At 39.3% G+C, this 57,671-nt stretch carries 46 protein-coding genes and 1 pseudogene (2 of these 47 running past the window's edge); 24 read left to right on the forward strand and 23 right to left on the reverse strand.

Translation table 11 applies throughout. The features are described 5' to 3' along the window. On the reverse strand, positions 1-1,948 hold the beginning of the coding sequence (locus AACU25_RS00445) for a HEAT repeat domain-containing protein (RefSeq protein WP_096573409.1). 2,099 nt of this gene lie to the left of the window's left edge; 1,948 of the gene's 4,047 nt are visible here — the first part of the coding sequence; it begins with the start codon at positions 1,946-1,948; the stop codon falls past the left edge of the window. A gap of 557 nt (positions 1,949-2,505) precedes the next feature. Between AACU25_RS00445 and AACU25_RS00450 the strand changes: the two genes are divergently transcribed. From AACU25_RS00450 to AACU25_RS00460, 3 genes and pseudogenes are all read left to right on the forward strand, one after another. After that, entirely contained in the window at positions 2,506-2,721 is a 216-nt protein-coding gene (locus tag AACU25_RS00450; protein ID WP_096583403.1) for a hypothetical protein, read from the forward strand. Then, positions 2,714-3,128: pseudogene (locus AACU25_RS00455) on the forward strand (pepsin/retropepsin-like aspartic protease family protein). The gene AACU25_RS00450 and the pseudogene AACU25_RS00455 overlap by 8 nt, the downstream one beginning before the upstream one ends. 294 nt (positions 3,129-3,422) lie before the next feature. Next, positions 3,423-4,229 (forward strand): DUF1838 domain-containing protein, encoded by an 807-nt coding sequence (locus tag AACU25_RS00460; protein ID WP_096573410.1) that lies wholly within the window; start codon positions 3,423-3,425, stop codon positions 4,227-4,229. Positions 4,230-4,354: 125 nt separating this feature from the next. On the opposite strand, the gene AACU25_RS00465 is transcribed toward AACU25_RS00460, so the two are convergent. Both AACU25_RS00465 and AACU25_RS00470 read right to left on the reverse strand, forming a co-directional pair. Then, positions 4,355-5,116 carry a class II aldolase/adducin family protein gene (locus tag AACU25_RS00465; RefSeq protein WP_096573411.1) on the reverse strand — a complete coding sequence of 254 codons (762 nt, stop codon included), beginning with the start codon at positions 5,114-5,116 and terminating at the stop codon, positions 4,355-4,357. Between the two features lie 703 nt (positions 5,117-5,819). Then, positions 5,820-6,014, reverse strand: a complete 195-nt coding sequence (locus AACU25_RS00470) for an RRXRR domain-containing protein (RefSeq protein WP_096573412.1) — start codon at positions 6,012-6,014, stop codon at positions 5,820-5,822. Positions 6,015-6,701: 687 nt separating this feature from the next. Here AACU25_RS00470 and AACU25_RS00475 point away from each other — a divergent pair. Further along, positions 6,702-7,031, forward strand: coding sequence for an S-adenosylmethionine decarboxylase (locus tag AACU25_RS00475; protein ID WP_199347518.1), 330 nt, complete (start codon positions 6,702-6,704; stop codon positions 7,029-7,031). Positions 7,032-7,156: 125 nt separating this feature from the next. Here the strand turns inward: AACU25_RS00475 and AACU25_RS00480 are convergent, their stop codons facing one another. From AACU25_RS00480 to AACU25_RS00500, 5 genes are all read right to left on the reverse strand, one after another. After that, entirely contained in the window at positions 7,157-8,026 is an 870-nt protein-coding gene (locus AACU25_RS00480; RefSeq protein WP_096573414.1) for a DUF350 domain-containing protein, read from the reverse strand. Further along, positions 8,023-9,078: a lipid II:glycine glycyltransferase FemX gene (locus AACU25_RS00485; protein ID WP_096573415.1), complete on the reverse strand. Its 1,056-nt coding sequence runs from the start codon at positions 9,076-9,078 to the stop codon at positions 8,023-8,025. Before AACU25_RS00485 ends, AACU25_RS00480 begins: the two co-directional genes overlap by 4 nt. A 40-nt stretch (positions 9,079-9,118) precedes the next feature. Next, positions 9,119-10,576: a spermine/spermidine synthase domain-containing protein gene (locus AACU25_RS00490; protein WP_096573416.1), complete on the reverse strand. Its 1,458-nt coding sequence runs from the start codon at positions 10,574-10,576 to the stop codon at positions 9,119-9,121. A 7-nt stretch (positions 10,577-10,583) separates the two neighbouring features. After that, positions 10,584-11,225, reverse strand: coding sequence for a DUF4178 domain-containing protein (locus AACU25_RS00495; RefSeq protein WP_096573417.1), 642 nt, complete (start codon positions 11,223-11,225; stop codon positions 10,584-10,586). Between the two features lie 505 nt (positions 11,226-11,730). Then, positions 11,731-12,276: a hypothetical protein gene (locus tag AACU25_RS00500; RefSeq protein WP_096573418.1), complete on the reverse strand. Its 546-nt coding sequence runs from the start codon at positions 12,274-12,276 to the stop codon at positions 11,731-11,733. 223 nt (positions 12,277-12,499) lie between these two features. Here AACU25_RS00500 and AACU25_RS00505 point away from each other — a divergent pair, with 223 nt between their 5' ends. Together AACU25_RS00505 and AACU25_RS00510 are read left to right on the forward strand one after the other, a co-directional pair. Next, positions 12,500-13,852: a histidine phosphatase family protein gene (locus AACU25_RS00505; protein ID WP_096573419.1), complete on the forward strand. Its 1,353-nt coding sequence runs from the start codon at positions 12,500-12,502 to the stop codon at positions 13,850-13,852. A 204-nt stretch (positions 13,853-14,056) separates the two neighbouring features. Continuing rightward, the gene (locus AACU25_RS00510; RefSeq protein WP_096573420.1) at positions 14,057-15,325 is read left to right on the forward strand and encodes a dihydroorotase; all 1,269 of its coding nucleotides are present in this window, start codon (positions 14,057-14,059) and stop codon (positions 15,323-15,325) included. A 162-nt stretch (positions 15,326-15,487) separates the two neighbouring features. Here AACU25_RS00510 and hrmK read toward each other — a convergent pair whose 3' ends face one another. Next, the gene (gene hrmK / locus AACU25_RS00515; protein WP_096573421.1) at positions 15,488-17,287 is read right to left on the reverse strand and encodes a hybrid histidine kinase/response regulator HrmK; all 1,800 of its coding nucleotides are present in this window, start codon (positions 17,285-17,287) and stop codon (positions 15,488-15,490) included. 183 nt (positions 17,288-17,470) lie between these two features. Between hrmK and AACU25_RS00520 the strand changes: the two genes are divergently transcribed. Then, positions 17,471-18,337 (forward strand): branched-chain amino acid ABC transporter permease, encoded by an 867-nt coding sequence (locus AACU25_RS00520; RefSeq protein WP_096573422.1) that lies wholly within the window; start codon positions 17,471-17,473, stop codon positions 18,335-18,337. 21 nt (positions 18,338-18,358) lie between these two features. Here the strand turns inward: AACU25_RS00520 and psaX are convergent, their stop codons facing one another. Next, on the reverse strand, positions 18,359-18,496 hold the full coding sequence (gene psaX / locus AACU25_RS00525; RefSeq protein WP_045871941.1) for a photosystem I protein PsaX: 138 nt from the start codon (positions 18,494-18,496) through the stop codon (positions 18,359-18,361). 193 nt (positions 18,497-18,689) lie between these two features. Then, entirely contained in the window at positions 18,690-19,592 is a 903-nt protein-coding gene (gene lipA / locus AACU25_RS00530; protein WP_096573423.1) for a lipoyl synthase, read from the reverse strand. Between the two features lie 259 nt (positions 19,593-19,851). Here lipA and AACU25_RS00535 point away from each other — a divergent pair, with 259 nt between their 5' ends. Beyond that, the gene (locus tag AACU25_RS00535) at positions 19,852-20,487 is read left to right on the forward strand and encodes a response regulator (protein ID WP_096573424.1); all 636 of its coding nucleotides are present in this window, start codon (positions 19,852-19,854) and stop codon (positions 20,485-20,487) included. A gap of 668 nt (positions 20,488-21,155) precedes the next feature. After that, positions 21,156-26,762 carry an ATP-binding sensor histidine kinase gene (locus AACU25_RS00540; RefSeq protein WP_096573425.1) on the forward strand — a complete coding sequence of 1,869 codons (5,607 nt, stop codon included), beginning with the start codon at positions 21,156-21,158 and terminating at the stop codon, positions 26,760-26,762. 28 nt (positions 26,763-26,790) lie between these two features. On the opposite strand, the gene AACU25_RS00545 is transcribed toward AACU25_RS00540, so the two are convergent. From AACU25_RS00545 to AACU25_RS00560, 4 genes are all read right to left on the reverse strand, one after another. Next, entirely contained in the window at positions 26,791-27,663 is an 873-nt protein-coding gene (locus AACU25_RS00545) for an alpha/beta hydrolase (RefSeq protein ID WP_096573426.1), read from the reverse strand. 43 nt (positions 27,664-27,706) lie between these two features. Beyond that, entirely contained in the window at positions 27,707-28,837 is a 1,131-nt protein-coding gene (locus AACU25_RS00550) for an indoleamine 2,3-dioxygenase (RefSeq protein WP_096573427.1), read from the reverse strand. 176 nt (positions 28,838-29,013) lie between these two features. Next, positions 29,014-30,603 (reverse strand): NAD(P)-binding domain-containing protein, encoded by a 1,590-nt coding sequence (locus AACU25_RS00555; RefSeq protein ID WP_096573428.1) that lies wholly within the window; start codon positions 30,601-30,603, stop codon positions 29,014-29,016. Positions 30,604-30,723: 120 nt separating this feature from the next. Then, positions 30,724-31,440 (reverse strand): heme oxygenase-like domain-containing protein, encoded by a 717-nt coding sequence (locus AACU25_RS00560; RefSeq protein ID WP_096573429.1) that lies wholly within the window; start codon positions 31,438-31,440, stop codon positions 30,724-30,726. Between the two features lie 953 nt (positions 31,441-32,393). On the opposite strand from AACU25_RS00560, the gene AACU25_RS00565 reads away from it, so the two are divergent. The 4 genes from AACU25_RS00565 (at position 32,394) to AACU25_RS00580 (ending at position 37,482) form a co-directional block, all read left to right on the forward strand. Continuing rightward, positions 32,394-32,540, forward strand: coding sequence for a hypothetical protein (locus AACU25_RS00565; protein WP_190445688.1), 147 nt, complete (start codon positions 32,394-32,396; stop codon positions 32,538-32,540). Positions 32,541-32,559: 19 nt separating this feature from the next. Then, positions 32,560-32,928 carry a hypothetical protein gene (locus AACU25_RS00570; RefSeq protein ID WP_096573430.1) on the forward strand — a complete coding sequence of 123 codons (369 nt, stop codon included), beginning with the start codon at positions 32,560-32,562 and terminating at the stop codon, positions 32,926-32,928. Between the two features lie 478 nt (positions 32,929-33,406). Continuing rightward, positions 33,407-36,205, forward strand: coding sequence for an ATP-binding protein (locus AACU25_RS00575; protein ID WP_096573431.1), 2,799 nt, complete (start codon positions 33,407-33,409; stop codon positions 36,203-36,205). 2 nt (positions 36,206-36,207) lie between these two features. Next, entirely contained in the window at positions 36,208-37,482 is a 1,275-nt protein-coding gene (locus AACU25_RS00580; RefSeq protein WP_096573432.1) for a sensor histidine kinase, read from the forward strand. Positions 37,483-37,740: 258 nt separating this feature from the next. Here the strand turns inward: AACU25_RS00580 and AACU25_RS00585 are convergent, their stop codons facing one another. Beyond that, positions 37,741-39,297, reverse strand: a complete 1,557-nt coding sequence (locus tag AACU25_RS00585; protein ID WP_096573433.1) for an NAD(P)H-quinone oxidoreductase subunit N — start codon at positions 39,295-39,297, stop codon at positions 37,741-37,743. A 384-nt stretch (positions 39,298-39,681) separates the two neighbouring features. Here AACU25_RS00585 and AACU25_RS00590 point away from each other — a divergent pair, with 384 nt between their 5' ends. The 6 genes from AACU25_RS00590 (at position 39,682) to petE (ending at position 43,923) form a co-directional block, all read left to right on the forward strand. Beyond that, positions 39,682-40,548 carry a carbohydrate ABC transporter permease gene (locus AACU25_RS00590; RefSeq protein WP_321206629.1) on the forward strand — a complete coding sequence of 289 codons (867 nt, stop codon included), beginning with the start codon at positions 39,682-39,684 and terminating at the stop codon, positions 40,546-40,548. Then, positions 40,545-41,381 carry a carbohydrate ABC transporter permease gene (locus tag AACU25_RS00595; RefSeq protein WP_096573436.1) on the forward strand — a complete coding sequence of 279 codons (837 nt, stop codon included), beginning with the start codon at positions 40,545-40,547 and terminating at the stop codon, positions 41,379-41,381. The genes AACU25_RS00590 and AACU25_RS00595 overlap by 4 nt, the downstream gene beginning before the upstream one ends. Before the next feature lie 246 nt (positions 41,382-41,627). Beyond that, positions 41,628-41,843: a hypothetical protein gene (locus tag AACU25_RS00600; RefSeq protein WP_096573437.1), complete on the forward strand. Its 216-nt coding sequence runs from the start codon at positions 41,628-41,630 to the stop codon at positions 41,841-41,843. A 108-nt stretch (positions 41,844-41,951) separates the two neighbouring features. Further along, positions 41,952-42,443 (forward strand): photosystem II cytochrome c-550, encoded by a 492-nt coding sequence (psbV, locus tag AACU25_RS00605; protein WP_096573438.1) that lies wholly within the window; start codon positions 41,952-41,954, stop codon positions 42,441-42,443. A 153-nt stretch (positions 42,444-42,596) separates the two neighbouring features. Then, entirely contained in the window at positions 42,597-43,094 is a 498-nt protein-coding gene (psbV2, locus tag AACU25_RS00610) for a photosystem II cytochrome PsbV2 (protein WP_096573439.1), read from the forward strand. 412 nt (positions 43,095-43,506) lie between these two features. After that, positions 43,507-43,923, forward strand: coding sequence for a plastocyanin (gene petE / locus AACU25_RS00615; RefSeq protein WP_096573440.1), 417 nt, complete (start codon positions 43,507-43,509; stop codon positions 43,921-43,923). A gap of 433 nt (positions 43,924-44,356) precedes the next feature. Here the strand turns inward: petE and glgA are convergent, their stop codons facing one another. Then, complete coding sequence (gene glgA, locus AACU25_RS00620) at positions 44,357-45,835, reverse strand: glycogen synthase GlgA (RefSeq protein WP_096573441.1); 1,479 nt, start codon at positions 45,833-45,835, stop codon at positions 44,357-44,359. Between the two features lie 567 nt (positions 45,836-46,402). Beyond that, the gene (locus AACU25_RS00625) at positions 46,403-48,031 is read right to left on the reverse strand and encodes an adenylate/guanylate cyclase domain-containing protein (RefSeq protein ID WP_096573442.1); all 1,629 of its coding nucleotides are present in this window, start codon (positions 48,029-48,031) and stop codon (positions 46,403-46,405) included. 265 nt (positions 48,032-48,296) lie between these two features. Between AACU25_RS00625 and AACU25_RS00630 the strand changes: the two genes are divergently transcribed. Continuing rightward, positions 48,297-49,775: a serine/threonine protein kinase gene (locus tag AACU25_RS00630; RefSeq protein ID WP_096573443.1), complete on the forward strand. Its 1,479-nt coding sequence runs from the start codon at positions 48,297-48,299 to the stop codon at positions 49,773-49,775. Between the two features lie 143 nt (positions 49,776-49,918). Here AACU25_RS00630 and AACU25_RS00635 read toward each other — a convergent pair whose 3' ends face one another. Continuing rightward, entirely contained in the window at positions 49,919-50,392 is a 474-nt protein-coding gene (locus AACU25_RS00635; protein WP_096583405.1) for a DCC1-like thiol-disulfide oxidoreductase family protein, read from the reverse strand. A 206-nt stretch (positions 50,393-50,598) separates the two neighbouring features. Here AACU25_RS00635 and AACU25_RS00640 point away from each other — a divergent pair, with 206 nt between their 5' ends. Then, positions 50,599-52,287 (forward strand): NAD(P)H-quinone oxidoreductase subunit 4, encoded by a 1,689-nt coding sequence (locus AACU25_RS00640; protein WP_096573444.1) that lies wholly within the window; start codon positions 50,599-50,601, stop codon positions 52,285-52,287. A gap of 167 nt (positions 52,288-52,454) precedes the next feature. On the opposite strand, the gene gatB is transcribed toward AACU25_RS00640, so the two are convergent. The 4 genes from gatB to AACU25_RS00660 form a co-directional block, all read right to left on the reverse strand. Then, the gene (gene gatB / locus AACU25_RS00645) at positions 52,455-53,930 is read right to left on the reverse strand and encodes an Asp-tRNA(Asn)/Glu-tRNA(Gln) amidotransferase subunit GatB (RefSeq protein ID WP_096573445.1); all 1,476 of its coding nucleotides are present in this window, start codon (positions 53,928-53,930) and stop codon (positions 52,455-52,457) included. Positions 53,931-54,140: 210 nt separating this feature from the next. After that, the gene (locus AACU25_RS00650) at positions 54,141-54,728 is read right to left on the reverse strand and encodes a TMEM175 family protein (protein WP_096573446.1); all 588 of its coding nucleotides are present in this window, start codon (positions 54,726-54,728) and stop codon (positions 54,141-54,143) included. Between the two features lie 264 nt (positions 54,729-54,992). Further along, positions 54,993-55,211, reverse strand: a complete 219-nt coding sequence (locus tag AACU25_RS00655) for a DUF6364 family protein (protein WP_096573447.1) — start codon at positions 55,209-55,211, stop codon at positions 54,993-54,995. Further along, complete coding sequence (locus AACU25_RS00660; protein ID WP_096573448.1) at positions 55,208-55,501, reverse strand: BrnT family toxin; 294 nt, start codon at positions 55,499-55,501, stop codon at positions 55,208-55,210. The genes AACU25_RS00655 and AACU25_RS00660 overlap by 4 nt, the downstream gene beginning before the upstream one ends. 165 nt (positions 55,502-55,666) lie before the next feature. Here AACU25_RS00660 and AACU25_RS00665 point away from each other — a divergent pair, with 165 nt between their 5' ends. The 3 genes in view from AACU25_RS00665 to AACU25_RS00675 are tightly spaced (at most 36 nt apart) and all read left to right on the forward strand, a layout consistent with a single transcriptional unit that may run on beyond the window. After that, the gene (locus AACU25_RS00665) at positions 55,667-56,101 is read left to right on the forward strand and encodes a SufE family protein (protein ID WP_096573449.1); all 435 of its coding nucleotides are present in this window, start codon (positions 55,667-55,669) and stop codon (positions 56,099-56,101) included. A gap of 24 nt (positions 56,102-56,125) precedes the next feature. Next, the gene (locus AACU25_RS00670; protein WP_096573450.1) at positions 56,126-57,037 is read left to right on the forward strand and encodes an alpha/beta fold hydrolase; all 912 of its coding nucleotides are present in this window, start codon (positions 56,126-56,128) and stop codon (positions 57,035-57,037) included. A gap of 36 nt (positions 57,038-57,073) precedes the next feature. Continuing rightward, on the forward strand, positions 57,074-57,671 hold the 5' portion of the coding sequence (locus AACU25_RS00675) for a CobW family GTP-binding protein (protein ID WP_096573451.1). The gene runs 374 nt beyond the window's last position; the window shows 598 of its 972 coding nt (coding positions 1-598); its start codon is at positions 57,074-57,076; its stop codon lies beyond the right edge, outside the window.

Below are 57,671 nucleotides of genomic sequence, written 5' to 3' on the forward strand. Positions count from 1 at the left end.
ATACTTCTTGCTTCAGTTCACTGAGAGATAAAGTTTGCGCTTCTTTAAATTGCCAAACAAATTCCCAAGCACAGAAATACTCTAAAAATGTGCGATGGACAAAGCCATAGTAATCTGCACCGAGAAAACATAACATAAAGTTACGAGTCCGCAGTTGATTAATTAACCGCCTTGCCTTATCTCTGGGTTCGCTGACTTCCAGATTTTTCAAATAATCAGTGAAAATTTTTTCTAAATTACAGGTGCTAATCCAATTACCAGCTAAACCTTTTTGACTAGTTTGCATATAATAGGCAACTTGCCGCAGCATTGCCTGTTTATCTTGATAATCAATGGTTGTGGGTAAATGCTGTTCATGAGATAAAGCACGTTCTACATCCCATTTATACAGCAATAATTCTGAAGCTTTTTTATACAATTCGGCTCTATCTCTTGGCAGTTCTTGATTACGATTGAGAATTGCCATCATTGTGAGTATGAGGGGATTACCCGCCAATTCTGCCATTGCTTTTGAGGTATGAATGGCGCGTAATAATCTTTCCCTTTTCCTTTGCTTATCTACTTCATATTTAAAAGTTAAATCATGCCAGCGATTAATAAAATCTTGAATTTGCTGGCTATCTAAATCTTGCAACATGAAATGGCGAAATTGAGCATCGCGTAAACGTTGGGGTTTATAACCAATGACGCGAGAAGTGACAATTACTTGGACTTGCGGATATTCATTGGTGAAACGATGAATTGCCGTAATCATATCTTCGCGCTTACCAGAATCAAACACCTCATCTAAACCATCAAACATCACCAAAGCATTGCCAGTTTTTAACTGCGCTTGCAATTGATGCTGATTGAGATGAGAAATTGCGCCGGGACTTTGATGGAAAAATTCTAAAAAGTTTTTGCAATGTCCATCATCATAATTTCGCATATAAGCGCGTAACTCAATCAACAAGGGAATTGGCGGTAGAGAAAAACCTCGCGTACCAATTTGATCAAGCGTTTTTTCTACCCAAGCTAATGCTAAATATTGCAATAATGTAGACTTACCTGAACCAGGATCGCCCAAAATCACAATATATCTATAAGTTTGTGGCTGATTGACAATATCTAACACCGAAGCTAGCGGCTGTTCAAAATACACCCGTTCGTATTGTTCTAATTCTTCCCAAGAAATTGCTGCAGATGCTAATTGATTACTGTCGCGCATCCGTCGCCAATGTTCTTTAGGTAGTTCGTGAACTTGAGGTAAAACTTGGTGAACTTCTCGCACATTAGGGGTGACAAATATACTCCATAACCTCAATTCGTTATAAGCATAACCACTAGTATCTAAACTATCTAATTTTAAATTGACATAGCGTTCGCGAATTGCTTCTTGATATTGCTGCAAGTCAAAGTTGGGAATAATTCCCGCAGCTTCTTGGCTATTAATTTGAATTGCTTGTAAGTTATGGGAATTGAGTATCTCGCGTAATTCTGGCGACTCTCTAAGAATTTGCTGACATTTTATAACATAACTATCTGTTACCGCTTGCCAATTAAAATCAACAGGTAACTCTGGTAGATTGAGACTTTGCCAAATAGTTGCTAAACTTTGATAATCTAAGCGCTTGCAATCACCGTCAAAAGCTTGACCTAGTATTTCTTTAACAGACTTATAGCAAATAAATTGCTGCAGAGGCTTATTTAATTTTTTAATATCATTATCAGCAAGCTGGCAACACTTTAACTCATCTTCTACGAGTTGTAGAAATTGATGGAGTGCTTCAGCGATCGCCTTTTGAATTGGTTCTTCTTTAAATATCTTAGTTGTATTCTGCAAACGGCTTTTAAAAAAGTCCTTGGCATAATCCTTGGCTAAATCCTTAGCAAAATCTTCATTGAGAATAGATTTCACGAGAAATCCTACAGCATTACTTGCTACCCAGCTAACTAACCATTCCATCATAAAACTCGCGCCTGTTAGAGCTACTGACTACGAGTATAGACACTAGCATTAATAAATTTCTCAGCTTTTAGGGATATTAACTTACTATCACAACCTGAAAAATGTGATGCTTGCAAATACTCTGGTTTACATTTACCCTGATGGTTTATTGAAAATAGAAGTTCCTATTATTTAAAATATAAGTATGCTGATAATTATGGTTGCAAAATAAACCAATATTTTCACAAAATAAATGATTTTGATTTTGATAATAAATCACACAAAAGCTCTGCTTTACTCTGATTTGATGTTATTTTCTGTATTGGTTATTTATTCTGAATTATTTGTGTAATGGTTTAATTTTTCTTTGAGTATATTAAGTGTAAAAAATATTTATCATCCTAGACATAGGCACAAATACAGCCTAAATAATTTAGGTTTACAAATATTACTTAAAAATACAATTTATCAAGAAACCTGGCAATTACTGGCATCGCATCATCAATTTGATTGTATTTCTCTACAATGTAAAATCGAGGCAAGTTAAAATTGTACCTAGTGATTATTCCTCAGCCCAAATGAGCATAGCAGAATTATTTCCAACCTTGCGTAATCTGTCTCGTGCAGAAAAATTGCAGGTGATGCAGTTTTTAGTTCAAGAACTAGCAGATGAAGAAGCATTATCACTGCAACCGAGAACAACTTATCATGTTTGGTCTCCTTTTAATTCTCATGATGCTGCTGTCAAGCTAGCTGCACTACTAGAAGAAGACAGAAAAGCAAACGATGGTTAATTTTCAAAGGTTTGCTTTCATTGAAGGACGTGATGCATTTGGAGATATTGACACAGTTCCACAATTACCTTTGACATTATCTTACCGAAATTCCAGTGTAGAAGTCTCTGGACTGCTAGATACAGGAGCCAGCGTTAACGTATTACCCTAATCTTTAGGTATTCAACTAGGAGCTGTTTGGGAAGAATTGAATTTCTGTACAACTAGCTGGTAATTTAGCACCAGTTGAAGCCAAAGGATTAGTTTTATCAGCCCAAATCGGTATTTTTCCACCAGTGAGATTAGTGTTTGCATGGAGTCTTACAGATAATGTGCCATTGCTGTTGGGGCGGATGAACTTTTTTCTAGAATTTGATGTTTGCTTTTACCGTTCCCAAATGGCATTTGAACTGCGTTCAAAGTCATAAGCTGAGAGTATTCAATTAGGAATGCGATCGCACTATCGCATCATCGCACGATCGCAAACTTGAGCCCTTGCATCGGCTAACAATGCGATGTCTATGCATCCAGAAACGTTAGGTGTTTGGCGTTTGTTGAGTAAACCGGAGGGGGGACACCTAGAAAAATTGTTTGTGTTAGATTAATTTATCGCTGTTTTAACCGCTTATCCGCCAACCCCAAAATTCTGGGTAAGGACTGGTGCTTTCACCCAATGCCCAATGCCCAATGCCCCATGCCCCATACCCCATAGGATATTGTAAATGGTTGCTCAAACTCGAGAATTAGATGCCCAAGACTGGGTAAAAACACGTTCTTCCCTCGATGCTAGTGAATCTACTTTTTTAGTATGGAAAGGTAAAATTTACGCCTTTATCCCCGGTGAGAAGCGGAAACTCTTATTTAAAATATTAGGGATGAGTGTCAGTAGATGTATTCCCATAGAACCAGGAGTTTGGGATTTTACTTCTCGGGAACTGAATTACTACCTTGACCCAGAGACAGAAGAAAAATTAAATAAATGGGAGAATCTTTGGACGGGAGAAATCCTACCGGTGATGCACGTGGCGAATAATCCCGTACAGGGTACATTTAAGGGGAAATTTCCCGCGCAAGTTGAGGGTGAGCGCACAACTTTTGTGTTTGATATCTTTCCCACTTACCCCAATCCTTTAGCAGGAAACCCAAAATTTGCGGAATACAGTCCCCAAGAAGTTTATCAAGCGGCGGAATTATTTAAACTCACTGTACCTACTGAAGATTTATCCAACTCAACACTAAATTCAGTTTCGGAAGTGAAACTCAGTTGGGATAGGATTGGTCAATGGCTACCTTGGATGAAAATGGGCGATCGCCCCGGTCAGCTGATTTATAGTGCTATTGGTGGTAAAGTCAACGGTTTCTCTGAGTTACCGCAACTGTTCCAAGATGAAATTAACAATCGCGTTCCTATATATAAGGAAGCACCACAATCAGCACTGGATGTGGAAGATATGACTTCTTGGCTTTACTTTCAAGAACATTTTGATGCTTACTTAGCGGGAGAAGTCTTTCCCAAACCAGCAGCATAAAACGTAGGATGCGTTAATAACGCATCCCCCAGTATTTTTTTTTGACTTTTGACTTTTGACTTCCGCTTTGCGGTACGTTTAAATCTGTTGCCAAAGTTTATTAATATCAATCTTGGCTAATAATATTACTCCAGTAAATCAGGTTGGTCGCGGACAATTCTGTTATAAAGTGTTTGAAAACAGAACCAGCCATTTGAAGGTGCGCCAATGTGGTTTCTGGTTAAACGAGCAGTATTATGTTCAATAATATGGGGTTTTCCCGCAGCCTCAGCTAAAAGTTGTGCTTGACTGGAATTTTCTAAATTAATAAACCACCAAGCAGCTTCATCTACTGATTGACCAACGGTTAACATCCCGTGATTACGTAAAATTATGGCTTTATTATTTCCCAAAGTTTCCACAATGCGTTGATATTCGCAAGCATTAAATAAGACTTCTGTACAGTCATGAAATACACTGTGGTGTTCGTAGAAAGCACAAGCATTTTCATTCAGGGGGTCAAGCGGACGACCTAGGATAGACCAAGCTTTACCATAAATTGAATGGGCGTATACAGTTGCGATCGCATCTGGTCTAGCAGCATGAATCTGAGAATGGATGGCGATCGCTTCACGATTTATTGCCTGGTCTCCTTTAACTACATCGCCATCGTGGTTAACTAATACTAAGTTGGAAACTCGAACATCACAGAACTCTACACCCAAGGGATTGACCCAGAAATGATCTGTAAACTCTGGATCGCGCGCTGTTAGATGTCCATCTGTACCTTCATTAAATCCTAACCGCGCAAACAAACGAAAGGCTGCGGCTAGGCGTTGTTTGCGGTGTAAGCGTTCATCTTCTACTCGTTCAAATACAGGGGGTTTAGGTCTTTCTAATTTAGGCATTTTCTTATTCCTAACTATTAATTAACCATGCGTTTTTTTGGCAATGGTTTAAAGTTGTTGTACTTTGCAATATATATTCCTAAACTCACCAAACAATCGGCATGAATAACAGATACTCTTGCCTTGGGTGATGATAGCCTTAGTCAGGCTCGAGAGCCGTAAAGATGTTGATTTTAATACAACAGATAACAATCAAACTCAGCTATGACATAATTGAATTTGCATAATTTGGCACGTATAAATTGCTCAAGCAACTACCTAAAAGTCGCTTCGCTAAAATAGCTCACAATTGTCTAAGCAATTGCACAAATTGATCCCAATTTGCTGGCTGCTTAGTACAAAAGAACTCATAAAACCTCAAACGTACAAGACGATTCTCAATCTAAATATAAATTGATATCACATATACAAATTAGAGTTGTTTTAGCTTACCATAACCTGCCTTTCGCCTTACTCTATCCTTTGGATTCTCCTGAGGATTAAAGTATAGCGAGATAAAAACTCCTGCTCACTACTAATACACAGTCACAAAAGAGCTACAAGCCTAGTTCACAAAAGTTTTTAATTTGAAATACGCGAATTTCGCACAGCAATAATAGAAAAAAAGACAAAAAGCCAAAGTCTAAATTAATAGAAAAATTATTACTGTCTAAGCTTTTCGCTTGTTTTAGTTAGGGCTTTATGTACGTTGTTCTGTATTAATTTAATTTATCCCAGGGTCAATCTTAATACCAAGTTGTTCTAGCCTAGACTGTGTCAGCACCTCCTTTAAAATAATTGTAAATGGATATCGCCGGAATACTTTTGCATCACCTTGTGACAATAGCTTTCTGGCTTGGCTGATATGTATGGGATACAAAGGTTGTTTGTTGGCATCCAGAATATAAACTTTAGTCATTATGCTTCCAATTAGCCTAGGCAATAGTTTTCAGGTGTTGGATTTAACTAAGCAATCTATAGATGCTCCTGTAGTTATTTAATTTGTATTTGTATTAAAAAAATACAATACAAAAATTAGGCGATCGCATCTTTTCGAGAAGAAAATTTTCTCATGCATAGAGTCTCGAGCGCTTTTTTCAACTGGAGATAAATGTAATCAATGATGGTAAAAGTAAGGGCTAGACTTCTCTTTGCCATCGCGTGACATGAATTTCTCTCATTATTCCTCAATAAACTGCATATTAAGAATAACGAATAAATATTTTTGAATTTTTTTAGTTTGTAATTGGTAATTTTTCATTCGTTATTTTTCGTTACCCCGTCCCTTTTCTTCTCTGCTCCCTAATGCCTACCGCACTACTTTTTAAGTCAGTTTAGTAGGATTAAACTGTAAAATATTTTGAATTTTAATTCTTGTGGTTCGGGGTTAATGCACCAGAGCAAACTTATGCTAAACTACAAGCCGCCGCAGCACATGCTGTCCGTAGCAATGTAGTTAAGCGATGATTATTTTTGGGTAATCATACTATACTTCCGTATCATACACAAGGAGCATTTTATTGTTACGCTTGAGCATACAATTACCTTTGACGATTCCAACCCAAGACTTATATAGGTGATTCAGTCCCATCATTTCTACGCAATTTTGCCAGCTGCACAGACTGTTTTCAATTGGGAAGCGGCAGATTTTATCAAGGTTATCAAAAATGCGGCTCATATAGCTCAACTCACTATTGTTGGTGAACTGGCTTATGCATTCCAACCACAGGGAGTTTCCGCAGTTATTTTACTAGCAGAGTCTCATGTAGCGCTGCATTTTTGGCCAGAAGAAGCAAAAGTTACAATCGATATTCATATATGCGACTACCAAAAAGATAATCAGCAAAAAGCTAGGCTATTAGCCGAAATTCTTACAAGACAAATTACTGATTCTGAAAGCATGGCTAACTGGAATTATTTAAATATTACTGGTTGATAAACTTTCTCATATACGGCTATGAGAGAATTTGATGATTAGAGACAATTAAATTTACGCTTAACTATCTATGTGGCGGTGCGTTACGCTGAAGCTAACGCACCCTACTAATAATTCATAATTTTTTAAAGACACCAAGCAATTAAAAAGGAAGCTGCAATATAAGCAAATCCTTCGATTAAACCTGCGCCAACATTGGGAACTTCTTGATTGGCAATTTCATCAGATATTTTTACACCAGGTACTAAAATTAAATCGGCTAACCAGCGAATTACAACCAACGAAATTAAGCAAAATATTAACAGTAATCCATACTGGGCAAAACTCACAACCCAGTTTTCAAATTCAGCAGCAAAGGCGACTCTGACAATGTTACCTGTAGCAATCAATAAACCCGCCAAAGCTACACCAGCAGCCGGGTTATTGCGCTTTTCAATTTCTGCAAACACATTATATTTAGTAACTTTGGGATAAACGAAACTGACTAACACGAGTAATCCTAAGCCAATTAACCAACAAACTATTCCTACCAACCAACCACCACTTTCTCCAGCTAAAGCCGCATTTAAAATTAAACCGTTGGCGATGTGATTTGCTGCTTCTACATTCGCCGCCCCAATATTACGGTCTTGAATAATTTCTCGTTCACAATTAAAATGACGCAGAATTAATTTATCTCCTACCCATGCACCAGCTAGCATTAATAAAATTACTGTGGCACCATAACTAATTAAATTCAGCGCTTTATCTTGCCAATTGTCTACGCTTTGACCGAGAACGCCACCTAAAGCAATAACTATACCAAAATAGTAACCTACTAAAGCCACTGCAACCGCAGGGTTATCATTAACAAACAATTCTAAATTTAATTCCATGCGGCGGCGAAACAGCTTTTGATAAGCAAATTGTCCCAGCCAGAATAAACCAAAACCTACAAATAATTCTAGTAAAATCACGCCAAATTGCGTAACTAGCGCCATCAGTCTTTCGTTCATTTGCTTCCACCTGCCAGGTTTTGAAATAAGCTAATGAGAGTATCAGCTAATTGGTCATAAAAAAAGTAATCGTGAGCGCCTATAGTTTTAATAGGTTGTCCACCAAACTGACTTTTAAATTGCGAAAACTTGGCATAACTATGATTTACATCTTGGGTAAAACCATAGAAATCATAAAATTGGCAACCGCGCAATTTAGCCCTTTGCATAGCTTCCCAATGTAAGCTGTAATTAGCCATAACTTTTGGATGTGCTAAACTCCGTCCACCATATAAATAAGTAGCCACTTGACCGCAATATACTACTAAAATTGCTGCTATGATTTCACCTTGCCAATAGGCTACACCAATTTCTGCCATGTTTGATTTAAATAATGTTTGGCAAAGATTGATAAAAAAGCCGTAGGGTTCACCAAAAAACTTTTGACGCTGTACTGTTTCCCAAAATAATTCATACAATACAGGAATTTTTTGGGAATCATTGCTAAATTCTGTTGTCACACCATAGCGTTGACTGAGGCGGATATTGTAGCGTCCTTTCGGCTTCATCGCCCCTAAAATTTCGCTAAGTTCTGGCGTTAAATCTATGAGTAAAGTTTCCGATGGTAATAAATCAGCAGGTGCGCGGACAAATTTTTTCAGGTACGCTGGTTTTGATGTCCATAGTGGTTCAATCCGCAGTGCGATCGCTCCTAATTCTTGCGCTAATTTTTCGGCTTGATGTAACAATAGCTGTAGCGCTGACTCTGCATATTCTTGTGGTAATATTGGCCCACCAGGCGCAATCAATAAGTTAGCTTTATTGCTTTGAGGATATAAATAATAAATACATCCTCCCGTTAATTGATTATTTAAAAATAAACCGTAGCGAAAGGTTTTATATCCCTCAATTTCTTTAAAATCTGCCCAACTGCAAGTTTGCATAAAGCAACCATTGGGATGATTTTTGATGAATGCATCCCAATCCTGTTGTGCGGCTGTATTCAATTCTCTAATATTTAAAGCTAAATCCTGCTGAGTCAATTTATTGGTGTGTGAATTACTTATCTGCATAAATCATATTATTTCCCTATGATTTAATTACGAATTATCTTCACTCTTCTCTTTGCGGGAAGAAGATATTATACAGCCAAACTCCCCCTACTCCAGTGAGACACATACCGATAAATTTATTCATAAATGTATCACCACTGTCACTATAGCTAGAATTGCTGCTACTGCTACTACCGCTACTAGAAGAGAAACCTTTAGCAAATACTGAATCAGGTGCAACTAAATTTGCCATTAATAAGGTTACCGATAGCATGGCGATTAACTCCACTGTTTGCGGATGTAGATTTGCTAATGCTTGATTATTACTAACTTTATCAGCTAATTTTTTCAAATCTTGAGCAATTTGTGGAGGTAAATCTTGCGCTCTAGCTAACAAACTCTGCAATAATTGCTTAATATCTATTTCTGCAAGTAATTCTTTGAGATGTGCTAGCCATGCTGATGTCATATTTTGGCTATGGTAGCGATGACGCACAGGTAAATACCGATTTATATCTGCTAACTTATCCTGTGTTTCTGGCAAAGCATAGATATTTTCTATCCAAAATTTCGCTACTGATGCTAAATCTAGTAAATCACCTTCTCCAATTGCGGCTGTTCCTGTCTCTTCAATATCTAAAAAATCAATGCTAGCGTCAGATTCTAAGCCTAAATTGTCTAACTGCGATGGAGAATTTAGCAGATAATAAAACAGTTGTGGACTCTCTAAAGTATGAATCATAACTCCATGCCGAGAATCTGCGATCGCACTCTCAAAAATAAAGGCTGGGAGTAGCTGACTACGGGTTAAGCAATGTAACTCTTCGGGAAAATTGAGGACTTCAATTTCATAGCGCGTAATTACCTGCGGCGATGCTAAAAAGAAGCCCCAATTACCATAACCATGATGAGAAAATGAAGGAATAGCTAGCTGTAAAGGTTTGACTGTGAAATCTGCTGCTAACAGCGTTTGATATAAACACCAAAAACCTGTTGTTCTATTTTGGGGAGAAACGCCGTTTGTGCAAATTACGCCATTAGAAATTAGTACGCGATTCAGCTTTTGGAACCATTCCCGACTATATATATTCGTGTCTTCTGCAGCATGGGGATAGGTAAAATCGCAAATGATGACATGATAATAATCATTTGGCTGTTGGGAAACAAAGTTAAATGCATCTTGAGTATAGACAGTAACTTTTTCTGATTCTAAGCTTCCCAAGTTATAAGGTTTAAAGACAGTACGCGCTAATTCTAAAACTTCTGGGTTGTAATCAACTAAATCAATTTCGCTAACTTGGGGAAGGCGTAATATATCTCTCGCTGCTAAACCATCACCACCCCCACAAACTAACACCCGTAAATCTGTCTGCGGAAATCTTTTAATTGCTAAAGCTATAGCCGGAATTACCAAATATTCATGATATATTGCTTCATCCGCCGTATCAAACTGCAAATCTCCGTTGATATAGAAAGCAATCCCATCATCATGTTGTTCAATAAATAAAGAATTAGGCATTTCCCTCTTATCCAAATATCATCATACAAATTCCTACTAGCAATAGCACAGCAGCAAATACAGCTTGCACAGATTTGACAATAATCTCTACAACATCAATCTGATTTGCATCTGCTAATTTTTGGATTGAGGAAAATTCTTCAGGACGGACTATTTTGGTGGAATAAATATCTAATTGATGATAAGGGAAAGCTTCTATAGCTAAATTTATTTGATGTTCTTCATCCCAGTAATCCCAGGTAATCCGAGATTTTATCTCACCTTCTGTCTGATAGTCTCCCTCTGTGCGTGACTCAAAGTAATAACGTTTATAGAATAGTTGTAATTCCGGATATGGTTCCGCTTGAGATTGCATATCGTCCCATAACCTGGGTACGATATCTTCTTCGGAATCTGGTAGTAACAGGCGTGGATTTTGTAGTGGGTTAGCCAGATACCAAGTTATAGAATGTGGCTTATTAGTTGGATCGAATTCTCTTAATAAGTAATATTCTGAACCCTTATTAGAAGTCAGCAACCACTCATCTGTTAAATATCCCTGCGGATCTTGATATATGCTGTAGTCTTCTACCTTCCAATCGACACCATGATATTTAACGCGATCGCCTGGGCGCAAGTCATGCAGTGTTTGAGTAACAATAGCCACCATACAAGCTAAAATATTAAGTAATTTTAAGCGTTTTAGGTCAGTAAACTGGTAAAAGATGCTTACTTACCCATACGCTTTTATACTATTGCATCTTTATATGGCTTGCACAATAGATGTTATATCATGTCCGTTTGAGGACTTATCATATCTGTGAAGGTCGGTAATGGGTAATGGGTAATGGGTAATGGGAAAGAAAAATTCAGTTTAACAATTACCAATTACCAACAAGAGCAACCATATCGTCAGTAATTAGTTGGACTTGATATTAGTTTGCCAGGAAATTAAACGCCGATAAGAGAGATAGATAAATTCTTTGTAGGGGCACGGCACCTGTAAGATAATTTGATATCGCAAAAAATTATGGTTGCCGTGCCCTTATCTATGTTTTTTCAAAATGGCGCTAAAATAGTTCTTTCGTGACAAATCATATTAGAAATTAGCGCCTCACACACCCTACTTTATAAATAACCTCTCAGCGCGATGCAATTGCAGTAAAAAAGTCAGGTTAATTCATGAGGTAAAAGCAGAGAATTTCGACAACTTTGCCATTCTTAAATGTAAAATTTAAACCGCCAGGGCTAGGGTTTTCGATGCTGTAACTTACTCTAGAAAGATTATCTTCTTGATAAATCTCCGCTTTGCCGTAGGTTCTCAGCACTTTTGATTGCCCATCGCCAACTTTTACGCCATCGATAGTGGCATATTTATTACTGGTAACTTTGATTTGATAAACGCTAAATTTACCTGGCGTAGAACCCTCATCTAAATCAACTGTGATACCGGGGTATTTGAGAGTCCGAACTCTCCCGATCGCAGGCATATTACCATTTTCTACTGTTACAGGTTTACCTAAAATTTTTCTGACTTGTATTTCACGCATAGAAAGTTTAATACCACCAATCCCCAATCGTTCCTCAGTTAATACTGTAGATTGCTGAGAATTTTGAGCAATTTGATACCCAGTAGTAGTGGTAGCAATTACTTGACTATGGTTGTAGTTAATTACAGGAATAAAAGAAAGTGCGATCGCTAACGAAATACCTTTTAACATATATAATTCCTTAATAGTGTTGAGTCATAGAGACGCGATGAACTCCCGACACGGATAGATAGACGCGATGAATCGCGTCTCTACAAGAATGATGATTTCTCCTCTGCTCCCTGCTCCCTACCCCCTTGCCTCTTCCCCCCTATCTTTCTTGGTAAAAATTAAGTTACAGTGATTAACCCAGTTTGCAGTAAAATTGTTCCTTTAGAGAGAGGAGAGCAAGATAGTGACCCGTGTCATCATTGTACGCCACGGCCAAAGTATGTATAACACTGAGCGGCGTATCCAAGGGCGCACTGATGCGTCTCTATTGACAGAAAAAGGTCAAACCGATGCCGGCAAATTAGGCAAGGCCCTCAGTAACATTTTATTCAATGCAATTTATAGCAGTCCATTACAGAGAGCAAAGCAAACAGCAGAAATTATTCAACGTGAGTTGACAAATCCAACTAGCAAGTCTGCTGTCTGCCAAACTGCCGATAAATTATTGGAAATTGACCTGCCTTTATGGGAGAGAATGCTCACATCTGAGGTGAAGCAACAGTTCGCTGAAGATTACCAAACTTGGCACGAACGTCCCCATGAATTGCGGATGTTAGTGGAAAGCGCAGAGGGAACTAAAGAGCATTTTCCGGTTCTGTCTTTATACGAACAAGCACGGCAGTTTTGGCAAGAAACTTTACCCCATCATCAAGGTGAAACTATCTTGATTGTGGGACATAACGGCATTAATCGCGCTTTAATTAGCACGGCGTTAGGAATTCCCGCCAGCCGTTACCATTCCATCCAGCAATCTAACTGTGGCATTACAGTATTAAATTTTGCTGGCGGTTTGGGCGACCCCGTACAGTTAGAATCTTTAAATCAGACACAACATACAGGCGAAACTCTGCCTTCCTTGCGTCCCGGACATCAAGGTGTCAGATTACTACTCATACGTCATGGAGAAACCGAGTGGAATCGCCAAACTAGATTCCAAGGACAAATTGACGTTCCCCTCAATGACAACGGTAGAAACCAGGCGCGCAAAGCTGGTGAGTTTCTCAAAGATGTGGAACTAGATTTTGCTGTCAGCAGTCCGATGGCGCGTCCCAAAGAAACAGCAGAACTGATATTGCAGCACCATCCTAGTGTAAAGCTGGAATACCAAGATGGTTTAAGAGAAATTAGCCACGGACTCTGGGAAGGTAAATTAGAAGTAGAAATCGAACAAGAGTTTCCCGGAGAGTTAGAACGCTGGCGCACAGAACCAGCACAAGTACAAATGCCAGAAGGAGAAAATTTACAGCAAGTTTGGGAACGTAGCGTTGCAGCTTGGCGCTTAATTGTGCAAGCAGCATCACAAAGTCATCTCAAAATTGGTATCGTCGTGGCTCACGACGCTACTAATAAAACTTTACTATGTCATATTCTTGGTTTACCATCAGACAACTTCTGGAATTTCCGCCAGGGTAACGGCGCAGTTAGCGTCATTGATTACCCCGCTGGGCCAGATGGTTTACCAGTGCTGCAAGCTATGAATATCACCACTCACTTAGGTGGCGGTGTATTCGATAAAACGGCAGCTGGAGCATTGTAGAGGTCAGTGTTAAGCTGTCGGTCAACTGAAGGCTGAAGTATAAAGTATGAAGTATAAAATTACCGGACTTATTGAGGGATGGAGTTTAAACTGATATCCATTCTCAGTGCAACCTACCTTTGTCCTTCATCCTTGATTCGGTCAACAGATAGATCACAATAGACTCACAGTTAAGACACTGATAAGTAATCGCTAAAAGCACACATGACAACTGAATTGCTACAACAAGTACGGGTAATTGACCCGGTTTCTGGAACAGATCAACTAGCTGATGTGCTAATTGCTGATGGTTACATCCAAGCGATCGCAGCGCACATTACTGACGTTAGTTCCGATACTCAAATTAGAGATTGTCGGGGATTAGTTCTAGGGCCAGGGTTAGTGGATTTGTACAGCCACTCTGGAGAACCGGGATTTGAAGAAAGGGAAACAATCTCATCTCTGTTAAAAGCAGCGGCGGCTGGTGGTTTTACCAGAGTCAGCATTTTACCCAACACATCCCCCGTGATTGATAACCCGGCTGTTGTGGCACAGTTGCAGAAAGGCAGAGGCGCAGAGGAGGCTGCAGCTACACCCCAGTTGCAAGTATGGGGTGCAGTTACCTTAGATTTAGCAGGGAAGCAATTAACAGAATTAGCCGATTTAGCGGCAGCGGGGGTTGTTGGCTTTACCGATGCTGTCCCCAGGGAAAATTTAGGACTAGTGCGACGGGTGTTAGAATATCTGCTGCCTATAGGTAAACCAGTAGCTTTTTGGCCTTGTGACCAACAATTAACAGCTAATGGTGTGATGCGAGAAGGGCCAGATGCGATTCGTCTGGGTTTACCGCCAATACCCGCCAGCGCAGAAACAAGTGCGATCGCAGCTTTATTAGAATTAGTCGCCGCCACAGGCAATTCTCACGTACATATTATGCGTGTTTCTACGGCACGTAGTGTAGATTTAATTGCATCAGCCAAGGCATCTGGTTTACCCATCACCGCCAGCACTACTTGGATGCATTTGTTACTAGATACCAAATCAGTCAAAAGTTATCACACCAGCTTGCATTTAGACCCACCCTTGGGTAATCCCAGCGATGTCAAGGCTTTAAGGGAAGGGGTACGTACAGGAATCATCGATGCGATCGCCATTGAACACTCACCCTTTACTTACGAAGAAAAAGTCCAAGCCTTTGCCGAAGCACCTCCAGGTGCAATTGGTTACGAGTTAGCATTGCCTTTGTTATGGCAACATCTCGTAGAAACTGGCGAATTTACCGCTTTAGAATTATGGCGGGCTTTGAGTACCAGATCAGCTGAATGTTTGCGAGACAAACTGACTGCGATCGCACCTCATCAAAAAGCCGAATTAACCTTATTTGACCCTCAGCAAAACTGGAAAGTCGAGAGCAAAAATCTGCATACCCTTTCTAGTAATACACCTTGGCTAGGGCAACAATTGCAAGGTCGCGTTGTCCAGATTTGGTGTTAGGATTCACAGTCAACAGTCAACATTTACAGTCGCTTGCGGGGGTTCCAAGAGTTATGCGGACTAGCCTGGGAAACCCCTTCAGCCCTTCAGAGTGAATCCTGCAGATACGCCACGCGACTGGCTCCCCTACAGCAATTGTATTTTTACTTTATAAATAACCTCTTACTGAGGTTTACTATATTTAGCTACCAAACTAGCTAACAATGGTAAATCAATAGGTTTAGAAATATAATCATTCACTCCAGCTGCCAGACAAATTTCGCGATCGCCTTTCATGGCCATTGCTGTTTGAGCAATTACCGGAGTCATTTGATATTGGGGATTTTCTCGTAACTGCCGCACTAAATTTAAACCATTATCATCTGGCAGATTTACATCCATTAAAATTACTGCTGGATTAATATCTTTTAATGCTTGCCACATTTCAGCAGCATTCTTGGCCACAGTGATTTGATAACCTAGTTTTTCTAAATAAATTTGCATTAATTTAGCATTGTTTAAGTCATTTTCTACTAGCAAAATTTCTAAAAAACAACTAGGCGCAATGTCTAAAGGCGTTGTAGCGGATGCAGCAGTCACATCACCCGTAATTCCAGTTAATTCTCCTACAGGATTTAAAGGAAGTATGATAGTAAAACGCGAGCCGCAATCAACCTTAGATTCGACTTCTATACAACCACCATGTACTTCAGCAAGTTTACGAGTTACAGCTAAACCTAAACCCGTACCTTCATTACGATTAACTGTGGGATTAGCAATTTGGAAATAAGGTTGAAAAAGTTTTGCCTGGTCTGTTAGAGAAATACCACTACCAGTATCCCAAACGGTAAAATGCAAAAAGCTACCTTTAGCGACTACTTGTAAACCTACAGTACCTACAGTTGTAAACTTAAGAGCGTTGAAAAGTAAATTTAATAACATTTGTTTGAGCCGTAAAGGATCGGCAACTATTGTTGTTACCTCCGGCTCAATATCTAATAGTAATTTTAAACCTTTATTAGCAGCTTTTTCTTTGACTAGTGCCAACACGTTCCGGCACAATGTCGGCACATTGACAATTTCCCACTGGACATCTAGTTGATTAGCTTCAATTTTAGAAAGATCCAAAATATCATTTATTAGTGCTAGCAAATGCTTGCTGCTAGATTGAATAATATTTAAATATTCTTGATGGCGTTCTCTCGTTGGGTCGTAGCCTTGCGCCAACAGCAGATGAGTAAAGCCGATAATCGAACTCAGTGGAGTGCGGATTTCGTGACTGGTATTTGCCAAAAATTGATTCTTGAGTTGATTAGTACGCTCCAACTCGCGATTAGAACTACCCAAATATTGCGACTTTTGTTGCCAGGATTGGAGATGTCTGAGTTTTGCCAACGCTACAGAGCAATATTTCACAGCCCGTGCGATAAATTGCGATCGCAGTTCTACTTCTGCTGTGTTACATAGTTCCCCATCCACTCTCACCTGCGCTGTCGCCACAATTAGCCAAACGGTTATACCGCCACAATCATTGGCCAATTGCCAAGCACCAGGCGTTGCTTGATTCTCTAGGTGCTGTAAATCCTCAATTTCTATCACCTCATCCAATTTCAGGCGTAACTTTTTACCTTTTTTGGATAACGCTTCTACCTGTAGAAGTTGTGAGCGTCGGGAGGGGGATGGTGGAACATAAAAAATTTTACCAGTTGTCTCTTGTGGTTGGAACAGCGCGATCGCCACCTTACTAGTATTTAAAGCATGGCTGATCTCGTTGACCAAAATTTGAAAAATTTCTGCTTCTGTAGCTCTTGGCTGTGGCAAGGTGGTACAAGCAGAAAGCAAGCAATCATTGAGATGGCTTTGCAACTGGTTCAAGCCACCTTCTAGCCACAACTCGGCTCGAAGTTGCTGTATTGTGGTCAAAAGTGTTTGGGTTGTATCTATCTGTGAGTTCTGTTCTGGTAAGCTTGAATACTGCTGCATGGTCAACTAGACCGCTGAACAAGTTGAGCTTCGCACAAAAGTGCGAACAGGATTCTATGTATATTAGCGCACAATTCCTGCTTATTTATAAAGCATAACCTATAGTGTCGAATGTGACGATGATCCCACCAATTTAATGTATGAAATCACTAACTAGGAAATTCTTAATAGCTGCTTAACACTATGGATCTACAACTTGCTCAATTAATTATTAATGGAATTGCTGTAGGGAGTATTATTGCTCTGGGCGCAGTCGGACTTACCCTTACCTATGGGATTTTACGGTTGTCTAATTTTGCCCACGGAGATTTTCTCACTTTGGGAGCTTATCTAACGCTGCTAGTAAACAGTGCTGGTGTAAATATTTGGCTATCAATGGTACTAGCTGCAGCGGGAACAGTAGTAATGATGCTCATATCAGAAAAATTACTGTGGTCAAGAATGCGTAGTCTCCGTGCTACTTCTACGACACTAATTATCATTTCTATTGGATTGGCCTTATTCCTCCGCAATGGCATTATCCTCCTTTGGGGTGGCAAGAACCAAAATTACAATTTACCTGTGACCCAAGCTTTAGATATCTTCGGCTTAAAGGTACCACAAAATCAGTTATTAGTGTTGGGGTTAGCAGTAGTGGCGATTTTGGCACTGCACTACTTGCTGCAAAATACAAAAATTGGCAAGGCAATGCGAGCAGTTGCTGACGATTTAGATTTAGCTAGAGTGTCGGGAATTAATGTAGAGCAAGTAATCCTTTGGACATGGCTAATTGCTGGCACACTCACATCCTTGGGTGGCAGTATGTACGGGTTAATTACAGCAGTGCGCCCAAATATGGGGTGGTTTTTGATTCTGCCTTTATTTGCCTCAGTAATTTTGGGGGGAATAGGTAATCCTTACGGAGCGATCGCAGCTGCTTTTATGATTGGCATAGTGCAAGAAGTCAGCACCCCTTGGCTTGGTTCTCAGTATAAACAAGGAGTAGCGCTGTTAATCATGATTTTGGTGCTGCTCATTCGTCCTAAAGGTTTATTTAAAGGCACGATTTGAGCAGCACCAATCAGCTTCTAATTACTCAATGATATGGAAGTAGTAAGCTGCAACTAAGAAGTTGATCGCTAATAAGAATAATGCCCAACCAGTACGGAAAGGATAGGGGGGTTTAGCTCCACTATCTGCTACTGGTGAACTTTTGCTTTTAGCAGTCATTGGCTGTTCTCCTAAATTTCAGGACTGTTTAAGAAATACCAAACAGAGGTACCGATTAGCCAGTTTCTTTAAAAATATTTGTGAGAAGGTTGGAAATTAGGGAATGGGTAATGGGTAATGGGATATTTATTCTCCTCATCTCCCTGCCCCCTGCCCCCTGCCCCCTGCCCCCTGCCCCCTGCCCCCTGCCCCCTTAATCTTCCCCCGCATGATAGGAACTCCGAACCAGTGGCCCAGAACGGACGTGGCTAAAACCCATTTGCCATGCTATGCTGCCAAGTTGATCAAATTCTTCTGGAGTCCAGTATTTTTGAACTGGCAGATGTTCTAGGGAAGGTCGCATATACTGACCAATAGTTAAGCGATCGCATCCCACGGCTCTTAAATCTTTCATCGCTTCTATGATTTCCTCAAAGGTTTCGCCATGTCCCAGCATTAAACCAGATTTGGTGGGGATAGAGGAGTCGATTTCTTTGACGAGTGCAAGTACATGCAGCGAGCGATCGTATTTTGCTCCTCGGCGCACTGGCCCAGTTAAGCGTCGCACCGTCTCAATATTGTGGTTAAAACAAGCAGGCTTTGCCTTAACAATCATCTCTATCCTTTGGCGTTGTCCTTCCTCCCCAACAGCGATACCACCCCAAAAGTCCGGTGTCAGCACTTCTATTTGAGTTTCTGGATTGCACTGGCGGATAGTTTCCATCGTTTGGACAAAATGCCCTGCTCCCTGATCTGCCAAGTCATCACGGGCTACAGAAGTCAGTACCACATAACGTAAACCCAAAAGCTTCACAGCTTCTGCCACCTTTTGCGGTTCCTCTAAATCTAAGGGCATTGGTGCATGACCTTTATCTACTTGACAAAATGCACAAGAACGAGTACAAGTAGGGCCCATTAGCAGAAAAGTAGCAGTTTTTTGGGCATAGCACTCCCCCCGGTTGGGACAACGTCCTTCTTCGCAAATTGTATGAATTTGGCGCTGCTTAATAATCCGTTGTACTGTAGAAATTTCGCTGGCTCTGCCGATAGAACGACGTAACCAACTGGGCATTGCCATAATTTCTGACTTGAGTTGGGCTTGTTGTGACGAAGTCATAGACATCCACGTGAGATCCAAAGGTATTGTGGAGCAAATTTTCTATGCTCTAGAGCAAGGTTAAAGCCTTAAATATTACCATGCCATAAATTGATGAGAACAAGGGCAGAGGTTCTAGAAAACACATCCCCGAAAATCACTTATACCGAAAATATACTCTCCCCCAATCAAGATAAATGTTGGATATAGTAAGAGCATTCTCAATGTCAATGGGCATAATAGCCATCTACACCTATAGTTTCTGTTAGAGTAATAAGTCGTGGCAAGTAACAAAATTCTAGTTATTGATGACACCACCGTTGTCAGGGTAAAAGTACGAGAGATGTTGCCGCCTGGCAATTTCGAGGTAGTAGAAGCAAAAGACGGGTTAGAAGGACTAAATTACATCCTTAAAGATAAATTTAGTTTAATCATGTTAGATTTTCTACTACCGAAAATGAGCGGTTGGGAAGTGTTCCAGCAAATTCAAGCCCAACCTGAGTTAAGGAAGATTCCTCTAGTAATGATGTCTGGGCGTAAAGAAGAGGTAACTGAAAAAATTTCAGAACCCTTTGAATATTTTGAATTTCTGGGTAAGCCTTTTGACCAGAAGCAACTTATTGGTGCTATCAAGTCAGCAATGACAAAAGCTAAACTGGTACGCCCAGAACCAGTTCTAGTGGGAGCAGGCGTTGCTGTTGCTCATAGTGCAACTGTAACTTCTAGCCATAGTTTTGCCACACCCCCAGCTGCTATCAATAGTAATGCTACAGTTCCTTCTCCAAGCGTTGCTACCGCATCCTCTGGAGAAATTGAGCTGTTAAATGAAAAAATTGCCAAGATGCAAGCAGAAATAGAGAGCTTGAAGAAACAGCTAACTCAGGTTGTGACCTTCATTAAACAAAAAGTCAAATAGTTTTCATCATAATGCGTAGAACATTCACGCCTAAAACTAGAGACTAAAGACTAGTACAACACGGCATAAATAAAGTAACCATTTCAACTAGCCAAAAGCTTTGATTGATATAGAAACTTTTTGACTGTTGACTTACTCGTAGCATTCTAGACGCAAATAAATATGCTCTTAATTTGATAAAACTAAGGGAGTTCTTAGAAATAAATTATTTTATAGAGTGAGCCGGACAGCATATATATGGTATGGGCTCACTTTTTAATTTTGCCTTGTTGCACTAGTGTAATTAGCCAATGAAACAGCGTGGGATTTAGAAATCAAGTTTAATTTATAAATCCTACGCTATTCTTTTTGAGTAAACCCCAGTTTGCAACATAGATGAATTTGAGATAAATATTTTGAGTACAATCAATAATCATAAAACTACCTGCCAGGCTTCAGCATTACAAAGAAAAAGGTAGGTTTTTTGTACTTTCTATTGGCGGATATTTATTTTTTCAATATCAGAGATAGGCGGTTTTTTCTTCTGAGATTAGAATAGCAGACTTAAAATAGTTTATTTTTTAGCCAAAATCTATATATTTCACATAATTTCCACATTATCTTCTGCTACTTCCAGTTTTGCAATGGGAATAATAATAACAGAATTATAATTACCCCCATAAGCTTTTATGTTACTCGTATCAGATACAGTGTCTCCCATCCTTGGCTATCGCATCACTGAGCAACTTTATTTAGGTAAAAAGACTGTAGTTTACCGGGGTATCAGAGAAAAAGACAACCAAAAGGTCATCCTGAAATTGATGCGAAATGAATATCCTACCTTTGCAGAAGTTAGTCAATTTCGCAGTCAATATACTATTACTCAAAACCTCGATATTTCAGGCATAGTCAGACCCATCAGCTTAGAAAATTACCGGAATGGCTATGTTCTGATCATGGAGGATTATGAAGCTATATCCCTCAAAGATTGGCAAATAAGAGAGCGAGAACAGGGAAATAATTTTGTTCCATTAAAAGAATTTTTTCAGATAGCTCTGTCAATTTGTTCTACTCTTGAACAACTGCATCGCCATCGCATAATTCATAAAGACATTAAGCCTGCAAATATTCTAGTTCATCCTACCACTAGAGAAATTAAGATTATCGATTTTAGTCTTGCAACTCTATTACCAAAAGAAATTCAATCTATTAAGAATCCTAATGTTTTAGAAGGAACTTTAGCTTACATTTCTCCTGAACAAACGGGACGCATGAACCGAGGTATTGATTACCGTACAGATTTTTACTCTTTGGGTGTTACCTTTTTTGAACTCCTGACTGGACAGTTACCTTTCAATACTAATGATCCAATGGAGTTAGTCTATTCGCACATTGCTAAAGAACCAGCGAAAGCCAGCCTGATTAACTCTAAAATTCCCCAAATTTTAGCTGATATAATCGGCAAGCTGATGGCAAAAAATGCCGAAGATAGATATCAGAGCGTGCATGGAATTAGACATGACTTAGAAATATGCCAAACGCAATGGCAAGAGAAAGGAAATATTACATCATTTGCATTGGGCGTTAGAGATATCTCCAATCAATTTGCGATTCCCGAAAAACTTTATGGTCGCCAAAAAGAAATTGAAACATTACTTACCACCTTTGAGCGAGTTAGCAACGGTAAAACAGAAATGATTTTAGTTTCTGGGTTTTCTGGTATTGGTAAGACAGCTGTAGTCAATGAAATTCACAAACCCATAGCACGGCAGAGGAGTTACTTCATCAAAGGCAAGTTTGACCAGATGCAAAGAGATATTCCTTTGTCAGGTTTGGTACAAGCATTGCGTAGCTTAATTGGCCAAATACTCTCAGAAACAGATGCTCAAATTCAAAATTGGAAAGCAAAAATTATATCAGCATTAGGTACACAGTCCCAGGTAATTGTAGATGTAATTCCTGAATTAGAAAAAATTATTGGTCAACAATCTTCAGTAGCTGAACTTGCTGGTGTTGCGGCTCAAAATCGGTTTAACTTATTATTTCAGAGATTTATCCAAGTTTTCACTAGTAAAGAACATCCTCTAGTAATTTTTCTAGATGATTTGCAATGGGCAGATAATGCTTCTTTAAAATTTATCCAATTATTAATGGGTGAAACTACTGCTCAGATTACAGATGATACAGAAGAAATATCCGAAGGTAAGGGGAATTTACTACTGATTGGTGCTTATAGAGATAATGAAGTTTCAAATTTACATCCTTTAACTTTAACTCTCAAGGAAATTGCTCAAACGGGAGCAATAATTAATCAAATTCAACTTTCACCTTTAAATCAAGTTGATTTAAACCATTTAATTGCTGATACACTTCATTGCCGCGAGGTAATTGCTGTTCCTTTAACTCAAATGGTATTTGCAAAAACCAAAGGTAACCCCTTCTTTGCTTCTCAATTTCTTAAGTCACTATATGATGACGGACTAATTACATTAAATATTGATGTTGGTTATTGGCAGTATGATATTGCTAAAATCAAAACTTTATCTCTGACAGATGATGTTGTGGAATTCATGGGTATTCAAATAGAAAAATTGCCCATAAATACACAAAATGTGTTAAAGTTTGCTGCTTGCATAGGTCATGAATTTGACTTAAAAACTTTGGCAATTGTCAATGAGAAGTCTGTAATGGATACAGCGTCAGACTTATGGAAAGCATTATTTGAAGGGCTAATCTTACCTCTGACTGATGGATATAATTTTATTTCAACAGATGACAACCAAATATTAGATGACTTAACAATTAGTAGTTACCAATTACCTAAATACAAATTTGTACATGATAGAGTACAACAAGCTGCTTATTCTCTCATTCCTGAAGAACAGAGAAAGCCAATTCATTTGAAAATTGGTTTACTTTTGCTAAGTAATATCCCAATAGCAGAACGGGAAGATAAGATTTTTGAGCTTGTCAATCAGTTCAATATTGCCATAGAATTTATTACTCATCAAGCTAAACGTGATGAACTGGCTGTAATGAATTTGACTGCAGGGCGTAAAGCTTTGATATCAACAGCTTACTCATCTGCAATTAAGTATTTAACTACAGGAATTGAACTGCTGACAGATGATTGTTGGGATACTAAATATGAGCTAACTCTCGCTTTGTATGAGACAGCAGCAGAAGCCGCATACTTAGCTGGTAAATTTGAGCAAATGGAGAAATTAGTAGAAGTCGTATTACAAAAAGCTAATACATTGCTTGACAAAGCAAAAGTTTATGAAGTCAGAATTCAGGCTTATGGAGCCCAAGGCAAAGGACTAGATTCTGTCAATATTTTGCTAACTTTTTTAAAGAAATTGGGTGTAGATTTTCCAGAGAACCCAAGCCAGTTGGATATTCATCTAGAAATGGAGAAAACTGCCTTAAAACTGGCAAATAAACGAATTGAAGATTTAATCGATTTACCAGAGATGATAGAAGTTAAAGCTCTAGTAGTGATGCGTCTCTTATCTAGTGCAATTACTTTCGCTTATCAGGCTGTCCCAGAATTGATGCCGTTGATTTGTTTGAAACAAATCAATTTATCATTACAATATGGTAACTCTCACTCTTCTGCTTTTGCATATGTTTGTTATGGATTAATGCTATGTGGATTAGTAGGAGATATTGAGTCCGGCTATAAATTTGGTCAACTAGCTTTAAGTATTTTAGAGAAAATGAATGCTAAAGAATTTAAAGCTAAGATACTGGAAACCTTTAATCGATTCATTAGACATTGGTATGAACATATCAGTGAAAGTATTAAACCTTTAATAGAGGCTTACACTGCTGGATTAGAAACGGGAGATTTAGAGTTTGCATCTCATGCTATTAACGGTTATTCATACTATTTATATTTCAGTGGTAAAGATTTGAATTGGCTCAAGCAAGAGATAGAAACTTACAGTAAAGCTATATATCAAACTAACCAAAAAAGAATATTCAATTATAATGAAATCTACCGTCAATTGGTCTTAAATTTAATAGATGAGGGTAATAAAAATCGCTGTGCTTTGAGCGGTGATGCTTATGATGAAGATAAAATGCTGCCGTTTCTCCTCCAAACAAACGATACTAGCGGACTTTTATATCTATATATTTGTAAACTACATCTATCCTATCTATTTGAAAATTTCTCTCAAGCATTTGAAAATTCAACCATAGCAGAAAAGTATTTAGACGGTGGGATAGGACAAATAGTTGTTCCTATCTTCTATTTCTACGATTCGTTATCTAGGCTAGCAGTATATCCTAATGTTGATGATTGCGAACAAAAAGCAATTTTGGAAAAAGTGCTAGCCAATCAATCAAAAATGGAAAAATGGGCACATTATGGTTACATGAATTATTTACATAAATTTTGTTTAGTAGAAGCAGAGCGATATCGAGTTCTAGGACAATATGTTGAAGCAATGGATTATTATGATCGGTCAATTAATCTTGCAAAACAACACGATTATCTTAATGAAGAAGCTCTGGCTTGTGAATTAGCCGCTAAATTTTATCTTGCATGGGAGAAACAAAAAATTGCCCAAACCTATCTCATTGATGCTTACTATGCCTATACTCGCTGGGGTGCAAAAGCTAAAGTAGATGACTTAAAGAAACGCTATATGCAACTACTTGCACCTATTCTTCAGCAAGAAAAAATGAACTATTATGCTAGTGAAAATAAGCCAAGAGAACAGAGTATAAATTTATCTACATTGAGCAATCAATCTACCATTACTAAAAATGAAACTCTTCTTGGCTCCAATACTAGTATTTCAGATATGCTAGATTTAGCATCTGTAATTAAAGCTTCGCAAGCAGTCTCTGGAGAAATTGAACTACAGGAACTTCTGTCAACCTTAATACAAGTTATTATGGAGAATGCGGGAGCTTCTAAATGTGTGCTGATTTTGAGTCAACCTAATAGCTTAGATTTAACTATTACCGCGGTTAATTCAAATGCAAATTTTGCAGTAACCACTTACACAGAGTTTTTAGCTATACCTTTAGAGTCCAGCGATCATGTTCCAATTTCTTTGATTAATTATGTCAAACGTACCCAAGAAATCTTAGTTATTGATGATATTAAGGATCAAGCTTCCTTTGCATTAGATACTTACATTACTCGTGAGGAACCCAAGAGTATATTATGTATACCCATCATTAATAAAAACAAATTGCTTGGTATTATTTACTTAGAAAATAATCTAACTACAGCAGCCTTTACAAACAGCCGCTTAGAAGTTTTAAAGCTAATAGTTACACAAGCAGCAATCTCCTTAGAAAATGCTCTTCTATATCAAAATTTAGCGCAAGCAAATGAACAGTTAGCCGAATATAACCATAATCTAGAGGTGAAAGTAGCGGAAAGAACACAAGAAATTAATGAGAAAAACCATCATTTACAACAAGCTCTAGAGGAATTAAAAAGCACCCAAAGCCAACTAATTCAAAGTGAAAAAATGTCTTCCTTAGGGCAAATGATAGCAGGAATTGCTCATGAGATTAATAATCCTATCAATTTTATTCATGGCAATATTAATCATGCCCATGAATATGTTCAAGACTTGCTAGACTTGGTTGGTATTTATCAACAAGAATATCCCAATGCTTCTACATTAGTAAATAACAAAATTCAAGATATTGATTTAGAATTCTTGGCAGAAGATTTACCAAAAATTCTGGATTCTATGAAGCTTGGCAGTTCGCGTATCCGGAATATTATTTTGGGCTTACGCAACTTCTCGCGTCTAGATGAATCGGAAATGAAACCTGTCAATATTCATGAGGGAATTGATAGTACCTTAATGATTTTGCAGCATCGACTTAAAGAAAATAGCAATCATCCTGAAATTGAGGTAATCAAAGAATACGCACAAATGCCAGAAGTTAGTTGCTATGCAGGTCAACTAAATCAGGTATTTATGAATATCTTAAGTAATGCGATCGATGCTTTAGATGATGACAGGTATAAAGATAATTCTCTAATACAAAATCCTCAGATTCGTATTCTCACTGAACTAAAAGATACAAATACGCTGAGGATTCGGATTGCGGATAATGGTCATGGGATGACTACACAAGTGCAGCAGAAAATATTTGACCCATTTTTTACTACTAAACCCATAGGGAGTGGTACGGGTTTGGGCTTGTCAATTAGCTATCAAGTTGTAGTGGACAAACACAAAGGTCAGCTCATCTGTAAGTCTGCTGTAGGAGAAGGGACTGAGTTTGTAATTGAAATACCGATAAGATATCACTAAGTACACATAACAGTATGTTGCTTCGGTACTACTGTTCTGCTACTGTCAGGTTCATTTGTCTTTTGATTGCTTTACAAACAGGACTATTTGACTCAAGAAAACCATCGATTACAGTAAAGTGATTTTTTCCAGGTTGTGGTAAGTACTCACCTTCCAATCCCTTTGCTCTCCATGCACAGAGAAACTCTTGTGACTGACGTTGAAACTCTGAACTCTCTTCACTGCCATAAGTTATGATTAGAGAGCCTGCTTTATCAGGAATATGGCGTATAGGGCTGTTACGAAGAACCTCTGCCCACGAAAGCTGCAACTTAGGCTGTAGCCATGTGTAAGGAAACGGCATGAGGTCAAACAAACCACTGATAGCAAACCCTCCTTTAATGATGTTATGTGGTAGTGCATAATCGTTTTCCCAGTCTGTAGCCATGACCATAGCAGTTAGATGCCCACCTGCTGAGTGACCTGATACGTAGATACGGTTAGGATCTCCTCCAAAGTTTTTGGCATTTTGATAAATCCAGGCTATGGACGCACGGTTCTGACGGACTATTTCGTCAATAGTTACTTTGGGACATAAAGCGTAATTTATCACTACTACTGTGACACCGATAGCCACTAAGCCCTTGGCGACAAAGCTAAAATCTTTACTACTAGCCATTATCCAGTAGCCACCGTGGATAAACACCAAGATTGGAGTGTAAGGTTGTGTTGCAGGAAAAATATCTACGTGCTCAAATCTTGTAGGGCCAAAAGGAATATTTAAATGACAAGATAGTTCTTGCCGTACCTGGGTACTATTTGTAGTGTAAAAATCCATACAAGCAGATGTATCTAGCCCTAATTCCTTGGGGTTATACTGAGCATCTAGTTCAGCTTGAGTTTGAAAATTTTGGTACAACATTGAGAGCCTCTAGCATGGTCATAGCATTGTTGAGTAATGCCAATTACTGAGTACTAATTAAATGGTCTGCAGTCTCTTGCTTTACTTCTTGTAAAAAGCGTGTGAAATCTGTACCACCAGTTCCCTTTGCGTTTTGACGACTGTGCTGTGCAATATAACAGGCAGCAATTTGCATATGTTTTTGTCTAAATTTCTCTAGAGCTTGAATACAATCATTGTAAAAATCGCAAACAAGGGGATAGTCATGTTTATAACTTAGTACAAATTGCCTAATAGAAGGACTGGCTTCTAAAGCTTCAATAAATTTACGGTGTGGAGGAGGCATATAGGAGCGCATTTTGTGCAAAAATAACTGGCTTTTATCTTGCTGGTGTTTAATACCTAGACCTGCATCTAGAGACTGAATTAGGGAACTCTGAGCAGCACTACCACCAACAAACTTTTGTGGCGTGTCACTTATGCCTTCGTAAACTACCCCTGGTTCAGGCCAACTGGCAATAAATGGACGCACGCGATGATAGAAAATATAAGGATCGCATTTTTCTGGAATTCGTAAAAGGATCGCATACATATCTGCAAGCACCGCAGCAATTTTTTTGAGTTGTTGTGCGACAACTTCAATTTTGCCAATAACTAAGGACTTTTGTGCTTCTACAAGAGATACTAAGGCTGGTGCTCCCTTGGCTTCAATTGCAACATTTGTTGCGTAAAACCATTGTTCATCAAGACCACCCAGAAATAACTGTAGGATAGCAATATTATTCAAGTCTAAGGGTTGACTTTTATCTAGCCTTCTCCAGTTGTCGAGTGCCATAGAAGCATGGCAAATTATTGGAGGACGACCAAGTTTCTCTGCAAGATTCCACCAGGGAATTGCTACTGTATGTGGAAGAATAGTAGCAGGCTGTTCGCCACCCCATACATAAGCGTTACCAAATATTGACAAAAGTAGAAAAGCACGCCGAATTTGCTGTTCGTCTTGCAGATAAGAAATATCAGGCGAATTCAAGTTTTTTAATGTTGAACGCAACTGACCGGTCATCAACAAAAGTGGAACTTGAGCCGCAATACACTCCCAAGCTTCAAATTCAGAGGGTAGGTACTCCAACGGATCTTCTTTGGGCAGAAAGCCCCGAATAGAATCGACCTGATAATATGCCAAATCAGTAATCATTTGTTGATCGCTTTGACTAAAATTCTATGACAAATAAATCAAGAATTTAGTGTTACTGTTGTAGCAATATAGAGAAAAAAAATTGATTTTTGAAATATACTTAAACCACAACTTCTATATTGGAGTTAATGCCTAATTGACAGATGCAATATATCTTCAAAAATCAAACTTGACTTCTATACTATACTTCCTACTGTAACTAAAGGTATCTGATTTGATAGTTGATGACGTAAGAATTTTAATAATGGTTGAACATGTACATCCTCGCACCACTCACTAGCGATATCTTCAATAATATGATGTTCATGAAGTAAAGTAGAACCGGAAAAGCGCCGAATTATTGGGTGAAGACTTGGGCTTTGTGCGGAATTTGCAATATCATCTTTGTGAACACGTTCTATAGCAAAAGTATCAGCATTGGCGTTGATAATATCTAATCCAAATTCTAATGTAATTATGTAGTAATGTTCGTGTTGACCTAAATTACTATCATGTACATAATCTATTGGTAACTCTTGATAGTATTGTGCTACTTTACCTTGAGCAGAGATAACTATTAAGTCACAGAGGAAACCTGTTTGCTGCCATAATCCTGAGCTTGTATTCACCCTTTTAACAATTGCCTCTGTTAAATTTTCTGGTGTAGAGTCAATTAATTGATAGGGCAAATCCTGATGATGGTACTTTTGCTCTAATAAATGGTGTAGTGAGCGGATATTATAACGGAAACCGTGGATAAAGCCGGATTGTTTTTTCTTGTAATCTCTCATGTGGTTGAGTATGCCAATAAAATATAAGTCTTTGATATTCGTCGATTCCCATTCACTAGTTTGAGCCGGGAAACGGTCATTGATAGCTAGTTCAGGTTTACACGATTCATCAAAAATAGAATCATCAAACTGGAATCCAGTACATACAATTACGCGATCATAAACGAGGTCTTCTTCTTCTCCATACGCATGGGTATAAGAAACAGAAACTACAAATTTATCGTTAAAACGGTGTATCTTGTTGATAGTTGCATCCAAAATAAGATTTTGGGATTTAAGCTGGTATGTATCTAATAAATTGTTATTGACTGCCCGCAAATTTCCCACATATTTTGTTTTCCAAGCTAGTGAGACTGGGTGAGGACTAGCTATGTGAATTAGTGAAGTTGTTCCCACTAGATTATTGGCGGTTTCAAAACCAGAATTACCCTTTCCAATAATCAACACTCTTTGATTGATAAAATCTTCAGGATTGATAGATACATTAGTGTAGTTATCTGTTAAATCTATTCCTGGTATTGAGGGAATATATGGTTTAGCACAACCTGTCGCTATGATTAAACATGGTGCAGAATAACTATTGCCATTGTTATCAATTAGCAGAAATTTTTCATCTTTAGTAATTTGGATAGCTTGGCAGTTGTATTTAATTTTTAGTTGAAAGTAGCTCGCAAAATCTCCAAGATATTTAACTATGTCATCTGTATTTGGGAAGTAATCTCTGCTGTATTTTTTAAACAACATTTCATCACTGTCACTCAGTAGAGAGTTCCAATCCCATCTTAGATTGATTTCAGTATTGTCATAGCCTGTATAAACCTTGTTAATTGAAATCAACTGTTTATGTCTAGGATACTTCTGAAAGAAACTGCCTGCAGTGTCAGATGCTTCCAAGATTAAATAATTGCGATTAGCTTTCTCTAAAAAATAGCCTAGTTGTAATCCAGCAGGTCCAGCACCAATAATTAAATATTCAAAGTCTGAAACTTTGTTCATGTCTCTAACTCCAAGTTTCAAAATAGAGATTCTAATCTTTGAAATAGCTATCATTTCTCAGCGATTTTACTTTTTCAATTCTTAAACACTGTATAGAAATGACAGCCACAAGCAAAAAAATTATGCTACTAATCCAGCTTGCTCAAGTAAAGCTTTTTCTGCATATGCCATCATCTCATTAACCAATTCTGTAACAATTTCAAACTCTTTCAACACAGCCTCACAAGCTTTATCTTTTTGCTCTTGTGTGAGTTTTATACTTTCAATAAATTGCTCCATCTCATCCGTTTTCATCGTATGAAATTCTACTGCATCTGAGTGAGTTTTACCGAAAAAAATGTATTTTTGGTTAGTAATTTCTTTTAGTTCCTCTGTTATTCGCGTGGTATGAGTGAAAATAATATCTTCTGTTGCTTCTATAACCTCAATCACTGCTAGCACTACGACAGGATCGGCCTGATATGTAAGTAGTGCAGTTTGTAAACAAGTCAAACGTGTGTTCTTCATTCCTTCATCAGCCCAAATAAATTTCAATGAATCGCTGAACTTCTGTGAATGGTCAAATCCTAATGCCGCTAAGTCTTCTAAAAACCACAGATAGTGAGTTTCTTCTTCATAAGTATTCTGGTTAATTATTTTCTGAATTTTATTATCAGTTGGTTCTTTTCTGAAAATGTATTTATTCAGATCTGTAAAACCCATTGCTATAGGGGCAAAGTAGGGAGTCCAAGATAGCCTTTTTATGGGGTCTATACTTCGATCTTGCATGAACTTAAATAAGGGTAATTCAGAAAATTCTTGTTTTTTATTTTGGATTAGCTCTAGAACTTCTTTCATATCTATTACTCCAATTTTGAATATTTATGGATTTACAAGCTGTTAAATTTCAAACTATTTATGTGTAAGAAATTTAATTAAAAGTAACTGGTACGGGGTGTCATTTGTCTTGTGGAAAGTTCTAACGAGTCTATGTCATTGCTCATTATTAAGGATTTAAACCTCATCTATTTTGATGTAAGGAAACCCAAAGCCAAAATATAGGCTAAGTTTTCCAGATCTAATTTAGGTTACGCGACGCTTAAATTAACTTGTGCCCGCATATATCTGCTGTTTGTGAGAAATGCAGTGACATCATATCTGCAACAGATAGCCTCTTCGACAACTTTGTACCCTGAATCTATAAAAATGTTTAACTGTGTAAGATATTGATATCTAGATGAGTTAAAATGACAACTATTGAACAGTAATGGACAGAATTAGGGAATATTTTTGTCTGTTCCTAGTTTTGCTTACAGCCTGAAAAAGTAGAGCTAGAAATATTCTTCCTTGATTTAATGTAATTATTTTTTAATTTTTTATTGAAAAAAAGATCAGTAATTATATGGGTTTAATATAAATAAATGAAGCTCAACAAGTACATTGTTGTAAAAATTACTAAATCTCTCTATACACATATTTTTTTAGCCTATGGGTGAGAGTGCTGCAAACATAGGTTTATTTTCATCAATGCAAATATGTATCTGTAAATTGCACCGTAATATGTATTAGAGATAACAATATACAAAATATTTATTTATTAAATTTAAGTTATTAATAATAATCATTTATAATTTTTTGTATTTTAAATAACATATCAATTACAAAGAATTACTTAAATGTCAGGACTTGTTAACATATAGTTTTTTTATACGCAGATATCAAAAACTTTTTGGGATAAAAACGCAAAAACTAAACATAGCAGCCTACACTCAGCAATTAAGTAGCAGTTTGATATCAAAGAAATAATACTGATGACAGATGACAAACTTAAAAAGTTTAGAGAATCTAATTTATTTTTTAGCGATCGCCTCAATGCCCAGACATTGACACTTTATGATATCTACACCCGGAGAATGGGCAAACTAATGCTGGTAAGAGTTTACTCTTCATTGTTCTAAATGCTCACAACCGAAAACCATGACATATCCTGGTGTTTTTAATTACCAGAAGTTACCTCTACGGCTGATAGTTGATGTCTCATTCTTAATCCAAGTTTTTGCCGCAGTGGGACTTGTAGGTTATTTCTGTTTTAAAAATGTACACAAAGCTGTCAACAACCTTGTTGAACAGTTTATGAGTAAGGTTAACATACTTGTCAATCACCATTTAATTACATATCTGACAACGCTTCATCAAATTCATCAAATCAATGCCGATGCAATAGAAGTAGGATGCCTAAATTTACGTAATTTCCGAGGTTCAGGTCGTTCTTTTTGTAGAAAAATACAGGTATTTCAGGATATTGGCTACAACAGCTATACTTTGACAACAGATGCAGGATGTTGACGAATGTCCAACCCTCTATACTTAGCCTGGGATTAGTGCCAGCAAGTAGTGCGATCGCACTTGGTACTCTGCAGCAAAAAGTAGAGGGTAGATTCGTGACTAGGGCAGGGTGATAAATTTGCGATCGCTATTTCTATCTAGCAATGTATTTGCCAAGAAGAATAATCTTTAAACCCTGCTGTGATTTTAAGTCTATGATAGTTTTTATACCTAATCGTCTCAGTGATATCTAAATCAGTTTTGATTCCTGAAATTATTTGCCTAGTACCGCAAGGCGGAAGTCAAAAGTCAAAAGTCAAAATATTTATATATATGGGCTTTTGACTGTTTAAAACGGTAGCTTTATTTACGCCATGTTGTACTAGGTAGGTAACTCTTAACAGAGAACGGAAAACAGGCAAGCAGAAATAACAGTGTACTTAACTCTTTTAAAAATTAAATATGAGTCTTACATATAAATTTTAATAGTACCAATTTTATGACTAACTTTATATTAAAAAAATCCAAAAAAATACCACTGCGACTTATTCTGATTCTGCCTTTTGTAATTCAGATATTTACTGCTGTGGGACTAGTAGGCTATCTTTCTTTTAGGAATGGTGAAAAAGCAGTTAATGACCTGGCTAGCCAGTTGATCAAAAAAGTCAACAGAATTGTTACCCAGCATCTTGATACTTATTTAGTAACTCCTCATCAAATCAATCAAATCAACCTGGATGCTAATAAGCTGGAAATGCTAAACTTGCAAGATTTTCGGAAATCAGAAACTTATTTCTGGAAGCAAATGCAGGTGTTTAATATTGGCTATATTAGCTTTGCTAATCCTAAAGGTGAGTTTATTGGCGTTGAAAGATTAAATGATGGGAATTTGTTAATTAATGAAGTTTCTCAAAAAACTCGTCTTGGTAAACTTTATGTTTATAGTTCAGACAAACAAGGCAATATTAATCAACTAAAAGAAGTCAAAGATTACGATCCGCGTCAAGAAGCTTGGTATGCAGATGCAGTTAAAGCCAATAAACCACTCTGGAGTCAAATTTATCAATGGGAAGATAAACCAGATATTTTTTCTATCTCTTCTAGTTATCCTGTTTACAATCGAGATAATCAGATAGCTGGAGTATTAAGCGTTGATTTGATATTGTCACAGATTAGTACTTTTTTAGCTAATTTGAAAATTGGTAAGGCTGGTCAAACTTTTATTTTGGAGCGTTCTGGATTAATAGTAGCTTCTTCTGCAAATGAATTACCATACAAGGTTATTAATGGCAAAGCAGAAAGACTATCAGCCTTAAATAGTCAGAACTCTTTAATTAAAGCAACAGCCCAGTATATACAGCAAAAATATGGTGATTTTCGGCAGATAGAAGGAAGCCAAGAAACAAATTTTATCTTGCAAGGTGAGAGACAGTATATTCACATTAACCCTTGGCGGGACAAATTTGGTTTGGATTGGTTAGTAGTTGTAGTTGTGCCAGAATCGGAATTTATGGCACAAATTAACGAAAATACCCGCACCAGTATCATTTTATGTTTCATAGCCTTGACATGGGCTACTGCGATCGGCATTTTCACATCCCGGTGGATTACACAACCAATTTTAAGTTTACAGGCTGCGAGTTTAGCGATCGCTTCCGGAAAACTCGACCAGAAAGTCGAAATTAAAGGTATAGATGAGTTAGAAAGTTTGGCACAATCTTTTAATCAAATGGCTACACAGTTAGCAACTGCTTTTATTGAATTAGAAGCTAGGGTTGAAGAACGTACCGCCGAATTAAAAGCAGCTAAAGAAATTGCTGACAGTGCAAACAACGCCAAAAGTGAATTTCTGGCAAATATGAGCCATGAACTGCGGACACCGCTCAACGGTATTTTGGGATATGCTCAGATTTTAGGGATGGAAGAAAATGTGACTTTCAAGCAACAGGAGGGACTTGACATTATTTACCAATGTGGTTCCCATTTATTAACACTGATCAACGATATTTTGGATATCTCCAGAATTGAAGCACGCAAGCTGGAATTATTCCCCCACGATTTTAACTTCACTAATTTCCTCAAAAGCATTTTTGAAATCTGTCGCATTAAAGCTGAACAAAAAGAAATTGGTTTTATTTACCAAGAATTTAATAAACTCCCTGCTGCTATATTTGCTGATGAAAAACGGTTACGCCAAGTTTTGCTGAATTTATTAGGTAATGCCATCAAATTTACAGATTCTGGCCAAGTAATATTTAAAGTCGATGTACTAAGTAATGCGGCTAAATTTGACAATCTGTCAAACCAAAGAGAAGCGGAAATCACTAGTCATAGCGACTATCAACAATTACCTATAATTAAAATTAGATTTCAAATTGAAGATACAGGACTAGGAATGAGTCCAGAGCAATTACACAAAATATTCCTTCCTTTTGAGCAAGTGGGCAATAAACAGCGTATGGCAGAGGGAACTGGACTCGGGCTAGCTATCAGCCAGCAAATCGTGCAAATGATGGGTAGTGAAATTCATGTAGAAAGTACCTTAGGTCAAGGTAGTAAGTTTTGGTTTGATGTGGATTTGCAAGTATCACAGCAATGGATTGATTTAGCTACCAAGAAGACTACTAATAATATTGTTGGTTATGAAGGTAATCACCCCATCAAGGTTCTAGTTGTTGATGACCGATGGGAAAATCGCTCTGTGATTGTTAATTTTTTAGAACCTCTTGGTTTTACACTAATGGAAGCAGTCAATGGGCAAGAAGGATTAGAGAAAGCTTTGGCTTGGAGTCCTGACTTAATCATCACTGACATTGTCATGCCCTTACTTAATGGTTGGGAAATGACGCGAAATTTACGTTCTCAACGCGAATTCTCCAACCCGATTATCATTGCGTCTTCAGCTAATGTCTGCCAAGTTGACCGACAACAAAGTTATGATTCTGGCTGCAATGATTTTCTGCCTAAACCTGTGGAATCAGAAGAATTATTAGCCAAAATTCAGCAGCATTTAGGAATAAATTGGATTTATCAAGAATCTAATCATAATATCCCAGAATCAGTAATTTTTAGTGAATATTCGCCTACAGAATGGGTATTCCCCGCCACAGATGAATTAAAAACTTTAGTGAATGCTGCCACAATTGGCGATATTACAGGAGTTGAGCAGGAAGCCCAAAGACTACAAAATTTAGATAATAAATATTTACCTTTTACTACCAAGCTTCTAGAACTTACTCAAAATCTAGATGAAGAAGCAATTATTAAACTAGTCAAACAGTACATTAGTCAGCTGTAAATATGCTTAGTGATAAACAAAATTTGATTATGATTGTTGAGGATAACCCAGTTAATGCCAAGGTACTGTTTGAGTTTTTGCAAGCATCTGGTTTTCGTGTTTTAGTTGCTAAAAGTGGCGAAAGCGCTCTAGAAAAATTACAACTAGTCTCTCCAGACCTTATATTATTAGATGTGATGATGCCGGGAATTGATGGCTTTGAAACTTGCCGTCGATTAAAAGAACAAGAATCGACCCGTGATATTCCAGTTATTTTTATGACAGCTTTATCAGATGTGGTAGATAAAGTAAAAGGCTTAACTCTCGGTGCGGTAGATTATATCACTAAGCCATTTCAACCAGAAGATGTACTGGCGCGTGTAAATGTCCACTTAAAATTGTGTCATCTCAACCAAAAGCTAGAACAAAGAGCAGCAGAATTAACTAATACTGTAGCGCAACTCAAACAGTCTCAAAAGCGCTTAGTAGAGAGTGAAAAAATGTCTTCTTTAGGACAGTTGGTAGCAGGAATTGCCCACGAAATTAATAATCCGGCTGGTTTTATTGGGGGCAATCTCACCTATGCTCAAAAATATATGCAAGACCTGATAGACCACATCCACCTTTATAAAAATCAGGCTACAGCACCAGAAATTGTTCAACATGCAAAAAAAATTGACTTAGATTTTCTCCTAGAAGACTTCCCGCACATACTCACTTCTATGCAGCAGGGAGTAGAAAGAATATCTGATATTAGTGCTTCTCTTCGCACCTTTGCTCGTGCCGATAGCACTGTCAAAATTCCTTTTAACATTCATGATGGCATCGACAGTACGATTTTAATTTTGAAGCATCGCTTAAAAGCTTGTGAGACTCGTCCCGCGATTGAAGTAATTCGTGATTACGGTAATTTACCTGAGGTGAAATGTTTTGCAGGGCAACTCAATCAAGTATTTATGAATATATTAGCCAATGCGATTGATGCTTTAGAAGAGTCTAATGATGGGCGGAGTTATCAAGAAATAGAAAAGAATCCTAATTATATTAAAGTTCAAACTAATTTAACTGAAGATAAAAATTCTATTGTGATTAAATTTAAAGATAATGGTTTAGGTATTCCCGATGATATTAAATCACAAGTATTTGAGCATTTATTCACAACTAAAGCAGTAGGGAAAGGTACAGGTTTAGGCTTATCTATTACTCGTCAAATAATTGTGGAAAATCACGGGGGTAGTATAGAGGTAAGTTCTATACGAGGTCATGGTTCGGAATTTGTGATTACTTTGCCGATTTGATGGTGTTTGGTGTTGGGTAAAAATATTAGGTTTTTTTCCATGTTTATTCGAGGATTGTTAAAAATTCCTCTGATTGGTAGTACAACATTTTAGATCCCCCTAAATCCCCCTTAAAAAGGGGGACTTTAAGAACTTTTTAGCACCTTAAGAAGAGACTAGAAGAAACAAAAGAGGGAAGAAATACTGCCCCCTGGGACTTTAAGAACTTTCCCCCCTTTTTAAAGGGGGTAGGGGGGATCAAGATGACGCAATTTATAACTATTCGGGTTGCTTGATAGTAACTGCACTTGCTTGCGAGCTGACAATTGTAGCTGTTTGCAATATGGCTGTATGAGCAACTGAATTGTTAGCTAAGGTAAATAAGGGATTTGACAAAATCCCGGCAATGGTAGTAGCGATTAAAGTTACTACCAACCCTACCTGCAAAGGTCTATAGCCTGGTAAATTCCAATTGATGGCAGGGTAATTTTTGACCACATCAGACATTTCTTGCGGTTCTTTTACTACCATCATCTTGACTACGCGGATGTAGTAGTAGATGGAGACAACGCTAGTAACTAAGCCTAACAAGACTAGCCAGTAAAGGCCTGCTTGCCAACCAGCCCAGAATAGGTAAATTTTCCCAAAGAATCCGGCTAGTGGAGGAATACCGCCTAAAGACAGCAGGGAAATGCTCAAACCTAATGTCAGAAGCGGGTCTTTTTGATACAAACCAGAGTATTCGGCAATCTGGTCGGTTCCTGTCCGGAGAGAGAACAGAATAATGCAGGTAAAACCGCACAGGTTCATGAACAGATAGACCAGCAAGTAAAATATCATACTGGCGTATCCGGCTTCAGTACCAGCTATCAAGCCAAGCATCACAAACCCAGCTTGGGCAATAGATGAATAAGCCAGCATCCGTTTCATGCTGGTTTGAGCTAGGGCGACTACGTTACCCAAAATCATGCTGAGAACAGCAAGGGCGGTGAAGACAAATCTCCACTCGTCAGCAACCAAGGGGAAGACAGTTGTGAGTAAGCGGATAGCTAAGGCAAAACCTGCTGCTTTAGAACCGACAGATAAAAAGGCAATCACTGGGGTGGGTGCGCCTTCGTAAACGTCTGGAGTCCATTGGTGGAAGGGTGCAGCAGAAATTTTAAAGCCAATCCCGGCAATCACAAACACCAGGGCAATCACTATACCTAATGATTGACCAATGTGAGCTGTAGCAATGCCATTTGCGATCGCACTCAGTTCTGTTTGTCCACCTGATAAACCATACAGCAGCGATACGCCATATAAAAATACTGCTGTACTGGAAGCGCCAATCAACAGGTATTTCAACGCCGCTTCATTAGAGCGCGGGTCTCGCTTGGTATAACCGGTTAACAAATAAGAGGAAATACTCAGGGTTTCTAGGGAGATGAAAATCATCACCAACTCGCTAGCCCCGGATAAGAACATTCCTCCTAAGGTAGCGGTGAGCAAAATCGCAATGAATTCTGCTAACGCCGTGCCACTCTGTTCCACGTAGCGAATGGACATTAAGATGGTGACTGCGGCAGATAAGGCAATAATCCCGCGAAAGACGATACTAAGGTCGTCACTATTAAAGCCACCGCTAAAAGAAATGGGATTAGTAGCATCCCATTGAAAATACAGGGCGACAATCGACGCAAGCAAACCTGCGATCGCTAGATACCCAATCCAGCGCGAAGATGTACGCCCTAAAATCAAATCAACAATCAAAACCCCCAAAAGGGTGAGTATGACAATACCCTCTGGTAAAATCGTTCCAGCATTTAACTGGGATGCAAGATTAGCAAAATCCATGAGTTGTATAGGTTTTGGCGATTAGACATCAAGGCTAACTTTGTTCATTCTATCTATTGTTCTGAACTAAAGTTCCATAAACCTTTTTGTCGGTTTCCATAGAGTAATCGAATGGGGGCTGGGTAATGGGTAATGGGTAATGGGTAATTGGGAAGAGATTCTCTGGCTTTCTCCTCCGCGTCTCTGCGCCTCTGCGTGAGATAATAACACTCTTTCTCCCCTTGCACCCTGCCCCCTGCCCCCTTCCTTTTCCCAGTCTCCCTCATAAGCAGTACGATCAATAATCATGCACGACCATTCGCTACAGCTGGGTTGATGCGAGATTCAGGGGGGAGGTTAATTGTGTTGGAAAGTAGGAGACGGCAGAGAAATCCCAGGTGGAATATGACGGAAAACCTGGCTGGATATCTATTTATGATGCCCGCCATTTTGGTTTTGGGGATTTTTGTGATTCTGCCGATTCTCTATGCTGTCTTTCTTTCCTTGCACAAAGTCCAGCTGCTTGGCGGTATTGAGTACCAGTTTATCGGCTTTCGCAATTTCTCACGCTTGGTTGAAGATGAGCGTGTTGGGATTGCTTTGAGAAATACAGCAGAATATGTTGCGATCGTTGTTCCCAGCCAAACTATCCTGGCTTTAATTTTAGCGGTAACGCTGAATTCTGGCATTCGGGGAAAAAATTGGTGGCGTATCCTGTATTTTTTACCAACGGTTACATCTTCAGCCGTACTAACGCTGATTTTTATGTGGATTTACAATACCGATGGGCTACTCAATGATTTTCTCGCGGCTTTAGGGCTACCTACATATAACTGGTTAGGAGATCCAGCAGTCGCCCTCAAAGGCATCATGATTATGAATATTTGGTCTACAGCGCCGTTTTTCATGGTGATTTACCTAGCAGCACTGCAGGATATTCCTCAATCGCTTTACGAAGCTGCAGAACTGGATGGCGCTAATGGCTGGCAAAAATTTATTCATGTTACTATCCCCATACTCAAGCCTGTCACCTTCTTTGTTGTGGCTATGGGGATAATTGGCACGTTTCAATTATTCGATCAGTCTTATATTTTTTCTGGTGGGACTGGCGGCCCAAATAATGCCACCCTCACTGTTGTACTGTTAATCTACCAAGCTGTATTTCGGAATTTACAGATGGGTTATGCAGCTGCGATCGCTTTTTTGCTAGCAGCAATTATTATTGCAATGACTTTGATTCAGCAGCGATTGTTTGGAGGTGACAGAATTTGACTAAAATCTTGCGCTTTCCCTGGCTGAAAATACTTCTCTATGTCTTACTCACACTCTATGCTGTCATCACTTTAATTCCTTTTTTATGGGCGCTTTCAGCCTCATTTAAGCCACTATCAGAAATTGTTGGTGGCGAACCAAATTTAATACCACAAAATTTCACTTTTGATAACTACAAGCAAATATTCTTACAAGAACCCCTATTTTGGCGCTGGTTGTTTAACAGTGTGCTAATTGCTCTCAGTGTGACAATTTTAAATTTACTGCTGAACTCAATGGCAGGTTATGCCTTAGCTAGATTGCGCTTTGCGGGGAAACGCTTCTGGTTCTTGCTGATTTTAGCCGTGTTAGCTGTTCCCGCTCAGATTACCTTGATTCCTACCTTTTTAATTTTAAAAGCGATCGGCTGGCTCAATACTTACCAAGGCATGATAGTGCCTAGTATGGTTAATGCCACTTTCATTTTCATGATGCGGCAATTTTTCGTTAATTTTCCTAAAGAACTAGAAGAAGCCGCACAACTTGATGGCTTAAATACCTTACAAATTTTTCGGCATATTGTCTTACCTTTAGCCAAACCAGCCCTCGCCGCCCAAGCAGTGTTTGTATTTATGGGTAGCTGGAATAATTTTTTGCTTCCTGTAGTAATTTTATTCGACCCCGAAATGTTTACCCTCCCCTTAGGGTTAAACACCTTCAAAGGTCAATACATCAGCTATTGGAACTACATCATGGCAGCTTCGATGGTATTCACCCTACCAGCTTTGGGAATTTACGCCTTTTTTAACCGTTACTTTATTCAAAGTGTCACATTTACTGGGGGGAAGGGGTAATAATATGGGCATGGGGCATGGGGCATTGGGCAGAGGTAATTGGTAATTGGTAATTGGTAATTGGGTGTTTGTCATTAATTATTTCTCCCCCACTCCCTCATCCTCCTCATCCCCCTAGTCCCCAGTCCCCAGTCCCCAGTCCCCACTCCCCACTACAAGAACAGTATTTTGGGCGACAAATTGCACTCTTAACGTGATATTGGTATTACAGCGACTCAATCTCTATATATCAGTTAAGAAAACATTATGGGTTTTGCAGACCTATGGATCGCAGAGATAGCAGCAGACCGCAGGAATACTGTGGAGAAAAGGTTTTCTCTGTACAACCACCTCTTAATTGCCGATAAACACCAAAAGACCCATTTGGCGTTGGCGGCTGCAAAGGCAATTATTTTTCACATATTGGCTGAAAAATATCCCATAAGTACTAGCGGCTTGTTGGGTGAAACTGAAGCCACCTGAAGGGCTTTGTTGCTATGGCTTTGGCTTAATAGCAATGAACAAATAACAACATGGAGATTGAGTCACGCTAAATAGCTGTGTTGAGTGTCAAAATCTTTAAGGGGAAACATGTTTAGAAGATTAATTGGCGTTGTTGTAGCTACTGTTTTATTAACGTTTCAATTGTTTGTCGGTAATGCGACAGCCGTAGAACTGGATAAAGCCACCCGGACAGTAACATTAAATGACAAGGGTGATACAACTGTACTGAGCTTGAAACAAGTCAAAGAAGGTAAACGTTTATTTCAATACGCTTGCGCTCAATGTCACGTTGGTGGTGTAACCAAGACTAACCAAAACGTAGGGCTGGAACCAGAAGCATTATCACTGGCTACACCAAACCGTAATAATATTGAAGGTTTGGTGGATTACATGAAGAATCCTACTACTTATGACGGTGAAGAAGATATCTCAGAATTACATCCCAGCACCAAGAGTGCAGATATTTTCACAGAAATGAGAAACCTAACTGATGACGACTTAGAAGCGATCGCTGGTCATATTCTCTTACAACCCAAAGTTGTAGGTAGCAAGTGGGGCGGCGGTAAGATTTACTACTAAATCCAGTCATTAGTGCTGAGGTCTGGGTGCTGAGTTCTGAAACTTAGGGACTGGGGATTTAAGATTACCCGCTAATTCCCTTCCTCAAAGACTCAGGACTGAGAATCTAGATCTCAGTACCTTGGTAACGCGATCGCAATATACTGCTTGTGTATGTTGGATAAATTTTTTGCTCGTTGTATTTTCCTGGTTTTGGTGATTTTCTTTGTTTTCTATGACAGTGGTAGCTTGATGGCTCATGCTGCCAATATTGACCCTTATATAGGTAGATATTTACACGTCACCGAGCCAATTGCCCTGGAAATGGATGAACAGGGTAATACACGTCTGTTTTCACCTGTAGAATTATCTGTGGGCAAAAAACTGTTTGAAGCCAACTGCATTAATTGCCATGTTGGTGGCGCAACTTTGCCCGATCCTCAAGTATCCCTGGCGCTAACAACACTCAAGGGTGCGAATCCGGCGCGCGATCGTATTAACGCGCTGATAGAATTTATGCGCCAGCCAATGACCTATGATGGTAGTCAAGAAACTTATTGGTGTCGCCAGTTAACTCCCAATTTTCTGCCACAACAGCAAATAGAAAGTTTAGCTGCTTTTGTTCTGGCCGCTGCAAAAAAAGCTCCTGGTTGGGGTCAAGAAGATTTTTGAACATTGATGCAGCTTTTATATAAAAAATTTCTAAAAAAAATATAAAAATACTTGCTTTTTATTTTTACTTGAGTACTAAACCTTTGTATATACAGATATTTTGCTATATGTCAATCTAGTATTTATTACTGATTGCACAAATTTTTATGAATGTGCGTTGATAGGATTGATGCAATAAATCTCTAAAATTCTTCTTCTTGGCTCTTCTATACGTCATATAGGGTAAGAAACTAGGAATTTCTCTTTGCTAGTCTGCGGTAAGCCGTTCCAGATTTACATTTGTTCAGATTTTGCGTCAGTATTGGTTAGCGATATTTTACAAAAAAAATTATCTATGACAGTTTGTCGTATTTAGCGTTATTTGTATTTAAAATAGGAAAGAGAAAACAAAAACTGTTTGTTAGGAGAAGCCATGAAATTGATTGCAGCAAGCTGGCGGCGTTTTAGCCTAGCTGTTTTGACAATTCTTTTAGTCGTGAGCAGCTTTGCTGTTTTTACTCCCAGCGCATCGGCTGACACATACCAGATCAAGCTAGGAACTGATAAAGGACTGCTAGCATTTGAACCCAGCAAATTGACCATTAAACCTGGCGACACCATTGAATGGGTAAACAACAAAGTTCCTCCCCATAACGTTGTATTTGATGGAGCTAAAAACCCTGGCAAGAGTGCTGATTTAGCTAAAGCCTTGTCTCACAAGCAATTGTTGATGAATCCTGGTCAAAAGCAAACCACCACCTTCCCTGCAGATGCACCTACTGGTGAATACACCTTCTACTGCGAACCTCACCGTGGTGCTGGTATGGTTGGCAAGATTACTGTCCAATAATTAGCAGCAATTGCGAACACCAGATAATTATCTTTGCTGTTGAACAAAATTAGCCAAGAAGCAACAAACTATAGTTGAGATTTTAATCATGGGGATATCTGGTAGCCCCAAAACTGGAGAGTCAAGCAGTTAAAGGAATTGACCCTCCAGTGCCATATTTTCCATCCCCACCAGGGGAATAAGTAATGGAATATAACTCGTGGCGCGACGCTGACTTTCGCGAAATTTAGATACCCGACTTTTTCAAAAAAGTCGGGTATCTTTACAGAGCAGACTTTTTAAAGTTTTGGATTTTGAATATTCAATCCAGAATCCGTCTTGAAAAGTTTGCTCAACGGGGGGAACCCCCGCACGCAACTTTTGTCTTCTCTACGAGAGGCTGCGCCAACGACACGCTACGCGAACGCAAAATCCAAAATCTAAAATTCAGTACTTACCACTTGTGTCTGATCCAATCGTAAATTTCTATATATTCGCCTCCAGGAATATTCCACGAGTAGTCATACTCCATACCCTGAATAGCTAATTGACGAAACTCTTCAGGCGAGTAATTCCACAAATCAATAGCCCGACTCATGGCTGATTCCAGCGCCTGATTATCGCTTTGATAAAACACAAAACCATTGCGTTTTTCTAGTGGGAGATTTTCGTCGTAGTTACGGTCAAATACTGTATTTACTAATCCACCTACACCGCGCACAATGGGTACTGTGCCGTACTTTAAGCCAATCATTTGAGTTAACCCACAAGGTTCATAATTACTGGGGACAACAATCATATCTGCCCCGGCATAAATTAAGTGGGATAATTCTTCATTAAAGCCCAGTTCTAAATGTACATCTGGGTTGTTATTTAAAAATTGTTTCTCATGTTGGAATTTAGCATTAATTGCTGGTTCTGTTGCTGAACCGAGTAATACAAATTGTGCTCCTTTATTGAGAGCATAATAAATAGCGTGATGTACAAGATGCACGCCTTTTTGGTTATCTAAACGACCAATGTAAGCAACAATTGGTTTATCTTCTTGGCGGAGTAAAAGCCGCTCTTGTAAAGCTTTTTTGTTATCAAATTTTTTGTCAAAATCGTCCTTGCTATAGTGAGAGGGAATGTAGCGGTCGATTTTTGGATTCCAAAAATCGTAATCGATACCGTTCAGCACTCCACGGAATTTATCTCTATGCAAATGCAAAGTATGCCCCAAACCACAACCTACATCGCTTGTACTGGCTTCCCAAGCGTGGTTAGGTGAAACTGTTGTGAAAGCGTTAGAGTAAACAATACCCGCCTTCATAAAATTAATGGCAAAGGGATTGAAGTTGTCACGCAGTTTATCGTATTGGAAGTAATATTCTGGGCGATTTAAACCTGTAGCTTCGAGAGTTTCTACACCTCCCATTCCCTGATGTTTAAAGTTGTGAATGGTGTAACAAGCTCGCTGATACTCCATGCCATAGTACTTGTACATTTCACTGAGCATGACTGGTACTAAGCCTGTTTGCCAATCATGACAATGGATGACATCAGGACGCTTATTACTTTGTAGTAAAAACTCCAAAGCGGCTTTGCTAAAAAATGCAAAGCGCATATTATCATCATCACAACCGTAATAGCAGCCACGGTTGAAGAAATTATCTTGAGAGTGGGGTTCAATAAAGAAACACACTCGTCCGTGTACCCAACCACAGTATACCGAGCAGTTAATTGCCCCACCATACCAGGGTACCGATAAATTACGATAGGCATCGTGCAGACCCCAAATATGGTCATAGCGCATACAGTCATATTTGGGCAAAATTAGCTCGACGCAATGTCCGCGAATCTCTAATTCCCGACTCAGTCCGTAGACAACATCCCCTAATCCTCCTGCTTTAATTACAGGAGCACATTCCGAGGCAATCTGTACAATGTACATCCCTAGTCCTCGCTTCACAAAAGTTCATTTTTACTATATTCTGATCAGTACATGAAAAATGTACTCATTGACACCTGATTAGTTGAATGATAAGTAAAAAAAGTTAAACACCCATCTAACAATAATTAAATCTATTAGCATTGATGCAAAATTATGCAATTTGCAAGATGCGATATATTCCTATGGATATGCTAGCTATTTGTCAGGAATTGTTTACATTTTAGTGTCACTGGTAAAGATATAGAAGAGAACGCTTACCAGGTAATAGAGACAAAATTACCTGTAGTTCAACAATCCAATGAACTCGAATAATTTCCAATATTTAGTTTGTATTATTAGGGCGAAAAAGATACATTAGTTACAATATTTATTATTTACAGGTAATAAGTAACTGCAATTTACAATAACTTACTATAAAAATCCGATTTGACTTCTGAAAAAAGCTCAGAACTGATGCGTTACGCTATCGCTAACGCATCCTACGTGAACTGCCTCTCCTACGTGAACTTAAAAAATCTATAGTTGCTAATACTATTATAAAATTATCAAAAAATTCTTAACTACGAATTACGAATTACCTTGCATTTTTGTTTGATAAACTTTCACTAAACGATTAATACCTTTGAAGGTGTAACTACCCATTTCATGAAAGTCTATAGGTTGGGAAAGCATATTGTAAGTTTCTTCACTAATTACACATTCACCAGTAGGACAAATTGGTTCCATACGGGCGGCTAGGTTAATAGTAGCGCCTAAAGCTGTATACTCAACCCGTTGAGAACTGCCAACATCCCCGACAACGGCTTTACCGCTATTCACAGCGATGCGTAATTGTAGCGGTTCTTGCCAAAAACCATTGAGATTAAGACGCTCTAAGCGAGTTAGCATACCTTTAGCCGCAGCAGTGGCGCGCTCGGCATGATCTGGTTGCGGTTCTGGAGCGCCAAAGAATGCCATAATACAATCGCCAATATATTTATCTAAAGTGCCACCATAGGTAAATACCTCTTGTAGCATTTCTTCAAATAAACTATTGAGTAATTGCGCGATCGCAGTTGGTGTTACTCTTTCTGAAATAGCGGTAAAACCTACCAAATCTGCAAATAAAATGCTAATTTCGCTCTCTTCAGGTGGTAAACGTCCATCTGGTAACTTACCGACAGAAATTAGCTGTTGAACTACAGCCGGAGAATGATAGCGTTCTAATCTGTGACGAATTACTTCTTCTTGCTTGAGTCTATCTAGCAGTAACCAGCGCTGAACGCTAGAAGCCACAAGGTTGGCTAAAGCCGAAAAAAAGCTGAGTTCTTCTTCGCCTTCATTCGCCCAATGGTAAGAAGAAAGATGAGCATCAGCGTAGAGAACACCCACAACTTTATTTTCATCCCATAAAGGCACCGCCATTACACTGCGAATACCTTTTACTAAAATGCTGTGTTCTCCAGCAAAGCGTTCATCTTTATGGGTATCCGCAGATTGAATAACAACTTTTTCTTCAAATACTTTTTGACAGATACTGCGGCTGATCCAACTACCATCAGGAGGCAGATTTTCCTGTTGAATGAGGTTGCGCGTTGCCGCATTAATTAATTCTAGATTACCGCCGCCAGCAACATCTATTAATAATGCCAAGCGATCGATGCTATCCAGGTAACGGAAAACGACTTGTTGTACCTGGAAGAAAATCTCTTCTATGGAAGTGGCTGCACAAAGATTTTTGGCAATATCTACCAAATCTTTCAATCTGGCAATAGTTTTATCCTTATTATTATTGATATCGCCATCTTTGCTATCGGCTTCTATCCATTGCTGTTGCAGTTGCTTGACGTTACGCAATATGGTTTTTTGATCGGCAGCATTCGTAGTTGTACTTTGCTGAACTACTGATTGTGTATGAGGAGTGATTACCAATACTACTAAACTCACATTACCCAACCAAACAACGTCTCCGTGATGCAACTGTTGCGGACGAGTCAGCAGACGTTCATTTACCTGTGTGCCATTTTTGCTACCCAAATCCTCAATAGTCCACACATCATCACCCGTTTTCACAATTTGAGCATGAGTCCGGGAAACCCCACCAGAAGGCAAGTATAAATTACATTCTGGTAACCTGCCGATAGTGAATACATCTTGATCAACTGAAACAACGGTTTCAGTATCTCCATCTTGTAGACGCAGTTTGAGTTCAGTCATGTGTGTGAGATATTTATCCTGGTATCTGGGGTTCTAGCATTTTTGGGCCAGGGTATACCCAAGGGTTAGCTCTGGGCTTTATATTTATGACACTGTTATTAGCATTCCGACAACTATATGTACAACTTTATGTCCTGAATATAGTGAATATTCCGAAACAATTATATTCAGATATACATCAGTGTTAGGGGGAAAATCGTAATAAACTTCTTCATTTAGGAAAAAGTGTATTCTAGTTAACAGTTAACCGCAGCCCAGCTATACCATGATCGGCAGATTACTAGACCAGCGTTACCAAGTGGTCGAATTATTAGGCAAAGGCGGATTTGGTCATACTTATGTAGCCTTAGACACTCGCCGTCCTGGAAACCCCACTTGTATTGTCAAACATCTCAAACCTATTAGTAGCGATCGCGAATTCTTGCTAACGGCGAGACATTTGTTTAATAGGGAAGCTGAAAGTTTAGAAAATCTCGGTCATCATGACCAAATTCCTCGGCTTTTAGCTTACTTTGAGGAAGAAGAAGAATTCTATTTAGTACAGGAATTGATTGCTGGCAATCCATTGTCATCGGAAATGGCAGCTGGTAGGTGGAATGAAGCGCAGGTAATTCAACTGCTACAAGATGTTTTACCGATTTTAGAATTTATCCATAATCAAGGTGTAATTCATCGAGATATCAAACCCGATAACTTAATTCGCCGTACTGCTGACAATAAAATAGTTTTGGTTGATTTTGGCGCAGTGAAGCAAATTAAAAGCTACTCACTGATGACTCCAGAACAGCTACAAAATGATACAGTTCCAGTGGGTACACCTGGGTATATGCCAAGTGAACAAGGGCAAGGTAGACCACGCCCTTGTAGTGACATTTATGCCCTAGGTATGACTTGTATTCAAGCGCTGACAGGCTTAAATCCCAAGCAATTTGGCGAAGATGCGACTAGTGGCGAAATATTATGGCAGCATCACGCCCAAGTTAGTGAGCAATTAGCATCTGTGTTAAATAAAATGGTGCGGCATTACTTTAAATTCCGTTACCAAACAGCAACTGAAGCACTGCAAGCAGTTGCTACAATTACCAATGCGAATACACCCGCAGCTGTAGCAGCTGTTGTAGGTCAAGTAATGGGTCACTATTTAAAAGATGGCTATGTGACTGCAACCAAAGTCATGCACTATCTACAAGAACTGGCTAAACCTAGCTATACTCCCCCAGATAACGGCACAAATAGCGCTACACCACAAGCATTTACAAATGCTTCTACTTTACGTGCCCCAGACGCAGAGCATCAACTTTCAACTACTACTTTAAATAATCCCACGCGATCGCCTAGCGTTTTACAACCAGGCTGGGGTTCTGTAGCTCAATCATCCCAAAAATTGCGCTGGCTGATTGGTTCTGGCGCTGCGATCGCATTAGTTGCTATGGGGATTGTATCTGCTAATAACTCCCAAAAAATCGCTTCCAAACCTGCTCAAAATCAAGTGAAGCCAGTTGCAACTGCTAATACTCCGACAAATAAACCTGCTGCTGAACAGAAACAAGGTTGTCTTGTAGTTGTGAGTTCCTCAAACTTACGTTCTTTATCTGGTTCGGGACAGCGCAAAACAGGAAAAGTAGTCAAAGCCGGTACTCAGGTAACAACTACCGGGAGAACAGAAGGCGGCTGGGTAGAAATTAGTTCTCCCGAACCCGGCTGGATTTGGAAAACCCGCATGAGGGATAGTTGTAGGAAGTAGGGGTTGGGGACTGGGGACTGGGGACTGGGGACTGGGGATTGGGGATGAGGGAGATGAGGGGACAAGGGGAAATAACAAACACCCAATTACCAATTACCAATTACCAAACACCAAACACCAAACACCAAACACCAAACACCAAATTACCTACAACGCCCTTCTGTATTACAGGCAATTTTTTGTTGACGTTGGGTGATTATTGTTTTTAAGTTGGGTCTTCCTGTGACAGCTAGTCGCCAGTTTGCCCAAATTCCATAGAGAAAATCTGCGATCGCACCAATTACTGGTAACTTAGTGAGGCTATAGACCCAGCCCATACCTAAAATTTCGTAAATACGACGAAATACTTCTATATTTTTTACGAGTGTGCCATCTGGTAAGACTGCATGGATGCGTCCCATTGCTGTTTCATAGTCAACTCCGCCATGTGCTTCGGGGTTGTAGTTATCGTTGGCGATATCTACAAAATTTACTAATCCTCGTCCAGCATCCCGTTTTTGCAGAAAATTCACTTCGCGCATACATAAAGGACATTCACCGTCATACAGTAGTTCGATTTGCCATGAGGGTGAAGTCACCGCATCATAACTGTAACTTTGGGTATTGGCTGAGGACATAGATAATTTTCTATTAAGATTTGTATACTTAACATATTTTAAGAAAATTTTTTGTACTTCATCCATTGAGAATTTTTTGATGATTTTGACAACCATCAATAGAATGTAGATTTATCTATGCCTAAAGAAGTAAATATTTATTCATATTTGTTAACAAAGCCTAGTAGAATAGCTTTATTCACAGATAAGTATTTTTTCTCATTGACATGATAGCGGCTCAATTTCCTTGGCTTACCGCGATTGTCCTACTACCACTGGTTGCTTCCCTGCTCATCCCTGTGCTGCCTGATAAAGATGGCAAGCGCGTGCGGTGGTATGCCCTAGGTGTAGGTATCGCAGATTTTGTTTTGATGTGCTACGCCTTTTGGAAGCATTACGATACCAGTAGTGCTAGTTTTCAACTCGTGGAAAGTTATGCCTGGATGCCGCAGTTAGGTCTTAGCTGGGCAGTATCGGTTGATGGGTTATCATTCCCGTTGGTGCTGTTAGCAGGCTTTGTGACAACACTGTCAATGTTTTCCGCTTGGCGAGTCGATCGCAGACCCAAGTTATTTTACTTTCTGATGCTGGTGCTGTATGCAGCACAGATAGGGGTATTTGTTGCTAAAGACTTGCTACTGTTTTTCATCATGTGGGAAGTCGAGTTGATTCCTGTCTATCTACTCGTCTGCATTTGGGGTGGACAGAAGCGTCGTTACGCAGCCACAAAATTCTTACTATATACTGCAGCTGCTTCTATATTTATTCTTGTGGCAGCGCTGGCAATGGCGCTCTACGGTGGCGGTACAATGACTTTTGATATTACCGCCTTGGGGATGAAAGATTACCCCATAGCTCTAGAATTGCTGTTATATGCGGGATTGTTAATTGCTTTTGGTGTGAAGCTGGCTATTTTCCCGATGCATACTTGGTTGCCTGATGCTCACGGTGAAGCATCTGCGCCTGTATCAATGATTTTGGCAGGTGTGCTATTGAAAATGGGCGGTTATGGCTTAATCCGCTTAAATCTTGAACTTTTACCCAATGCTCATGTTTACTTTGCACCTGTAATTGCAATTCTGGGCGTAGTCAACATTATCTACGGGGCGTTAAACTCCTTTGCTCAGACAAACATGAAGCGTCGCTTGGCGTACTCTTCAATTTCGCACATGGGTTTTGTCCTGCTAGGAATTGCATCCTTCACCGATTTGGGAATCAACGGTGCGATGTTGCAGATGATTTCCCACGGTTTGATTGCATCGCTGCTGTTCTTCCTTGCAGGGGTAACTTATGACCGCACCCACACAATGGCGATGAACGAAATGGGTGGTATGGGTCAAGCAATGCCCAAAGTATTTGCTTTAATTACTATCGGCGCGATGGCTTCTCTGGCGCTTCCGGGGATGAGTGGCTTTGCTGGTGAACTGTCAGTTTTCTTGGGTATCACCACCAGCGATGTTTACAGTTCCACTTTCTGCACAGTTACAGTTTTCTTAGCTGCAGTGGGAGTTATTCTCACACCAATTTATCTGCTTTCCATGTTACGCCAAGTGTTCTACGGCACTGGTAAAGCACTAACCTGCGACCTATCAGATGCAGGCTTGAAGAATCAGGAAGCAGATGAAGCGGTTTGTTTTGGTACAGATTGCGTTCTACCTACGGAAGCAGTATACAGAGATGCTAATGCTCGTGAAGTGTTTATTGCTGCCTGCTTTATCGTACTGATTGTTGGAATTGGCTTCTATCCTAAAGTTGCTATGCAAATGTACGATGTGAAGACTGTAGCAGTGAATACTCAAGTTCGCCAATCTTATACCATCATCTCCCAAGCGAACCCCCAGATTTATGCTAGTGGCTTGTTAACACCAAAAATTGCAGAACCTGAGGTAGCACCTGTTTTAGCAACGATGAAGTAAGCTTTCCCATCTAGATTATCTGTCGAAGCGTAGCGATCGCTCTTTTGTAGGGCGATCGCTTTTTTTGGGACTGGGGACTAGGGACTGGGGATTGGGGACTGGGGACTGGGGACTGGGGAAATAACTATTACCCATTACCCATTACCCATTACCAATTCCCAATTCTCCTAAGAATTCAACGCTTTCTCAACTAACTCATTAGTCAGCTTCGGATCGGCGCGTTTTTCGGTCTTTTTCAGAACTTGCCCAACAAAGAAGCCTTTGAGGTTAACATTACCATTGCGGTATTTTTCCAGTTCTTTGGGATTGGCGGCGATTACTTCATCAACGATGGGTTGTAAGACAGCCGGATCACTGATGAGTTCTTGTCCAGCAAAAGCTTTCTCTGGCGGCACACCATTGAGCAAATCTGGTAACTTTTGTTTAGCTTGGGCGTTGCTGATTTTACCTTTTTCAATGCGAACAATTACATCAGCGAGATTTTGGGGAGTCAAAGCAATTTCGCTGATGGTGAGTTTTTGCTTATTCAAATAAGCTGCGATATCTTGCGTAATCCAGTTTGCTGCGGCTTTAGCATTTGCACCAGCTGCGATCGCGGCTTCAAAATAGTCAGCAACGGGGCGATCCTCTGTCAAAACTCTGGTATCGTAAGCCGAAAGCCCTAAGTCAGTTTCATAACGATGGCGTTTTTGCGCGGGTAGTTCGGGAAGTTCGCCGCGCCAGTTGTTTAATTGTTCGTTAGAAACCTCAATGGGTGCTAAATCTGGTTCGGGGAAATAGCGGTAATCGCTAGAACCTTCCTTAGTCCGCATACTAACTGTACGTTGCGAACCTTCTTCCCACAGCCGTGTTTCTTGGATAATGCGTTCTCCAGCTTCTACAGCCGCAATTTGGCGTTCAATTTCGTATTCAATCGCCCTTTGGATGGCGTTGAATGAGTTCATGTTTTTAATCTCTACTTTTGTACCAAACTCTTTTTGTCCTACAGGACGCACAGAGATATTGACATCGCAACGTAGAGAACCTTCTTGCATATTGCCATCGCTTACGCCCAGATAGCGTAAAATCCGCCGTAGTTCTTCAGCATATTCTGCTGCTTCTTGTCCAGAACGTAAATCAGGTTCCGAAACAATTTCTACCAAGGGGACACCCGCGCGATTGTAATCTACCAAAGAATAGGTAGAACCAGAAAGGCGATCGCTTCCGGCGTGTACTAATTTACCTGCATCTTCTTCCATGTGCAGCCGTGTAATCCCAATCCGTTTGCGAGTAGGGTTACCATCAGCATCTACCAATTCAATTTCTAACCAACCATGTTCAGCGATTGGCAAGTCATATTGAGATATTTGGTAATTTTTGGGTAAATCAGGATAAAAATACTGTTTACGGTCAAATTTGCTATATTTTGCGATTTGGCAATTCAAAGCTAAACCCGCTTTGACCGCATATTCTAATACTTTTTGGTTGAGTACAGGTAAAACCCCAGGTAAACCCATACAAATTGGGTCAATGTTACTATTGGGGTCACCACCGAATGCTGTAGAACTGCTAGAGAAAATCTTGGTGTTGGTACTCAGCTGACAATGAGTTTCTAAACCAATAATCGCTTCGTATTCAGTTTTGACGGTTGTAGCAGAAGTCATAAAATCAAAAATCGGGCATAATCCTTCTTTAGGGTACTATTGTAGCTGTGTTATCAGTTCCCCTGAAGCCGGAAATGGTGTTGATTCCTCAACTAAAACCTTCAAAAAATACGAATGTTATTCTGAGCCTTAGTATAGATATGAATTAGGGGCTAATCTCTAGCCCCTATCCATTAGTTATAGCAATCGCAACAATGGTATTGCGTTATCTTATCGCGCTTTTTCCGAAGTCAAATGTCTTTCAATGCGACGGTCAGGAATCAACCACATCACCGCAACCATAATGTATAGCCCACAGGCTAACCATGAGTTAACAAAGGAAAGTGGAATTGCCACAGCATACAATACTAGTGATATCTTGCCCTTTAAGTCTCGACCGAGTGCAGACGCTAAAGTTGAATCTTTACCGTGATGACCAATCAAACTCAAGGTGAGAATATAGTAAGCGATCGCAGAGAATAAAAGTACCGTACCATAAAGGGCAACTGGTACAGGGGCAAAGTGGTTCTCGCCCATCCAAGCGGTAGCGAAAGGAATTACCGATAACCAGAACAGCAGATGTGCGTTAGCCCAAAGAATACGTCCATTTACGTGACGGACTGCTTGCAATAAGTGATGGTGGTTGTTCCAGTAAATACCAAGAAAAATAAAACTTAGCACATAGCTAAAAAATACTGGAATGAGCGGACGCAGAGCAGTTAAATCAGCACCATGCGGCACCTTCAGTTCTAACACCATGATTGTAATAATGATCGCAATCACGGCATCACTGAATGCTTCTAACCTCCCCTTCCCCATCTGTGTATGCTCCTTGTGTACTTAATTTAAAGTTAGGTGGGACACTTTAATTTGTACTTTACCGTGTCTGGGAACTGTTGTGGGAGAGCTTATATGTTTTTTCATTGAAGGGGTTTGGCTATTTCATCGATTTTTTGAAATATTGCTCTCCCAAAAATGCTAATGCTGCATTTTACACAAAAGCGAAATCTGCCAAGACTTGCTGATAGAAAGATGAACACGCGAATTTTAGCAAATGCTCATGACAAACACCTAATTTAGTTTTTAGACCTTACTTACCCACTCTAAAGATGGCTTGCGCTGAGATTTTACACAATCCTGTAAATAAAGATTGATGAGACTTTGATAGGAAATGCCTGTTTCTTCAGCTAGGGCTTTAAAATAATCAACTACATCTTCTTCCAGTCGAATTGTCACCTGCTTCTTCAGCTTCTTCAAATATGGATTTTTAACAGATTGGGAGAAATCGTACTCTTGTTTCATAAGAAAAAACTGTAGTATTGCTGACGCTCTTTTTTCGTAGCCTTTCGAGCCGAGATGATGCGGATAACTTCCTCACTGTGCTGATAAATATGACACACCAATAACAAACGTAGTGAATCACTCACACCTAAAAGTATGTAGCGATCCTCTTCTATAGAATGCTCAGGATCGTATATTACTCGAGCATTCTCATCATAAAAAGCAGTTTCTGCCTCCTCGAACGATACACCATGCTTTTGCTCATTAGATCTCGCCTTGCGTTCGTCCCACTCGAATCTCAACTGGCTCATAATTACAGTGTAGTTACAATGTATATCATAAGCAACTTGAGTGGTATGGAAAATACTAGCTTCTCAATACCACTGATGAAGTTTTGGCAAATGCTCATGACAAACGCGATCGCTCTCTAGATAATTTACACTCAAGAGAAGACTGATTTATTTGCAGCTGCTTTTATGTCTTCTTCTACAAACTCTTTACCACCTGCTCTTGCTAAAATTGTGCAACGCTTTCAACGCGCTTCTGACCCAAAGCGGCGCTATGAACAGCTCATCTGGTATGCTCAAAAGTTGTCAGAGTTCCCAGAAGCTGACAAGGTAGCAGAAAATAAAGTACCTGGTTGTGTTTCTCAGGTTTATGTCACCGCCATCTTGGAGGATGGGAAAGTTAAATATCAAGGAGATTCAGATTCTCAATTAACCAAGGGATTAGTAGCATTATTAATTGAAGGTTTAAATGGCTTATCTCCTACAGAAATTGTGCAACTGACACCAGATTTTATTCAAGACACTGGTTTAAATGTCAGCCTCACACCTTCCCGCGCTAACGGTTTTTATAACATTTTTAAAACAATGCAAAAAAAAGCGCTGGAATGTAAGTTAGAAGAATAAATACTGAGTGCCGAGTAAAAACTCATGTCTACCAATTTATTATCCACCGATGATGCTGTTGGATTTGGTGGAGTAGTTAAAGAATTTCTCTGGAATTGGGAAAACCAATCTTTGCGGGTGGTTTACGAAACTATGGGACAAGGTGCGCCACTGTTGCTACTCCCGGCTTTCAGCAGCGTATCTACTCGAGAAGAAATGGGTGAACTAGCGAGGTTATTAGCACCCCATTTTCAAGTTATCGCTCTAGATTGGCCTGGTTTTGGCGAATCTTCTCGCCCTAGTTTAGATTACCGTCCAGAGTTATATCAGCAATTTTTAGCAGATTTTATTAACTCTGTATTTAACACAGCAATTAATGTGTTAGCTGCTGGTCATGCGGCTACTTATGTGTTGCAATTAGCTGTCAAACAACCTGCTACTTTCGCCAAAATTGTGTTAGTGGCTCCCACTTGGCGCGGCCCTTTACCGACAATGGGGGCAAATCCTCAAATTGCGGGTATGGTGAGAGGATTAGTGCGATCGCCTATTGTGGGTCAGTTCCTCTACAAACTCAATACTCTGCCATCTTTTTTAAATTTTATGTACCGTCGCCATGTCTTTGTGGATGCAGCGAGGCTGACTCCTCATTTCATGGAAAAGAAATGGCAAACCACTCAAAAACCAGGAGCGCGATTTGCTTCGGCTGCCTTTGTGACTGGTAACATCGATGCAGTACATGAGCAATCTGAGTTTCTGGCGTTGATGCGATCGCTTTCTGTGCCACTGATGATGATAATTTCCGAATCTGGCCCGCCGAAATCAACAGCCGAAATGCAAGCTATGGCGGCGTTACCAGGGGTAACTAGCGTTGTGCTTCCAGGTTCTCTAGGTCTACATGAGGAATACCCCGCAGAGGTTCTCGAAGCCGTACTACCTTTTTTAAAGGCGTTATCATAGGCAGATAATGATTATCACTACAGTTGCCTTGAGATTATGATCTCTGCCGAAACATCTAATTCCGTACCTGTAACTGTTTTAACTGGCTATCTTGGTGCAGGTAAAACAACCTTACTAAATCACATCCTCACCTACGAACACGGCAAGAAAGTCGCTGTTATTGTCAATGAATTTGGGGAAGTCGGCATTGATAATCAATTGGTTATCGATGCCGATGAAGAAATTTTTGAAATGAATAACGGCTGTATTTGTTGTACAGTTCGAGGCGACTTAATTCGCATCATTGGTAACTTAATGAAGCGGCGCGATAAGTTTGACCATTTAGTAATTGAAACTACGGGTTTAGCTGACCCTGCGCCAGTAATTCAAACCTTTTTTGTTGATGAAGATATGCAAAGCCAACTGGCTTTAGATGCAGTAGTGACAGTAGTTGATGCCAAACATATCTGGCAGCATTGGGAAGCCGACGAAGCCCAAGAACAGATTGCTTTTGCAGATGTAATTTTATTAAATAAAACTGATTTAGTTACACCCGATGTTCTCGAAGAACTAGAAAGACGGATTCGGGGTATGAATGCATTAGCAAAAATCTACCGTACCCGCAATTCGGAATTATCAATGGATGCTTTATTGG

It is taken from the genome of Tolypothrix tenuis PCC 7101, from assembly GCF_963874875.1.
GTDB lineage: Bacteria > Cyanobacteriota > Cyanobacteriia > Cyanobacteriales > Nostocaceae > Aulosira > Aulosira tenue.

Coding starts and splice junctions, on each gene's coding strand:
- AACU25_RS00450 (WP_096583403.1), top strand. CDS start 2,506: ATGAGCATAGCAGAATTATTTCCAACCTTGCGTAATCTGTCTCGTGCA.
- AACU25_RS00460 (WP_096573410.1), top strand. CDS start 3,423: ATGGTTGCTCAAACTCGAGAATTAGATGCCCAAGACTGGGTAAAAACA.
- AACU25_RS00465 (WP_096573411.1), bottom strand. CDS start 5,116: ATGCCTAAATTAGAAAGACCTAAACCCCCTGTATTTGAACGAGTAGAA.
- AACU25_RS00470 (WP_096573412.1), bottom strand. CDS start 6,014: ATGACTAAAGTTTATATTCTGGATGCCAACAAACAACCTTTGTATCCC.
- AACU25_RS00480 (WP_096573414.1), bottom strand. CDS start 8,026: ATGAACGAAAGACTGATGGCGCTAGTTACGCAATTTGGCGTGATTTTA.
- AACU25_RS00485 (WP_096573415.1), bottom strand. CDS start 9,078: ATGCAGATAAGTAATTCACACACCAATAAATTGACTCAGCAGGATTTA.
- AACU25_RS00490 (WP_096573416.1), bottom strand. CDS start 10,576: ATGCCTAATTCTTTATTTATTGAACAACATGATGATGGGATTGCTTTC.
- AACU25_RS00495 (WP_096573417.1), bottom strand. CDS start 11,225: ATGGTGGCTATTGTTACTCAAACACTGCATGACTTGCGCCCAGGCGAT.
- AACU25_RS00500 (WP_096573418.1), bottom strand. CDS start 12,276: ATGTTAAAAGGTATTTCGTTAGCGATCGCACTTTCTTTTATTCCTGTA.
- AACU25_RS00510 (WP_096573420.1), top strand. CDS start 14,057: ATGACAACTGAATTGCTACAACAAGTACGGGTAATTGACCCGGTTTCT.
- hrmK (WP_096573421.1), bottom strand. CDS start 17,287: ATGCAGCAGTATTCAAGCTTACCAGAACAGAACTCACAGATAGATACA.
- AACU25_RS00520 (WP_096573422.1), top strand. CDS start 17,471: ATGGATCTACAACTTGCTCAATTAATTATTAATGGAATTGCTGTAGGG.
- psaX (WP_045871941.1), bottom strand. CDS start 18,496: ATGACTGCTAAAAGCAAAAGTTCACCAGTAGCAGATAGTGGAGCTAAA.
- lipA (WP_096573423.1), bottom strand. CDS start 19,592: ATGACTTCGTCACAACAAGCCCAACTCAAGTCAGAAATTATGGCAATG.
- AACU25_RS00540 (WP_096573425.1), top strand. CDS start 21,156: ATGTTACTCGTATCAGATACAGTGTCTCCCATCCTTGGCTATCGCATC.
- AACU25_RS00545 (WP_096573426.1), bottom strand. CDS start 27,663: ATGTTGTACCAAAATTTTCAAACTCAAGCTGAACTAGATGCTCAGTAT.
- AACU25_RS00550 (WP_096573427.1), bottom strand. CDS start 28,837: ATGATTACTGATTTGGCATATTATCAGGTCGATTCTATTCGGGGCTTT.
- AACU25_RS00555 (WP_096573428.1), bottom strand. CDS start 30,603: ATGAACAAAGTTTCAGACTTTGAATATTTAATTATTGGTGCTGGACCT.
- AACU25_RS00560 (WP_096573429.1), bottom strand. CDS start 31,440: ATGAAAGAAGTTCTAGAGCTAATCCAAAATAAAAAACAAGAATTTTCT.
- AACU25_RS00565 (WP_190445688.1), top strand. CDS start 32,394: ATGACAGATGACAAACTTAAAAAGTTTAGAGAATCTAATTTATTTTTT.
- AACU25_RS00570 (WP_096573430.1), top strand. CDS start 32,560: ATGACATATCCTGGTGTTTTTAATTACCAGAAGTTACCTCTACGGCTG.
- AACU25_RS00575 (WP_096573431.1), top strand. CDS start 33,407: ATGACTAACTTTATATTAAAAAAATCCAAAAAAATACCACTGCGACTT.
- AACU25_RS00580 (WP_096573432.1), top strand. CDS start 36,208: ATGCTTAGTGATAAACAAAATTTGATTATGATTGTTGAGGATAACCCA.
- AACU25_RS00585 (WP_096573433.1), bottom strand. CDS start 39,297: ATGGATTTTGCTAATCTTGCATCCCAGTTAAATGCTGGAACGATTTTA.
- AACU25_RS00590 (WP_321206629.1), top strand. CDS start 39,682: ATGACGGAAAACCTGGCTGGATATCTATTTATGATGCCCGCCATTTTG.
- AACU25_RS00600 (WP_096573437.1), top strand. CDS start 41,628: ATGGGTTTTGCAGACCTATGGATCGCAGAGATAGCAGCAGACCGCAGG.
- psbV (WP_096573438.1), top strand. CDS start 41,952: ATGTTTAGAAGATTAATTGGCGTTGTTGTAGCTACTGTTTTATTAACG.
- psbV2 (WP_096573439.1), top strand. CDS start 42,597: ATGTTGGATAAATTTTTTGCTCGTTGTATTTTCCTGGTTTTGGTGATT.
- petE (WP_096573440.1), top strand. CDS start 43,507: ATGAAATTGATTGCAGCAAGCTGGCGGCGTTTTAGCCTAGCTGTTTTG.
- glgA (WP_096573441.1), bottom strand. CDS start 45,835: ATGTACATTGTACAGATTGCCTCGGAATGTGCTCCTGTAATTAAAGCA.
- AACU25_RS00625 (WP_096573442.1), bottom strand. CDS start 48,031: ATGACTGAACTCAAACTGCGTCTACAAGATGGAGATACTGAAACCGTT.
- AACU25_RS00630 (WP_096573443.1), top strand. CDS start 48,297: ATGATCGGCAGATTACTAGACCAGCGTTACCAAGTGGTCGAATTATTA.
- AACU25_RS00635 (WP_096583405.1), bottom strand. CDS start 50,392: ATGTCCTCAGCCAATACCCAAAGTTACAGTTATGATGCGGTGACTTCA.
- AACU25_RS00640 (WP_096573444.1), top strand. CDS start 50,599: ATGATAGCGGCTCAATTTCCTTGGCTTACCGCGATTGTCCTACTACCA.
- gatB (WP_096573445.1), bottom strand. CDS start 53,930: ATGACTTCTGCTACAACCGTCAAAACTGAATACGAAGCGATTATTGGT.
- AACU25_RS00650 (WP_096573446.1), bottom strand. CDS start 54,728: ATGGGGAAGGGGAGGTTAGAAGCATTCAGTGATGCCGTGATTGCGATC.
- AACU25_RS00655 (WP_096573447.1), bottom strand. CDS start 55,211: ATGAAACAAGAGTACGATTTCTCCCAATCTGTTAAAAATCCATATTTG.
- AACU25_RS00660 (WP_096573448.1), bottom strand. CDS start 55,501: ATGAGCCAGTTGAGATTCGAGTGGGACGAACGCAAGGCGAGATCTAAT.
- AACU25_RS00665 (WP_096573449.1), top strand. CDS start 55,667: ATGTCTTCTTCTACAAACTCTTTACCACCTGCTCTTGCTAAAATTGTG.
- AACU25_RS00670 (WP_096573450.1), top strand. CDS start 56,126: ATGTCTACCAATTTATTATCCACCGATGATGCTGTTGGATTTGGTGGA.